The organism is Lentzea sp. NPDC006480, assembly GCF_040611995.1.
In the GTDB taxonomy this organism is placed as follows: Bacteria; Actinomycetota; Actinomycetes; order Mycobacteriales; family Pseudonocardiaceae; genus Lentzea.
In genome coordinates this window covers 1-49,211 of record NZ_JBEXPJ010000053.1, presented here as the reverse complement: position 1 = coordinate 49,211, position 49,211 = coordinate 1, and the positions used below count along the sequence as shown (strand labels likewise).

Annotated in this window: 38 protein-coding genes; 18 read left to right on the top strand and 20 right to left on the bottom strand. The window is 67.7% G+C overall.

The window, feature by feature from the left end; translation table 11 throughout:
• Positions 1-1,005, top strand: a 1,005-nt coding sequence (locus ABZX92_RS21915; RefSeq protein WP_355562235.1) for a serine hydrolase domain-containing protein, incomplete at its 5' end; no start/stop codon positions are given.
• A gap of 51 nt (positions 1,006-1,056) precedes the next feature.
• Here ABZX92_RS21915 and ABZX92_RS21910 read toward each other — a convergent pair.
• Positions 1,057-2,670, bottom strand: coding sequence for a glycosyl hydrolase family 18 protein (locus ABZX92_RS21910; protein ID WP_355562232.1), 1,614 nt, complete (start codon positions 2,668-2,670; stop codon positions 1,057-1,059).
• A 172-nt stretch (positions 2,671-2,842) separates the two neighbouring features.
• Positions 2,843-3,667 (bottom strand): helix-turn-helix transcriptional regulator, encoded by an 825-nt coding sequence (locus ABZX92_RS21905; protein ID WP_355562229.1) that lies wholly within the window; start codon positions 3,665-3,667, stop codon positions 2,843-2,845.
• A gap of 122 nt (positions 3,668-3,789) precedes the next feature.
• Here ABZX92_RS21905 and ABZX92_RS21900 point away from each other — a divergent pair, with 122 nt between their 5' ends.
• On the top strand, positions 3,790-4,566 hold the full coding sequence (locus ABZX92_RS21900) for an NAD(P)H-dependent oxidoreductase (protein ID WP_355562226.1): 777 nt from the start codon (positions 3,790-3,792) through the stop codon (positions 4,564-4,566).
• A gap of 29 nt (positions 4,567-4,595) precedes the next feature.
• On the opposite strand, the gene ABZX92_RS21895 is transcribed toward ABZX92_RS21900, so the two are convergent.
• Complete coding sequence (locus ABZX92_RS21895; protein ID WP_355562223.1) at positions 4,596-7,004, bottom strand: tetratricopeptide repeat protein; 2,409 nt, start codon at positions 7,002-7,004, stop codon at positions 4,596-4,598.
• Between the two features lie 204 nt (positions 7,005-7,208).
• Between ABZX92_RS21895 and ABZX92_RS21890 the strand changes: the two genes are divergently transcribed.
• Both ABZX92_RS21890 and ABZX92_RS21885 read left to right on the top strand, forming a co-directional pair.
• Positions 7,209-7,922, top strand: coding sequence for a response regulator transcription factor (locus tag ABZX92_RS21890; RefSeq protein WP_355562220.1), 714 nt, complete (start codon positions 7,209-7,211; stop codon positions 7,920-7,922).
• A 138-nt stretch (positions 7,923-8,060) separates the two neighbouring features.
• Entirely contained in the window at positions 8,061-8,921 is an 861-nt protein-coding gene (locus ABZX92_RS21885) for an AlkA N-terminal domain-containing protein (protein WP_355562217.1), read from the top strand.
• Here the strand turns inward: ABZX92_RS21885 and ABZX92_RS21880 are convergent.
• Together ABZX92_RS21880 and ABZX92_RS21875 are read right to left on the bottom strand one after the other, a co-directional pair.
• The gene (locus ABZX92_RS21880; RefSeq protein ID WP_355562214.1) at positions 8,827-9,777 is read right to left on the bottom strand and encodes a serine/threonine-protein kinase; all 951 of its coding nucleotides are present in this window, start codon (positions 9,775-9,777) and stop codon (positions 8,827-8,829) included. The genes ABZX92_RS21885 and ABZX92_RS21880 overlap by 95 nt on opposite strands.
• A gap of 16 nt (positions 9,778-9,793) precedes the next feature.
• The gene (locus ABZX92_RS21875) at positions 9,794-11,176 is read right to left on the bottom strand and encodes an N-6 DNA methylase (RefSeq protein WP_355562211.1); all 1,383 of its coding nucleotides are present in this window, start codon (positions 11,174-11,176) and stop codon (positions 9,794-9,796) included.
• Positions 11,177-11,228: 52 nt separating this feature from the next.
• Here ABZX92_RS21875 and ABZX92_RS21870 point away from each other — a divergent pair, with 52 nt between their 5' ends.
• The gene (locus ABZX92_RS21870; RefSeq protein ID WP_355562208.1) at positions 11,229-11,924 is read left to right on the top strand and encodes a protein phosphatase 2C domain-containing protein; all 696 of its coding nucleotides are present in this window, start codon (positions 11,229-11,231) and stop codon (positions 11,922-11,924) included.
• Positions 11,925-11,984: 60 nt separating this feature from the next.
• On the opposite strand, the gene ABZX92_RS21865 is transcribed toward ABZX92_RS21870, so the two are convergent.
• From ABZX92_RS21865 to ABZX92_RS21855, 3 genes are all read right to left on the bottom strand, one after another.
• Positions 11,985-13,763, bottom strand: coding sequence for an alpha/beta hydrolase (locus tag ABZX92_RS21865; protein ID WP_355562205.1), 1,779 nt, complete (start codon positions 13,761-13,763; stop codon positions 11,985-11,987).
• Between the two features lie 177 nt (positions 13,764-13,940).
• Positions 13,941-14,831 carry a helix-turn-helix transcriptional regulator gene (locus ABZX92_RS21860; protein ID WP_355562203.1) on the bottom strand — a complete coding sequence of 297 codons (891 nt, stop codon included), beginning with the start codon at positions 14,829-14,831 and terminating at the stop codon, positions 13,941-13,943.
• A 36-nt stretch (positions 14,832-14,867) separates the two neighbouring features.
• Positions 14,868-15,689 carry an oxidoreductase gene (locus ABZX92_RS21855; RefSeq protein ID WP_355562201.1) on the bottom strand — a complete coding sequence of 274 codons (822 nt, stop codon included), beginning with the start codon at positions 15,687-15,689 and terminating at the stop codon, positions 14,868-14,870.
• A gap of 137 nt (positions 15,690-15,826) precedes the next feature.
• Between ABZX92_RS21855 and ABZX92_RS21850 the strand changes: the two genes are divergently transcribed.
• Positions 15,827-16,354, top strand: a complete 528-nt coding sequence (locus tag ABZX92_RS21850) for a TetR family transcriptional regulator (RefSeq protein ID WP_355562198.1) — start codon at positions 15,827-15,829, stop codon at positions 16,352-16,354.
• A 629-nt stretch (positions 16,355-16,983) separates the two neighbouring features.
• The gene (locus ABZX92_RS21845; RefSeq protein WP_355562195.1) at positions 16,984-18,915 is read left to right on the top strand and encodes an NB-ARC domain-containing protein; all 1,932 of its coding nucleotides are present in this window, start codon (positions 16,984-16,986) and stop codon (positions 18,913-18,915) included.
• A gap of 1 nt (position 18,916) precedes the next feature.
• Here the strand turns inward: ABZX92_RS21845 and ABZX92_RS21840 are convergent, their stop codons facing one another.
• Entirely contained in the window at positions 18,917-20,665 is a 1,749-nt protein-coding gene (locus ABZX92_RS21840; protein ID WP_355562192.1) for a hypothetical protein, read from the bottom strand.
• Positions 20,666-20,803: 138 nt separating this feature from the next.
• Here ABZX92_RS21840 and ABZX92_RS21835 point away from each other — a divergent pair, with 138 nt between their 5' ends.
• Positions 20,804-21,667: a helix-turn-helix transcriptional regulator gene (locus ABZX92_RS21835; protein WP_355562190.1), complete on the top strand. Its 864-nt coding sequence runs from the start codon at positions 20,804-20,806 to the stop codon at positions 21,665-21,667.
• 127 nt (positions 21,668-21,794) lie between these two features.
• Positions 21,795-21,977, top strand: a complete 183-nt coding sequence (locus ABZX92_RS21830) for a DUF397 domain-containing protein (protein WP_355562187.1) — start codon at positions 21,795-21,797, stop codon at positions 21,975-21,977.
• Here the strand turns inward: ABZX92_RS21830 and cobF are convergent.
• The 6 genes from cobF to ABZX92_RS21800 are packed head-to-tail and all read right to left on the bottom strand — an operon-like array spanning position 21,956 to position 29,823.
• Complete coding sequence (gene cobF, locus ABZX92_RS21825; RefSeq protein ID WP_355562185.1) at positions 21,956-22,699, bottom strand: precorrin-6A synthase (deacetylating); 744 nt, start codon at positions 22,697-22,699, stop codon at positions 21,956-21,958. The two genes, ABZX92_RS21830 and cobF, sit on opposite strands and share 22 nt — an antisense overlap.
• A 9-nt stretch (positions 22,700-22,708) precedes the next feature.
• The gene (locus tag ABZX92_RS21820) at positions 22,709-23,875 is read right to left on the bottom strand and encodes an MFS transporter (RefSeq protein WP_355562183.1); all 1,167 of its coding nucleotides are present in this window, start codon (positions 23,873-23,875) and stop codon (positions 22,709-22,711) included.
• Positions 23,869-25,095, bottom strand: a complete 1,227-nt coding sequence (locus ABZX92_RS21815) for a phenylacetate--CoA ligase family protein (RefSeq protein WP_355562180.1) — start codon at positions 25,093-25,095, stop codon at positions 23,869-23,871. The genes ABZX92_RS21820 and ABZX92_RS21815 overlap by 7 nt, the downstream gene beginning before the upstream one ends.
• Positions 25,092-27,563 carry an acyl-CoA reductase gene (locus tag ABZX92_RS21810; protein ID WP_355562177.1) on the bottom strand — a complete coding sequence of 824 codons (2,472 nt, stop codon included), beginning with the start codon at positions 27,561-27,563 and terminating at the stop codon, positions 25,092-25,094. The genes ABZX92_RS21815 and ABZX92_RS21810 overlap by 4 nt, the downstream gene beginning before the upstream one ends.
• Entirely contained in the window at positions 27,560-28,699 is a 1,140-nt protein-coding gene (locus tag ABZX92_RS21805; protein ID WP_355562174.1) for a hypothetical protein, read from the bottom strand. Before ABZX92_RS21805 ends, ABZX92_RS21810 begins: the two co-directional genes overlap by 4 nt.
• Positions 28,696-29,823: a GNAT family N-acetyltransferase gene (locus ABZX92_RS21800; RefSeq protein ID WP_355562171.1), complete on the bottom strand. Its 1,128-nt coding sequence runs from the start codon at positions 29,821-29,823 to the stop codon at positions 28,696-28,698. Before ABZX92_RS21800 ends, ABZX92_RS21805 begins: the two co-directional genes overlap by 4 nt.
• 444 nt (positions 29,824-30,267) lie before the next feature.
• Between ABZX92_RS21800 and ABZX92_RS21795 the strand changes: the two genes are divergently transcribed.
• Entirely contained in the window at positions 30,268-31,197 is a 930-nt protein-coding gene (locus ABZX92_RS21795; protein ID WP_355562169.1) for a hypothetical protein, read from the top strand.
• Here the strand turns inward: ABZX92_RS21795 and ABZX92_RS21790 are convergent.
• Entirely contained in the window at positions 31,169-31,807 is a 639-nt protein-coding gene (locus ABZX92_RS21790; RefSeq protein WP_355562166.1) for a peptidylprolyl isomerase, read from the bottom strand. The genes ABZX92_RS21795 and ABZX92_RS21790 overlap by 29 nt on opposite strands.
• A gap of 26 nt (positions 31,808-31,833) precedes the next feature.
• A complete protein-coding gene (locus ABZX92_RS21785) occupies positions 31,834-32,499 on the bottom strand; it encodes a DUF2306 domain-containing protein (RefSeq protein WP_355562164.1) in 666 nt (221 codons plus the stop codon).
• 148 nt (positions 32,500-32,647) lie between these two features.
• Between ABZX92_RS21785 and ABZX92_RS21780 the strand changes: the two genes are divergently transcribed.
• Entirely contained in the window at positions 32,648-34,255 is a 1,608-nt protein-coding gene (locus ABZX92_RS21780; RefSeq protein ID WP_355562161.1) for a hypothetical protein, read from the top strand.
• Here the strand turns inward: ABZX92_RS21780 and ABZX92_RS21775 are convergent.
• Complete coding sequence (locus ABZX92_RS21775; protein ID WP_355562158.1) at positions 34,237-36,000, bottom strand: tetratricopeptide repeat protein; 1,764 nt, start codon at positions 35,998-36,000, stop codon at positions 34,237-34,239. The genes ABZX92_RS21780 and ABZX92_RS21775 overlap by 19 nt on opposite strands.
• Positions 36,001-36,102: 102 nt before the next feature.
• Between ABZX92_RS21775 and ABZX92_RS21770 the strand changes: the two genes are divergently transcribed.
• Positions 36,103-36,522, top strand: a complete 420-nt coding sequence (locus ABZX92_RS21770; RefSeq protein WP_355562155.1) for a DUF2690 domain-containing protein — start codon at positions 36,103-36,105, stop codon at positions 36,520-36,522.
• A gap of 76 nt (positions 36,523-36,598) precedes the next feature.
• Positions 36,599-37,030, top strand: a complete 432-nt coding sequence (locus tag ABZX92_RS21765) for a hypothetical protein (protein WP_355562153.1) — start codon at positions 36,599-36,601, stop codon at positions 37,028-37,030.
• A 16-nt stretch (positions 37,031-37,046) separates the two neighbouring features.
• Here ABZX92_RS21765 and ABZX92_RS21760 read toward each other — a convergent pair whose 3' ends face one another.
• Positions 37,047-39,719, bottom strand: coding sequence for a BTAD domain-containing putative transcriptional regulator (locus tag ABZX92_RS21760; RefSeq protein WP_355562150.1), 2,673 nt, complete (start codon positions 39,717-39,719; stop codon positions 37,047-37,049).
• A 59-nt stretch (positions 39,720-39,778) separates the two neighbouring features.
• On the opposite strand from ABZX92_RS21760, the gene ABZX92_RS21755 reads away from it, so the two are divergent.
• From ABZX92_RS21755 to ABZX92_RS21735, 5 genes are all read left to right on the top strand, one after another.
• Complete coding sequence (locus ABZX92_RS21755) at positions 39,779-40,234, top strand: (2Fe-2S)-binding protein (RefSeq protein ID WP_355562237.1); 456 nt, start codon at positions 39,779-39,781, stop codon at positions 40,232-40,234.
• Positions 40,235-40,242: 8 nt separating this feature from the next.
• Positions 40,243-42,057: a molybdopterin cofactor-binding domain-containing protein gene (locus tag ABZX92_RS21750; RefSeq protein WP_355562147.1), complete on the top strand. Its 1,815-nt coding sequence runs from the start codon at positions 40,243-40,245 to the stop codon at positions 42,055-42,057.
• A 130-nt stretch (positions 42,058-42,187) separates the two neighbouring features.
• Positions 42,188-44,317 carry a diguanylate cyclase gene (locus tag ABZX92_RS21745; RefSeq protein ID WP_355562144.1) on the top strand — a complete coding sequence of 710 codons (2,130 nt, stop codon included), beginning with the start codon at positions 42,188-42,190 and terminating at the stop codon, positions 44,315-44,317.
• A 27-nt stretch (positions 44,318-44,344) separates the two neighbouring features.
• Positions 44,345-46,318 (top strand): amino acid transporter, encoded by a 1,974-nt coding sequence (locus ABZX92_RS21740; protein ID WP_355562141.1) that lies wholly within the window; start codon positions 44,345-44,347, stop codon positions 46,316-46,318.
• Positions 46,319-46,405: 87 nt separating this feature from the next.
• Positions 46,406-47,908: a tannase/feruloyl esterase family alpha/beta hydrolase gene (locus ABZX92_RS21735; RefSeq protein WP_355562138.1), complete on the top strand. Its 1,503-nt coding sequence runs from the start codon at positions 46,406-46,408 to the stop codon at positions 47,906-47,908.
• Here the strand turns inward: ABZX92_RS21735 and pip are convergent.
• Positions 47,905-48,852 carry a prolyl aminopeptidase gene (pip, locus tag ABZX92_RS21730; RefSeq protein ID WP_355562135.1) on the bottom strand — a complete coding sequence of 316 codons (948 nt, stop codon included), beginning with the start codon at positions 48,850-48,852 and terminating at the stop codon, positions 47,905-47,907. The genes ABZX92_RS21735 and pip overlap by 4 nt on opposite strands.
• Positions 48,853-49,211 lie beyond the last annotated feature (359 nt).

Below are 49,211 nucleotides of genomic sequence, written 5' to 3'. Positions count from 1 at the left end.
GCACCGGCGGTGGCGGGGCAACGGGAGGCCGTGCAACAGATCCTCGACAAGCTCACCACGGACGGCGGCGCACTCGGAGTCCAGACGCGGATCACCGGCCTCGGCACCTTCCGGTCGGGCATCGCCGAACATGGATCCCGCAAACCCGTGCCGTACCACGGAACTTTCCGCATCGGCAGCAACACCAAGCCGTTCGTGTCCACAGTGGCGTTGCAGCTGGCGGGCGAGGGCAAGATCGGCCTGGACGAGCCGGTGGACCGCTACCTGCCCGGACTGGTCGACCAGCGCATCACCGTCCGCCAGTTGTTGCAGCACACCAGTGGCCTCTTCGACTACACCGAAGCGCTGCCGCTCGACCCGGCCGGTTTCCCGTCCATCCGCTACAAGTCGTGGGACCCGCTCGAACTGGTCAAGATCTCCACCGGCCGCCCGCTCGGCTTCGAGCCCGGCGCACAACACAGCTACTCCAACACCAACTACGTCGTGATCGGCCTGCTGATCGAGAAGATCACCGGCAGGCCGTACGCGAAGGCGGTCGAGCAGCGGATCCTGAAGCCGTTGCGGCTGAACGACACCGTGCTGCCCGGCAACTCAGTGGACCTCCCGGGCCCACACGCCCACGGCTACTACCCGGACGCCGACGGCAAGCCGACCGACGTCACGCGCCTCAACCCGTCGTGGGGCTGGGCCGCGGGGGAGATGATCTCGACGACCCGCGACCTGGACACGTTCCTGAACGCGCTGCTCGGCGGCAAGCTGCTCAAACCCGCTCAGCAGCAGGAGCTGACCAGAACCACTGCCGCAAGCCCGGACTACGGCCTGGGGGTCTCCGTCGCCCAGTTGTCGTGCACCACGATCTACGGCCACGACGGCTTGATCCACGGTTACGCGACGATGATGGTCGGCACGCAGGACAAGCGCGTGACGCTCTCCATCACGCAGGCCGCGAACGGCGGCACTCCGGGCGACGCCGCTTTCCGGTTGCTGGAGAAGGTGTACTGCTGAAAACAAAAGGGGAGCTGGGTTGACCCAGCTCCCCTCCCGGCGTTTCGAGGATCAGCCGAGGCCGCTCCTCATCGCGGAAACCAACTCACCGTTCGAGGTGTCTCCGGACATCTCCCAGAAGAAGGCGCCACCGAGACCCTGGTTCTTCGCGTAGGTCATCTTTCCGCCGATGGTGGCCGGGGTGTCGTAGCTCCACCACTGGTCACCGCACTTGGCGTAAGCCGTGCCCGCGACCGTGCCGTTGGCCGGGCACGACGTCTTGAGCACCTTGTAGTTCTGGATGCCCGGCTCGATGCCAGGCGCGGCACCGGTCGCCGTGCCGCCAGGAGCCGACTGCGTGACGCCGGACCAGCCGCGGCCGTAGAAACCGATGCCCAGCAGCAACTTGGACGACGGAACGCCCTTGCTCTTCAGCTTCTGGATCGCGTTGTCCGAGTAGAAGCCCGCGGTCGGGATGCCGCTGTAGTTCGTCAGCGGCGAGTGCGGAGCCGTCGGACCCTGGGCCGCCCACGCGCCGAAGTAGTCGTACGTCATGACGTTGTACCAGTTCACGTACTGCGCGGCGCCGCCGTAGTTCGCGGCGTCGATCTTGCCGCCGGACGTGCCGTCGGCCGTGATGGCCGAGGTCACCAGGAAGCTCTGGCCGAACTTGTTGCGCAGCGCGCGCATCAGGTTCACGTACGCCTCCGAGCCGCTGGTGTCGCAGCTCAGACCGCAGGCGTTGGGGTACTCCCAGTCGATGTCGATGCCGTCGAACAGGCCGTTCCAGCGCGAGTCCTTCAGCAGGTTGTAGCAGGACTGCGCGAACGCGTCCGGGTTCTGCGCGGCCTGGCCGAAGCCACCGGACCAGGTCCAGCCGCCGAACGAGTACAGCACCTTGAGGTTCGGGTACTTCTTCTTCAGCTTGATCAGCTGGTTGAAGGCACCGCGCACCGGCGCGTCCCACACGTCCGCGACACCGTCGACCGACTCGGCCGCCGTGTACGACTTCTCGATCGCCGGGAACGACTCGCCGATCGCGCACTGCCCGTTCGTCACGTTGCCGAACGAGTAGTTGATGTGCGTGATCTTCGAAGCGGTACCGGACGTGTCGATGTTCTTGGGCAGGTAGTTCGTGGCGGGGTAGGTGCCCCACTCGGTGAAGTAGCCGAGGGTGGTCTTGCCCGCGGGCGGCGGCGGACCAGTCGTGGTCGTCGTCGTGGTGGTCGTGGTCGTCGTGGTGGTGCTGGTCGTGGTGGTCGTCGTCGGGTTGGTCCCGCCCGACTCGCACGAGCCGCCGTTCAGCTTGCAGTTCGTGGGCGCGGCGAACGTGCCGGAGTACGCGCCGTTGAACCCGAAGCTCACCGACTGGCCGACACCGACGTTGCCGTTCCAGGTGTTCTTGACCGTGACGACCTGGCCGGACGTGGTGTACGAGCCGTCCCAGAGCGAGGTGACGCGGTGGTTCGCGGGCATCGTGAACTCGACAGTCCACGACGTCAGGGCCGCCGTGCTGTTGTTCGTGATCGTGTACTTGCCCTCGAAGCCCGTTCCCCAGTCAGAACCCTTGGAGAACGTGGCGGACACGCCACCGGCACCGCTAGCAGCGGGGACGACGACGATACCGAGGACCATCGCGGCGACGGCCGCGAAGAGAGCAGCAAGATGCCATCGGAACTTGGACATCGGTCTCCTCAGTCGCAGGGGGTACCGGAACGATGTGGTTTAGACCACTCGAAGGTCAAGGTCTAGACCTCTGCCGTCACTCGAATGGAGCAGTCCGAAAACGGTTGTAAGACGATGACTGTCCAGTCATTGTCTATTTGGTTAACCATTGGCGGCTCTGCGAGACGACGGCCTAACTTTGTTCCGTGCCAAAGCGTTCGTTCGCGGTGTAGCTCGCGAGGAGGCGCAGTCCGTCCGCGGAGGGGCTGCCTGGGGTCGCGGACAGCACCAGCAGCTCCATTCCGGACTCGGACGGGAGAGAGAAGTTCTCCTGGTGCAGCTCGAGCAGGCCGACCAGCGGGTGCTGGTAAGTCTTGGGGCCATGTGCACGGGCGCGTACGTCCGCGCGTGCCCAGAGGCGGCGGAAGCGTTCGCTGCCCATCGCCAGCTCGCCGATGAGCGAGGCCAGCCGGGGGTCGTCCGGGTACTTCCCGGCGGCCAGGCGCAGGTGCCCGACCACGTCGAGCGTGCACTGCTCCCAGCCCGCGTAGAGGTCGGTCTCCTCCAGGAAGATGTGCCGGGCGGTGTTCATGCCCTGCAACGGCCGGCCGTAGAGCAGCTCGGCGAGGTGGTTGCCCGCGAGCACGTCCATGCGGTGGTTCATGATCAGCGCGGCCGCGTCGGCGACCAGGTCGAGCATGCGCAGCAGCTCCGGCCGGATCCGTCCGCTCACGGCCTTCGTGGTGCGACGACGCTGCCCGGCGAGCCGGCAGAGGTGGTCGCGTTCGGTCTCGTCGAGGTCCAGCACGCGGGCGAGCGCGTCGAGGACCTGCTCGGAGGGCTGGGTCGCTCGGCCCTGTTCCAGGCGCACGTAGTAGTCGACGCTCACCCCGGACAGGTGCGCGATCTCCTCGCGGCGCAACCCTTCGACGCGGCGGTGCCGGTCGGTGGGGATGCCGACGGACGCCGGGTCGATCCGGGAACGCCGAAGCCGCAGGAAGCCCGCCAGATCGTCCACCTCTCCAGTATGGGGTCGGCGGCGCGGGTGAGGGTGGTCCTGCTGGTACCAGGAAGTCCAGTCCCTGAACGACGACGGCAGCGCCGTCCAGGATCGGAAGTACCTGATCCGAAGGAGTTCTTGTGAAGACGCTGATCGTCTACGCCCACCCGGACCCGAAATCGCTCAACGGCACGCTGAAGGACCTCGCGGTGTCCACATTGGAGGGCGCGGGACACGAGGTGCGGGTGAGCGATCTCCACGCGATGAACTGGAAGGCCGTCGTGGACGCGGAGGACTACGGGCCCGACGCGTCGAGTCCGCTGAAGGTCGCCGCGGACTCCGGCCGCGCCTTCGAGGCCGGGACGCTCACCGCGGACGTGCGAGCCGAGCAGGAGAAGCTGCTCTGGGCCGACACGATCATCTTCCAGTTCCCGCTGTGGTGGTACACGATGCCCGCGATCATGAAGGGCTGGGTCGACCGGGTGTTCACCCACCGCTTCGCGTACGGCGTCGGCGAGCACAGCGCCACCAGGTACGGCGCGCGCTTCGGTGAAGGCACGCTCGCGGGCCGGCGGGCTCTGTTGTCGGTGACCGCGGGTGGTCCGGAGTCGCACTACGCCGCTCGCGGGATCAACGGGCCGATGGAGGATCTGTTGTTCCCGATCCACCACGGCATCCTCTACCACCCCGGCATCGAGGTGTTGCCGCCGTTCGTGCTGTACCGCGTCGACAAGATGACCGGCGAGGACTTCGCGGACGCTGCCAAGGCCTGGGAACAGCGGCTGCTCACCCTGGAGTCGACCGAGCCGATCGCGTTCCGCCGGCAGAACTTCGGTGACTACGAGATGCCCTCGCTGCACCTGAAGGAGGGGCTGGAGCCCGCGGGTCGCACGGGGTTCGGGCTGCACGTGCGCTGACTGTCAACTGTGAGTAAACCTTTACACAATCAGCCGATTGCCCTTTCGGCTCCCCAGGCAGCGATGTCCTCCCGGCTCTGCAGCCCCAGCTTCTCGCGCAGCCGCAGCAGCCGGGAGGCCACGGTCCGCACGGACACGCCCAGCCGGTTCGCGATCTGCTGGTTGGTCAGACCCGTGGCCAGCAACGCGATCACGCGGCGCTCGTGGTCGTCCAACGAGTCGTGCGCGGCCTCCGTGCGGTCGAGCCACACCTCGTCTTGGATGAACGCCTCGGTCTCCGTCGCGGTCAACGGCGTGGAAGCAGCCTCCGCGCGCGCGACAGGGAGCATCAGCCGTGCGGTGCGCATGGCCCCGGCGACCTTCTCCGCCCAGAACGGATCCGGTACAACCCCGACTGATCGCCTTAATGCCCGTCCGGTCGCTTCTAGTCGTAGCGCGCGCTCGGCCTGACCGCGCATCAACGCCACCACGGCCAGTCCTTCGAGGGCGTCCGGCGCGGACAACGGGTTGATGCCGTCCATCCGCAGTGCTTCCTGGAAGGCGTGCGTCGACTCGTCGAGGTCGCCCTGCACCAACGCGACGACGCCGCGTGTGTTCAGTGCGGAGGCGATGCGTGCGGGAACGCCCGACGCGCGCGAGATCGGCAACGCCTTCATGACGGCCTTCTCGGCGCGTTCGTGCTTACCGAGCGACAACGCCGTACGGGCCAAGTCCACCAAGCAGGTCGCACGGGCCAGAGGCTCGCCCAGCAGTTCGGCGACCCGCAGGCACTCGGTGTTGTTCTCGTCCGATGCCTCCCACTCGCCGGACGACTGTTGCACCGCGGCCAAGGTGCTGCGGCAGCTCATCGCCAGCGCCGGTTGCCCCAACGGGCGCACCAGCCGGGAAGCCTCACCGGACAGCTCGATCGCCTCGTCGTGATCACCCTGCTCGGCGGCGAACCTGGCCGCGTGGTTCAGCGCCACGCAGCGGTAGTCGTCCCTTGTGGACGGTCGGCGCAACGCATCCCGCAGCAGTACCCGAGCCTGCCCGAGCCGGCCCCTGCGAGCCGCGCAGTCGGCCAGGGCGGAAGTCAGCAGCAGCAACCGTTCGTCAGCGCGCTCGGCAGCCCATTCGACCGTGCCCAGCAGGCTGTCGACGTGGTTGTCGAGCTTGTCCTGCACCTCGAACGGCACCGACAGCGGCTGGGTGATCAGCACGTCCGACAGGTCCGTGAACCACCGGGCCAGCGCCTCGAAGGCCACGTCCAGCTCGCCCGCCGCCACCAGCTTCTCCCTGGCGTGCAAGCGAATCGACTCCAGCTGCCGGAACCGGGTCGTGCCGGGGATGGCGGTGAGCAACGACTTGGCCTGCAGCCGGGACAACACGTCCAGCACGGGCTCGGCCGACCGTTCGGAGGAGCAGACCTCGGTGGCCGCGCCCAGGTCGAAGCCGCCGTCGAACACCGACAGCCGGCGCAACGCGAACTGCTCGTCCGGCTGCAACAACTGGTAGCTCCAGTCGATCGCCTCGCGCAACGAACGCTGGCGTGACGGCGACTTCCGGCAGCCCAGCGTCAGCAGTTCGAGCGGCTCGTCCATCCGGTCGCAGATGTCCGCGACGGGCAGCAACTGCACCCACCGCGCGGCGAGCTCGATCGCGAGCGGCATGCCCTCCAGCCGGGCGCACAGCAACGCGACGGCAGCGGTGTTCGAAGGCGTCAACCGGAAGTCGGGCTTGCGCTCGCGGGCCCGGTCCACGAACAGCTTCACGGCCTCGGAGCGCGGCGCGGCGGTCGTCACCAGGTCGCGGTCGGTGGAAGGCACCGGCAGACCCTCGACCTGGAAGCTCACCTCACCCGTGATCCACAGGGCTTCCCGCGACGTCGCGAGCACCCGCACACCGGGGCAGCGGTTCAGCAACAGGTCCGTCAGCTCCGCGCACGTGTCGAGCAGGTGTTCGCAGTTGTCGAGGACCACGACCACTTTCATGTTCACGAGCGTTTCCAGGACCGTGTCGCGCAACGGCTCGTCCGACTCCGCGACGACACCCAGCGCGTTCGCGACCGCGGGCAGGACGTCGGCGGGACTGACGACCTCGCCGAGCTCGACGAGGAGCACCCTGTCCGTTCTCCCGCGCCGCAACCGGCCCGCGGCCTCCAGCGCCAGCCGGGTCTTACCCGCACCCGCACTGCCCACGAGCGTAACGAGACGGTGCCGGCGCATGAGCTGGTCGAGCTTCGACAGCTCGGGCTGCCGGCCGATGAACGTGTCGCGCGCGGCGGGCAGGTTCGAGAGCACTCTCAAGTTCCTGCTGCTCACCGGCACCGGCGGCGCAACGGTCGCGCGACGCCGGTAAGCCCTTTGGCGGCAGGCGTTGGAGCAGTAGGACCTGCGCTGCTCGGAGGTGGCCGGAGGCAGCGTGCCGTCGCACAGGGCGCAACGTCCGGTGCTGGTCATCGGGTCCTCTCCTCCAGCCGTAACGGCAGGCCGTCCCTGTCTCGGTCCGGCAACAGCGCAGGTCGTGGGTGGTGACCTGCCGTGTGCAACCCGTTACACGTCGATGCGCGCGAGACGGTTCGCACTCTGCTCGTTATGCCTACCTTCCCGAGACCCTCGTTCGGGAACAAACTGGTGACTGGTCCGGTCTGACAGGGAGTGCGCATGACGTTGACAACCAGCACCTCGTGGGCGAGCACAGGTCTGCAACTGGTGGACAAGCCGCGCACGATCACCGTTGGCATCGCTGACGACGAGGTTCTGATCCGCACCGGAGTCCGCGGCGTGCTGGAGCGTTCCGGCAACGTGGTGGTGGTCGGCGAGGCGGGTGACGGCAGCGGTGCCGTCGAGCTCGCGCGGCGCCACCGTCCGCAGGTGCTGCTGATGGACGCCGCGATGCCCGGCATGGAGGGCCTCGGGGCGGTGCGCATGGTGCGCAGGCACGTGCCGGGGACGCAGGTGATCATGCTGTGCACCCAGCAGACCGAGGAGATGTTGTTCCCGGCGTTGCGCGCCGGCGCGGCGGGGTTCCTGTTCAAGAACGGCGAACCCGACGCTCTGGTCAACGCGGTGCGCGTGGTGGCCGCGGGCGAGGCGATCCTGTCGCCGTCCGCGACGCGGGCGCTCGTCGACCACTTCACGGGTGCCGACTCGGAACGACGTGATGCCGCGCGCAGCCGCATCAGCCTGCTCACCCGGCGGGAGCAGGAGGTGCTGGTGTACCTCGCGCAGGGCATGGCTAACGCGCGCATCGCAAGGCTCATGTACCTCTCAGAAGGGGCGATCAAGGCCCACGTCAGCCGACTGCTGACGAAACTGCGGTGCGACAACCGCGTCCAGGCCGCTCTCATCGCACGCGACGCCGCCCTTCCCTGCTGAACTGGCTGCTGCAACGGCGCAGCAGCCAGACTAGCCACGAGAGATCGTGTCGCGAAGCAGGTCACCCGGTTGGCCCCGTCCAGAGTGATGTCCTTTTCCCGCCAGCGTCTCGGTTGGAATGGCGTCATGCTGGTGCGCATGCGCTTGGACACGTTCACGGAACGCTTGCCGTTCAAGGCACCTCTCTGCCCGTCCAACCTGTTCGGTCACTTGATCGCCACCGCCGTTCCCGGTGTCGAGGAGTGGCGGGACGGCGTGTACCGGCGCTCATTGCGACTGCCTTTCGGTTGCGGGATCGCGGCTTTGCGGCCCTTGACCGATCACGTCGCGTGCACTTTGGAGCTTTCCGATCCGCGGGATTTGAGTACTGCTCTAGACCTCTGCCGGTTTCTGCTCGACCTCGACGTCGATCCGGTCGTCGTCGACAGTGCGTTGTCTTCTGACCCGTTGTTGGCACAACTGGTGTTGCGGGCGCCAGGACGCCGTGTCCCGCGCACGGTGGACGGTGCGGAGTTCGCGATCCGGGCGGTACTGGGTCAGCAGGTGTCCACGAAGGCCGCGCGCACGCACGCCGCCCGTCTCGTCGCGCGTTACGGCACACCGGTCGGGGACTTGTTCCTGTTCCCGCTGGAGTTCGACGTGGCAGCGCTGGCGATGCCGGAGTCGCGCCGCCGCACGATGGCGGCTCTGCTGGAGGCGTTCCAGTCCGGTTTGGACCTGTCTCCGTCGACTGATCGGGCGGTCGCGCGCGAGTGGCTGACAACGCTACCGGGCTTCGGCCCGTGGACTGTGGAATCGATTGCGATGAGGTCGCTGGGCGACCCGGACGCGTTCCTGCCGACCGATCTTGGAATTCGATTGGCGGCCAAGGCTTTGGGCCTGCCGTCGACGCCTGGAGCGTTGGTCAGGCACTCGGAGGTGTGGCGGCCTTGGCGGGCATATGCGGTGCAGCACCTGTGGGCGACCGGTGATCACGAGGTGAACCGGATCCCGGCCTGAGCTGCACGCTCGCGTACATCGCCGCGGTCGACGGGTTCTGCACGAAACCGGGCAATGGCGGCGGATCCTGGGCAAACCGTTGCAAATCAACGAAAACGTCCAGTGCGGTCGCGGGCCGGTCCGCGGGATCCTTGGCCAGCAACCGCTGCACCACCGGGTCGAGAGCGCTGCCGGTGCTCGGCGGCGGTTCCTTCACGTGCTTGTCGAACACCGCGTACGCCGTCGGGCCGGTGAAGAGTTGTTCGCCGGTCAGCATCTCGTGCAGCACGCAGCCCAGCGCGTAGAGGTCGCTGCGCGGTTCGGCGGTGCCGCGCTGGATCTGCTCGGGCGCCATGTAGGAGGGCGTGCCGAGGATCTGGCCGGCCCGGCTGAACGGGGCGACGTCGCTCTCCTTCAGCAGCGCGAGGCCGAAGTCGAGCACCTTCACCGCGCCGTCCGGGCAGAGCATCAGGTTGGTGGGCTTGAGATCCCGGTGGCAGATGCCGTTCTCGTGCGCCTCGGTGAGGACCGCGGCCGTCTGCGCCGCGATGTTCGCCGCCCAGGCCTGCGGGAGCGGGCCGAACTCGTGCACCAGGTCGGCGACCGTGACGCCGTCGACGAACTGCATGACCTGGAAGAGGCGCTGGTCGTACGTCCCGAAGTCGTACAGGACCGGGACTCCGGGGTGCTCCAGCCTGGCGACGATCCTCGCCTCGCGCGCGAACCGCTGCTGCACCTCGTCGTCGCTGCCCGGCAGCCGCAGCAGCTTGACCGCGACCCGGCGGTCCAGGCGCAGGTCCCGGCCCTGGTGCACGGCACCCATGCCGCCCCGCCCCAGTGGCAGGTCGTCGATCTCGTAGCGGTCGGCGATCAGCACGTGCGAAGCCTAACCGTCACGCCGGGCCGATCTGTCCGCCCAGCAGGCCCGCGTACCCGAGCCGGACGAGGCCGGCAGCTTCCTGGAGGCCTTCTTCGAGTGCTTTGAGCTGCTTGAACGCCTGTCCGTACCGTCGTTGTTCGTGGATCGGCAGCGACGGCACCTGCGTCCGGCGCACGTCCAGGCGCGTGGATCCGCTGGGGGTGCGAGCGAACGCGGCGCGCAGCACACCTTCGAGGAAGTCCGGGTCGAGCCGGTCCGGGTCGATCTCGTACCCGGCGCCGGTGGGGGAGACGACGACGTGGGTGCCGGGTGCGGTGCGGATCAGCTCGCCGATCGTGGTCATCGGTGGCGGTGCCTGCTCGCGCAGCTCGGGAAGGCTCGGGACGGCGAAGGCCGGCTGCTGGGCCAGGTAGGCGGTGGCGTCGGTGCGGCTGTGCCGGGCGGGGCTGAGGTCGACGTCGTCGTCCAGCAGGTCGATGACGCGGGTGTTCGGCTCGATCGGACCGAAGGATTCGAGCAGCGCGATCTGCTCGGGCACGCGGCCGATCGGATTTCGCAGCAGCCACAGGTCGCGGCCCGGCTGCACGGTGATCACCGCGCGGATCGCCCCGGCCCGCAACAGGTTCCCGCGGATGCGCTTGCCGGGCCTGCGCGCCGCCGCGGCCGACGGGAGCAGCACCGCGACCTGTCCGCCGGGCTTCGTCAGCGACAGGCAGTGCTGCAACCAGGCCAGTTCCGGCTCGCCGCGCGGTGGCAACCCGTACGTCCACCTGGCGTCACCGACCAGCTCCTCGTGGCCCCAAGTCCGGTCGTGCCACGGCGGATCGCACAGCACCGCGTCCGCCTTCTGGTCGATCCCGTTGTGCCGCAAGGAGTCTCCGGTGATGATCTGCGCCCTGGGCAGCCGGCGCCGCGCGATGACCGCCGACACCGGGTCGAGCTCCTGCCCGATCTTGTCGCGCGCTCTCGACGCCATCAGCAGGTTGCCGGTTCCGCACGCCGGATCGATCACCGTGTCGCCGTCGACAGTGGCCACGACGAGCTCGACGACCTCGGGCGGGGTCGGGTTGAGCAGCCGCGAGTGGGCTTCGAGGTAGCGCTCGTGCAGGAACTCGAACGTCTTCGCGTCCGTTTGAACGTTCGCGAGCGCTTCACCGAGCTTGAGGTCGTCGACGGTCCGCAGCTGCGTCCACAGCCGCTCGGCCGGCGACACCCGGAACGGCTTTCCGTTGCGCCGCAGCCATGCCTCGACGTCGCGCAGGAGGTACAACGGACTGGAGGCCGTCCCGCCGACCGGCGCCGGGAAGTCCTCGAACCGCCGCCGCCAGTTGGACACGGCCGCCCGCCCCACGTCGGCGAGGCGAGCGATGTCCCCGGCGTTGACCGTCTCATCCATGTTCACAACCGTATTGCTTGTGAACTCACTTCACAACTGGTGTACTGATCGTATGACACACGAGCTGCGCATCGCCGTGGCGACCGATCCTGGTCTTGTGCGCGAGCACAACGAGGACTCGGTCTACGTCCGCGCGGACCTGCAGGCCGTGGCCGACGGCATGGGCGGCCACGAGCACGGCGAGCTGGCCAGTGCCCTCGCGGTGGACGTCCTGGCGACCTGGCAGGGCGACCTGGGCCCGGCGGTCACCGAGATCGCGCGCAGACTCGACGCCGAGGCCCCGCAGGGCGCCGGCACCACGCTGACCGCCATGCGCTGGGAGGGCCTCGCCTTCCAGCTGGCGCACATCGGCGACTCCCGCGCGTACGTGCTGCGCGAAGGCGAACTCCGCCAGATCTCCCACGACCACACCATGGTCCAGGCTCTGGTCGACGCCGGCCGCATGACGCTGGAAGAGGCCGCGAACCACCCACGCCGTGCGTACGTGCTCAGGGCCCTGCAGTCAGGCAACTCGCACGACCCGGACCTGTCGTGGCACCAGGCCAGGATCGAGGACCGCTACCTGCTCTGCAGTGACGGCCTCACGGACTACACCGATCTGCAGGACGTGCACGACATCCTGCAGTCCACTGAGGACGGAACCGAGGCCGCGTGGCAGCTGATCGCACTGGCGAACGGCAACGGCGGTCCGGACAACATCACCTGCGTGATCACCGACGTGGTCAAGAAGAAGTGGTGGCAACGCTAGGCGCCACAATGGAAACGGCCCTCGGCGCAACGCGCCGAGGGCCGCAGCTCTAAATGGGTGTTACAGGTTGGCCGGCATGCCCGACTCGTCGGCCGGAGCCGTCGAGGACCCGCTCAGCAGGTCCTTGACGATCTTGTTGGCCTCCTTGACCGCCGGCGTGATCATCTTGATCTTGATCTTGCCGTTGGTGAGCTTGCCGCCGACCTCGAAGGTCTTGTCCTCGTTCGGCAGCGGAACTCCCTGGCAGCCGGTGAACTGCTTGCGCGGGGTGGCGCCGGTCTGGAAGTAGAAGGTGATCGGGTCGTCGACGCAGTCCGTGTTGTACGGGAACAGGCCGTGCGAACCCTCGTTGTCGACGCTGATCAGCTTGGCGTTCGGCAGGTACTTCGCGGTGGCGAGGCCGCCCTCGTACGCGGTGGCGGCGTCGAGCTCCGCCTGCGCCATCAGGATGCGCGGGAACGTCTTCTTGTCCGGCGCCGGCTTCGAGTTCTTGGTCTGCCAGTAGGCGCACAGCGGCGTGCTCATGAACGGCGCGATGAACGGCGCGTTCACGGTCAGGTCAGCGAGCCAGTAGTTCCAGTAGTGCAGGTTCTGGTTCCACTGACCGTCCTGGCAGCGGATGGCCTCGAAGGTGGCGTCCCAGGTCTCGACCTCGGCGGCCGCGGTCGTGGCCTTCACCGCGACGCGCTCCTTCTTGGCGATCGCGGCGAGCGCGTTCTGCTTGCCCTTGGCGATGAACGCCTTGTTCTCGTCGGTGAGGCCCTTGGTGGCCAGCATCTTCGAGACGAGCTGCTCGACCTTCTCGGAGTCCGTACCGGTGGCCGGGGCCTTCGAGGCGTCGATCACCGCGGCGACCGCGGAGGCGGCCGTCGGGTACTGGGTGGTGTCGTACATGGACGGGATCACGAACCACGCGACGAACAGCGCCCCGACGAACTCACGGGTGCCGCCGGCCTTCTCCCAGTTGCGGCGGATCTCCATCGGGTCGGTGCCCTCGGCGTACGTGGCGTTGTTGCGCGCCATGTACGGGAGCAGCGCCTCCTGGAACTGGCGGTCGCGCGTGCGCGGCTGCAGGTCCCAGGTGTTCTCCAGCGTCGTCTGCGAGGCGTCGACGGCCGAGTCGAGCAGCATGCGGTGGACCTTGTTCGGGAACACGGTGGCGTACCACGTGCCGAGCCAGGTGCCGTAGGAGTAGCCGATGTACGAGGTCTTCTTCTCGCCGAGCAGGACGCGGATGAAGTCCATGTCGTAGGTGGTCTGCTCGGTGGTGATGAACTGGGTCAGCGGGTTCTCGAGGCAGCCGGCGACCTTCGCCTTGTTCAGCACGTTGACGTCGGTGCTGTTCGGGACGGTGTAGCTGCACTTGAGCGGCGTGGAGAGGCCGACGCCGCGCGGGTCGAAGCCGATGAAGTCGTACTGGCCGGCGAGGACCGGGGCGCGCAGGGCCATCGCCGCGCCCCACGGCAGGCCGGAGCCGCCGGGGCCACCGGGGTTGACCAGCGCGATGCCCTGCCGGCTGGTGCCCTTGTAGGCGGTCTCGGTCTTGGAGACCCGGATGCCGATCGTGTTGCCGTCGGCCGGGTTGTGCCAGTCGCGCGGCACCTGGACGGTCGCGCAGGCGAGACCCTTGACGGTCTTGAACTTCTTGACCGTCTCCTCGGCGACACCGGGGAACGTGCACTCCTCCCAGGTGATCTTCTGGGTGGTCAGCGCGCCCGCGAGCTTGGCCGTGTCCGGGTCCTGGTTCGGCGCCGCGTTCGCCGTCGGCACGAGCACCGCGCTCGTCGCGATCAAGGCTCCCGTCAGTGCGGCCAGCCCGCCTCTGAAGTACTTCCTCAAGGTCGATCCCCTATCTGCCCCCGCACGGCCGAACGAGGCCGCGCTTGCATCAGGGGAGGAAGGGGATTTCTCTCGTTTGACACTCGTGAGCAGTGGCAGAAAGTCGCCATGTCTGAAAACTGTCACGAAAGATGTTCACAGAGTGATGAACGACTCTCATGTTGTGACGTTGGGTGACTAGAGCCAACCTCGGCGTGACGCCTGGACTCCGAGCTGGAACCGCGTCTGGGCACCCAGCAGCTGTTGCAGGCGGCTCACGCGCCGATGCACGGTCCGCTCGCTGATGCCGAGCTCGCGGGCGATCGCCTCGTCCGTCAAACCGGCGCTGAGCAACGCCATCAGCCGCCGCGTCGCCGTCGTCGGCTCCTCGTGGGTGTCCTGCTGACCGCCCGGCGTGATCGACACGGCCATCCGCCAGAACGCCTCGAACAGCTCGATGAGCGCGCTCAGTAGCACGGACGGGTGAATGAGAAGTGCCACGACGTTCCCGCCCGTGACCGTCGGCACCGCGATCAACGCCCGGTCCGAGTCGGCGATCACGAGCTTGAGCGGCACGCCGGGGAAAGCCCGCGCCTGCTCACCCACTGAGATCGACTCCTGCACCGACGCGAACCCGAGCTCGGTCTGCAGCAGCTGGGAGTCGTACACCACCCGGTACCCGATACCTCGCGCCAGCGCCGGAGGCTGCGCGGGACTCGCCTCCGGCTGCGGGCTGAGGTACGAACCGGGATCCAGCGCCCGGATCTCGACCTGGGCCTGGCTCTGCATCTCCTCGAACGCGCTGATCACCTCGTCGGCTTCCTTCAGCACCTCGACGAAGTCGACCTCTTTCGTCTGGTGCTCGGCGTAGGCCCGCGCCAGCATCTCGGCCGTCTCCCTGGCCCGGACGGCCGCGGCCTCGTGGCTCGCCGCGATGGCTGCCAGCGCCGACCGCGGCGGCCGCACGTCGTCATTCCTGACCAGCCCGAGTCGTTCGAGCTCCGCGTGCGCCGCGCCGGGTTCGCTCATCGCACCGCGCAGCATCGCCAGGTACAGCTGCTCGGCTTCCTGCGACAGCCCCTCGTGCACACGACTCCCCTCGGTGGTACTGCCGAAGGTACTTGGTCAGGCCTTCGCGGCGCGTCGCATCGCCCCGAGGAACAAGGCGTCGAACCCGCGGTCCGGCAACACCCTGCGCGCGAACAGGATCGGCCCCGCGCCGAACCCGGCGGCGTACCTCGTCCTCGGCCTGCGCGCCCGCGCGGCCTTCACGATCACGTCCGCGATGACCTTGGGCTCACTGCCGCGGTCGGCCTGCCCGAAGAACGCCGACAGCTGGCGCACCTGCTCCTTGTAAGCGCCCTCGCCGGACCGCTTCTTGAGGTTGTCGACCGCGATGCCGCCCCACTCGGTCTTGATCGCACCGGGCTGGATCACCACGACGTCGATGCCGAACGGCTTCAGCTCCAGCCGCAGCGAGTCGCTCAGCCCCTCCACCGCGAACTTCGTCGAGTGGTACCAGCCGCCGAGCGGCTCGTAGATCTTGCCGCCGATCGACGACACGTTCACGATCCGGCCGCTCTGCTGCCTGCGCATGTGCGGCACGACCAGCTGTACGAGCCGCGCCAGCCCGAACACGTTGACCTCGAACTGGTACTTGCCCTCGCTCAGCGGCACATCCTCGAACGCGCCGTACGACCCGTAGCCGGCGTTGTTGACCAGCAGGTCGATCCGCCCGGTGTCGGCGATGACCTGCTTGACGCCCGCGACCATCGAGTCGTCGTCCGTGACGTCCATCTCCAGCACCCGGACGCCTTGGGCTTTCAGGCCCTCCATCCGCTGCACCCGGCGCGCCGCCGCGTACACGGTGTAGCCGGCTTTCTGCAGCTCAACAGCCGTGGACTCGCCGATTCCCGACGACGCTCCCGTCACCAGTGCGACCTTCATGACCCGTCACTCCTCAACTAACCGGTTGGCTGGACTAACTAACTGTTTGGTTGCTAAGTCCAGGCAACCACGGCCGGAGCTGTCTGTCAACCAACTAGTTGGTTGCTACTACCAACCGGTTGGTTAGAATGCGGAGCGTGGTGAGGGACAAGGAAGCGACCAAGGCCAAGCTGCTGGAAGCAGGGCTCGACGAGTTCGCCGAGTACGGCATCGCCGGCGCGCGCGTCGACCGGATCGCGGCGAAGGCCGGGTGCAACAAAGCGATGATCTACGCCTACTTCGGCAGCAAGGAGGGGCTGTTCGAAGAGTTGCTGAAGATCCAGATCGACCGCATGATCCAGTCGGTCCCCATCACGCCCGACGACCTGCCCGGCTACGCGGGCCGCCTGTTCGACTCGTACCAGGAACAGCCGCAGATCCTCCGGCTGGCGGCCTACCACCGGCTGGAGAACGGCTTCGACGTCGTCCCGGAGGCGGAAGCCGAGGCATACCGGCACAAGATCGAAGCCATCGCGAAAGCCCAGCTGGAGGGTGTGCTCACCGCGGCGTTCGACGCTCTGGAGCTGCTCGACCTGGTCGTGCACATGTCGATACTGGCGTTCAGCACCCCGAACGCGACCCGTGCGCTCGTGGAGAAGGCGGTTCGCAGGCTGATCGCCGAGTAGTGGCGCCGCCCGCCGTGGCTCGGATTCGACGGCCGCGGGGAATTCGCTGGGAGAGTCGGCTTGGGCGCGGCGAAAGCTGTGACAGATCGTGAACGGCCGACCACCGGGTTCCCCCAGACGAGGAACGTTGCGCTCGATAGATAGCTTCCGCATTTATCGGGTCGGCGGCCAAAGCGACTCAAGGTGAACTCGATCTGTCACTCTGCATCCGATGCGGGCTTGTGAGGGTGAGTTCTTCTGTCTCTGCGGGCAAAACGCTAGTAACGCTGTGAACATCGTCAACGACAGTGCAGGCGCGAGCAGGACCGATTCCAGGATGTTGGGTGGACTCCATGCCGTGTAGCCCTCGAATTTCAACCGTCCATTCGGGTGAACTTTGTTACGGAAACGCCGTTTAGGGCACCTGGGAGGGGCTCCGGGTTGGCAAACTGGACGGCGACCTGCATCAGGCCAGGGGGCCTTGCATGACTACGAGCAATGAGATCCACGGCGCAGTGCGCGGTACCTCTATCCAGGCTGGATCCATTGGTGCGTTGACTGTGTATTCACTCGACGACCGGGAATATCGGCCGATGCAGTTGCCTCCTCCGCCGCACGCGTTCGTCGACCGGGCGGAGCCGTTCCGCGTCATGGACAAGGGACTGGCTGAACATGAGGATCGCCCGTCTTTGTTCGTGTTGAGCGGTATGGCAGGTGTGGGCAAGAGTGCCGCCGCGGCGCAATGGGCGCATGCCAACCAGGAGAAATTCGCTGGTGGGGTGCTGTATGCCGATCTGGACAACCATCGGAACCAACGCGGCGTAGGAATCAGTGACGTTGTCGCGATGTTCCTCCGCGCTCTCGGCGTTATCGATTCATACGTTCCGGCCACGGTGATCGAGCGGATCGCGCTGTTCCGCAGCCGCACGGCGGACCGGCCCGTGCTGGTCGTTCTGGACGGAGTCGACGAGCCCGCGCAGGTGCGTTCCGTGGTGCCTTCGGCGAACGGCAGCGTTGTCGTCGCCACGACCCGGCGGCGGCTGGCCGGGCTGACCATCGATGGCGCCGAGTTCATCGAACTGACGCCGCTGGACATCGAGGACAGCGCCCAGCTGATGACGGGAATGATCGCGCCGAGCCGGATCGAGGCAGACCGCGGCGCGTTCGGGCAGCTCGTCGGCCTGTGCGAAGGGCTGCCGCTGGCGTTGAGGGTCGCGGGTGCCGGGCTCACGCACCACCGGCGATGGCCGGTTTCGAGGTTCGTCCAGCATCTGTCCGACGATCGGGAACGGTTGTCCAGACTGGCGTTCGAGGGGGCGGGCGGTTCCGTGGCGAAGACTTTCGACACCGCGTACGAAGATCTTCCGGACGACGCCAGGCAGATCTACCTCCAACTCGGGTTGCATCCGGGCCCGCACTTCTCCGTCGCGCTCGCGGCCGCCGCCGCGGGTATCGCGGAACCTGACGCGGAGAGCATGCTGGAGTCGTTGTGCGCGGCGAATCTGCTGGAGGAGATCGAGGAAGACCGGTTTCGCTTTCATCAGTTGCTCGCACTCCACGCCCACAGCCGCGCGGAGCGGGACCTCTCCACGGCGGCGACCGACGAAGTCCGGCGGCGGATGGTGGACCACTACGCCTCAGGTGCCGCCGCGGCGGACGTGGCCGTGCTGGGCGGCCGATGGCGTTTGGCCGAACCAGATCTCAGCCGGTGGCCGGTCAGGTTCGACTCGGCAACGGCGATGGCGTGGTTCACGGCGGAACGTCCCAATCTGCTCGCTGCCATGCGAGTCTCCGCCGACCGCGGCTGGCACGAGGTCGTCTGGCGACTGTGCGATTCCCTTTGGGCTTTCTTCCACTCCGCCAAGCACTACGCGGACTGGATAGACGCTCATCGCCTCGGCGTGGTCGCGGCGCAATTGAGTGGAAATCCGCTGGCCGAGATTCATCTGAGAAACAGGCTCGTGCGCGCACACATCGAGATGCGCGATCTCGCTTTGGCAGCAGAACAACTCGACGAGGCCGCCGCGCTGCCGTCCGACGAACGTGCGGCCGCTGTGCTGATGGAGTCACGGGGCCTGCTCTACCGGGAACAGCACCGCTATTCCGAAGCCGTCGACGTCTTTCGCGCACTTGTGACACGGCAACGTGCGACTGGAGACCACCGCGCCTTCGTCCTACAGTCATACCAACTGGGTGATGTGCTGGTCAGGTCGAAGAACGCGGCTCAAGCGGTGCCTGTGCTGAACGATGCGTTGCGCGAGATGCCCAAGCTGCGCAACGAACAACTCGTCGAGGCACGAGTCCGCATAGCGCTCGGCACCGCCTACAGCCATCTGCGCCAGTACAAAGAGGCTCGGCGTGAACTCCAGTTCGCCGTCGATGTCACCCACGCGTGCAGGCAGCACGCCAAGGAGGCGCAGGCACTCGAGGAGCTCGTCGAGCTTGCGCAGGCAGTGAGCGACGGTCCACTCTTCACCTCGGCCGCTGAGCGGCTCGTGCGGCTGTACGAGGCGGCGGGCAACCCGCGCAGTGCGCTGGTCCGCGGGTGGCTTCAGCAGGGCAGGCGCACCGACGACGGCTGAGTCAGCTGGCCACGACTGTGTGCGTCACGTTCCCCAGCGCCACCACGAACTCGCCGCCGGTGTGCGGAAGAACGTTCGTGCGGCGCCAATGCAGGAGGATCGCCGCGACGTACGGGTCGCCCCGTGTCACCGTGATCCGCTCGCCGTCGCTGAACCGCAACAGCGTTCGCCCGCTGTCGGTCGCGGTGGCGACCAGCCCCGTGGTCGGGAGCTGGGCATCGATCCACTCCGCGGCCTCGTCGTCGGGGAGAGGCTCCGCCTGCACCACGATCTCCGCGTTGCTCCGCGTCGTCGGGTCTGCTTCGAGGTCGGAGATGACCAGGCAGGAGTCGAGGAACTCCTCCGCATGCTTGAGAATCGCGGGATGACGTTCGATCCGCTGGGTACCGTCGGCCTGCGTCCTGACGACCACCTGGTGGGCCGTGACGTCGTGACGCTCCACAACGGACGGCAGCGCCATCGTGCCGACGCGGGGGTTCGCGGTGAACAGCGGCAGGTCGAGAAGACTGCGCAGGGCGTTCGCGGCGGCCTTGAGCCCTTCACCGCGGAGCGCGAACACCCGGTCGGTGTGGTGCTTCCACCTCTCGGGGCAGTTCTCCGCGATTGCGCGATCCACCTGCTCCCGCAACGGTTTCGCGACGTCGAGACGGGGGAGTGCCAGGTGCAGTGCGGTGTAGGGCGAGGCGGGGTCGAGCTCCGCACGTCCGTCGGCCGCGATCAGCACCGGCAGGCCCAGCCCGACGGCGTAGCCGGACGTGACGCTGCCGTGGTCGCCGACGACGAGGTCGGCGGAGACGAGCGCGCTCTGCCAGGTGCCCGGCTCGATGATCAAGAGTCCGCTCTGGATCTCGTTGCGCAGGTGCAGGCGGACCTCGAACTTGCTGTGGCCGTACCAGATGTTGTTGTGCAGCACCAGGGCGACGACGTACTCGTCCGCGGACAGGTCCGCGACGAGACGGGTGACGACCTTCAGCTGGGTGGCATAGGTCGACCGCGGTCCCCAGGTAGAGGAGACGACGATCAGCTTGCGCCTGCCGACGCCCAGCTCCCGGCGGAAGCGCGGCCTGTGCCGCAGGTACGCTACGAGCTTGTCCAGCACCAGGTCGCCGATGACGATGTCGCGCCCGCGTGCCTCGTCGCACAGCCGGGTTCGCTGCTCGGGCGCACTCAGCCCCAGGAGGCTGACGAACGTCGTGCCGTCGGGCGCGAGCTCGTGCGACGACAGCCCGGCTGCTCCGGGACGCCCGCCTGTAGACGCGAGGCGCGCCCTGTTGTAGCCGGCGCCGTGGGCGATCACGAAGATGTCGCTGTCGAACTCCTTCTGCAGTTCGGCGAGCTGCCCGTCGGCGTGGGCGGCGAAGATGGCGTCCCAGTGGAGCTCGCACGCCTCCTTCCACTGGATCTCCTCCGCCCCCAGTGCGCGCAGCTTGCCGACCAGCTCCCTGGCGAACTGGGAGCCGATCTCCACGGTGAACTTGATGGCCAGGCTGACGCCTTCGCCCACCACCTCGAGCAGTTCGAGCACTCGGTCCATTGAGGTGTGTGTTCTCACCACCACGAGCAGATAGCGGTCGATCCGCAGGGTCTCCCGCTCGCGGTTGCGCCCGACCCGGTGGCGCCACCGGATCGGCGGGTCCGGAGGAACGTACGGGCACGGCGGCCTGATCCACGACGTGAGCGCGCGCACGCCCTCGAGGAGTCGCTGCCACAACGGGCGGCGCCTCTTCTCGGCGGGGACATGTGCGGGCACTTGTGGGGCTCGTTCCACTTCGGGATGGCGGTCGGGCGGATCTCCGCCTAATGTCCCTCTGGCGGGTGACTGCTAGCCGTCGGGAGGCTGGCGAAAGGCTATGTGGCTACCCGACACCGCGCAAGCCAGGAGGAGACGATGACTGAGCCCAAGAAGAACCCGGTGGTTCAGCAGCGACGACTGCGCGCCGAGCTGAGGAAGGCGAGGGACCAGGCCAGACTCACCCAGGCCCAGGTGGCGGAAGAGATGGATTGGTCTGTCAGCAAAGTGATCCGCGTGGAGACCGGGGCTGTCGGGTTGTCCATCACGGACCTGCGCGGGCTGCTCCAGCTCTACGGCGTGATCGACAAGGCCGCGGTCGACGACCTCGTTCAGGTCGGCAAGACGAGCCGCAAGCGCGCGTGGTGGGACAACTACCGGGAGTCCCTGGGCGAGGTCGTGACGAAGTTCATCGGTCTTGAGCAGTCCGCGTCGCTCGTCCGCCAGTATCAGGAAGAGGTCTTCCCGGGACTGGTGCAGACGCAGGCGTACGCGACAGAGGTGCTCAAGGTTTTCGCGGCCGAGCGGGAGCGAATCCAAATGAGCGTCGAGGCGCGGAACAAACGCCAGGCCATCCTCGATCCCGCCTTGTCGGTCAGGTTCGAGTTCGTGATCGAGGAGAGTGCGTTCCGTCGAATCGTGGGAAACGCCGAGGTGATGCGAGAGCAGCTGGAGCTACTGAAGACGCTTAACCGGCAGCCGAACGTGAGTATTCAGGTGCTCCCGTTCGCGAAAGGCGTGCACCTCGGCATGAAATACGGTTCCTACGCGGTGCTGGAGTTCTCCGGTGACGAACAGGACTACGTCGTGGCGCGGGAGTCGCGAGGGGTGGACCTCGTGCTGAGTGACGACCTCGAGCAGGCCGGCGAGTATGTGGAGTCGTTCGTCGACCTGCAAAAGCTGGCTACGCCGTCCGCGAACCTGGACGAGATGATTGACCGGTACATCGCCGACTTGACGTGAATTCCAACTCGCCGCAGGCCCGGCAGGCGGATCGGAGTAGCACTGATCCCTCTGACGGGCGTAGAGGCGCAGGTAAAAAGCCGGATACGCTGGGTGGCGGTCTTATCGGTTCGGTCGAGGGGGCTCGATGTCGGACGAGAAAGCCGTGTGGAGGAAGAGTTCACACTCTCTAGAGGGAAACTGCGTCGAGATGGCCTTCGTCGCCGACGCGGTGCTCGTTCGCGACTCACAAGACCGCAATGGACAAATACTTGCCATCCCGGTCGAAAACTGGACGTCTTTTCTTGGTCAGCTCCTGCGCAGCAGGTAGGTGTCCATGATCCAGCCCTTGCGCGCACGGGCCTCCTCGCGCACCGAACGGATCTCCGCCGCGACGTCGCCGACACGCCCGGACACCAGGATCTCGTCCGGCATACCCAGGTAGGCGCCCCAGTAGATCCAGGTGTCCGGGTCGACGCCCTCGAACGAGTACTTCGCGTCCAGCATCACCGCGACGTCGTCCACATCGGACGGCCACCCCGAGGCCAGCCGCCGCCCGGTGGTGATCTGGACGGGCTTGCCGACCTGGTTCAGCGACACGCGGTGCCCGGCCGTCAACGCCGCCACCGACGTCACGCCGGGAATCACCGAGACCTCGAACGACTCACCGCGACCGAGCAGATCGTCCAGGATCGCCAGCGTCGAGTCGTACAGGGACGGGTCGCCCCACACCAGGAACGCCCCGACCTCGTCCTCGCCCAGCTCCGACAGCAGCGAAAGCACCACGTCCGCGCGCGCCCGCCGCCACTTGTCGATCTCCGCCGCGTAGTCGGACGGGGAGCGGTCGCGATCCGGGTCACGGCCCTCGACCCAGCGGTACGGCCGCGTGACGTGCTCGGCCAGGATCGACGCGCGCAGGTCGACGAGCTCCTGCTTCACGGATCCCTTGTCCAGCACGAAGAACACGTCGACCGTCTGCAGCGCCTTCACGGCCTGCACCGTCAGGTGGTCGGGGTTGCCCGCGCCGATACCGATGACCAGGATCTTTCGCACGGCCACACACTAACCGAGCGCTGGAACCGGCTCCCGCACCCGAGCCAGGACCGCACCGAGCACCAGCAGTCCCGCACCCTGCGCCAGCACGAGCACCTGTGCGCCCAGCAGGTCGCCGAACACGCCGAAGCTGAGGAACGCCACCGGGTACGTGAAGCTCAGCACCGCCGTCAACGCCGCGAAGAACCGTCCCTTCGCCGCGGCCGGCACGACCTGCTGGAACAACGTCATGAACTTGACGTTGCACACCCCGAGGCAGAACCCGCTCAACGCCAGCGCCACCACGTAGACCGGCAGCGAGACGACCACGCCGGGCACCGCGAGGAACACCCCGAACAACGCCACGCAGACCGCGCCGAACGAGGTGATCGAGCCGCGCACCGGGATCCGCGGGGCCAGCAACGCGCCACAGATCAGCCCGAGCCACACCGCGGACTCCAGCAACGCCAGCGACCCGGCACCCGCGCCCAGCACGGACTTCGTGTACAGCGGCAACACCAGCACGGTCGGCGTCGAGAAGAAGTTGATCCCGGCGAACACCAGCATCACCGGCTTCACCCCGGGCAACGTGCCGAGGAACGCCCACATGCCGCGCTCACCAGGAACGCCGGGAACAGAGGCGAACCGTGCGAGAAGCAGGCAGAGCACCGAGATCAGGTACGTCAGAGCGTTGACCGCGACGGCACCTTCAAAGCCCACCGACGCCAGCAACACCGCACCGAACGCCGCTCCGGCGAAGTTCGCGACGGGCTGCGTCGACGAGCCGTAGCTGACCGCACGGGGCACATCAGCCGGAGAAACCAGCTCCGGCAACGCCTTCATCAACGTCGGATCGAAGAACGCCTGACAACAGGCCAGCACCAGCCCGACGACGTAGACGCTCCACACCGGAGGGTCGCCCAGCACCAGCAGCGACGACACCGCGAGGAAAGCCACCGCCTCGGCCCGCAGCATCACGGTCCGCGACGGCACCCGTGAGATGACCCGCCCGATGTACCCGACCAGGGTCAGCGATGGCAGCACGCCGACGACGAGGAACGCCCCGGCTGCGAGTCCGCGCGACGACGCTGGCATCTGCTCCAGCAGCCACCACAGCAACGCGATCTGGTAGAGCCGGGTGCCGCCCTGCGAGAGCACCTGGCCGAACCACACCAGCCGGAACGAACGGGTCAGCACGGGCGTTCGTCGATCAGCCGCAGGGTCTTGCCGCTGCGCGCGTTGACCTCCAGCGCGGACACCCACTCCAGGGCCAGCGGCGCCACCGTCTCGCGACCAACCTGCAGCTCGAACCGCGGGCTGATCACGTAGACCTGTTCCCGGACCGCGTCGAGAACATCCTGCTCAACACCAGCGATCCGCAACACCAGCTGATCCCGCGCGTCCACCCGCCGAATCACGACCTGAACGCCGTTGTGCACCACGCCGGCCCGGTCGACCGCGGCCCGCAGGTGGTCCAGATGAAGCGTCACGGGCCCGACCCGAGCACCCTCGTCGGCCCGTCCGAGCAGCCGGAAGATGCCGTCCTCGACGTCAACCCACTCGGCCAGATCGCCGACGGGGTACCGGATCATCGGCTGCAACCGCCGGGTGAGATCCGTCTGCAGCAACCGTCCTGGCTGACCCGGCGTGGTGATCGGGCGACCGGTGTCGACGTCGACGATCTCCAGCACCGAACTGTCCACAAAGGCCCGGAAGACCCGTGGATCGTCAGAACCGAGCACCGCGGTCCCGATGATCCCGCCGTCCACGCTGCCGTAGACGAACGACCGGAACTCGGCGTGCGGAAACGCCGAAGACAGCAACGCGCGTTGGTCGTCGTACAAGGCTTCACCGCTGAACAGGATCAACCGCACGGCCGGCAGCGACCCGACTTCCGAGACCACGTGCGCAGCCAGACGGCACAACGTCGTCGGGAAGCCGGCGACCACGGTGGCGTCGAAGTCCTGCATCGTCGACAACGTGAACTCGACGGGTGCGCTACCGGTGATCGGCAGCTGCACCAGGTCGATCGGCGAGCGCTGCAACGAGTTCAACGCGAAGATGAAGCTGGAGTACAGCTCCCCGGCCGCGAAGAGGTTCGCGATCCGGTCGCCGTGCTGAAGGCCCGCCGCAGGCAGCGTTTCCGCGTAGGTGCGGCACATCGCGTCCCATTCCTCGTTGGTGTAGAAGGACACCCGAGGAGCCTTGGTCGTACCGCCGGTCTTGAAGATCAGCCCGTCGGTGTGCGCGCGGGTCAGCACCTGGTTGTGACGGATGGTGTTCGCGGCCCAGAACGCGGCCTGGTCGATCACCGGGAGGTCGGCCAGCGACGAGCCCTCGACGCCGTCGTACAGCTCCTTGTAGAACGGGGAGTGCGTGCGGGCGTAACAAATGAGGTCGAGCACGGACACGTTCACACACTCCTGCTGCTGCGCTGGTCGACGACCGCGATCAACTTTCCACTGCTGCGAGTCCGCAGGAAGTCCGCGAGCGGCGCGTTCTCCACGCGCACGGCCAGCAGCTCGTCCTTCTCGACCGCCTCCGCGACCTCTGGGTAGCGCGCCAGCAGCGTGATGTGGCTGGCGGCGGGTTCGGGTGCACGGTCGCGTTCCATCCGCACCACCAGTTCCTCGCCGGACGCGTTCTCGTTCAGCTCGATCTGCAACGCGCCGGCGTAGCTGAACTCGTCCTCCAGGATCGTGAGGAACCTGCGGTAGTTCAACGTCTGCGCGGCCGCCCGGAACACGTCACCGGTGCGCCCCAGCAGTTCGAACCGCGGCGTGCGACGGCCACAGGCGCATTCGCCGGGAACCCAGCGGCCGAGGTCGCCGATCTCGTAGCGCTCCAACCGCTGCCCGCGCCTCGTGTGCGTGGTGAAGACGAGCCGGCCGGGTTCGGCACCGGAAACCGGGCGGTCGGACTCGGGGTCGAGGATCTCCAGCGTGTGCAGGCCGGTGAAGAGGTGGTGCACCTTGCCCGACGAGGCCTGGCACTGGTAGCCGACCGGGCCCGCGTCGACCGTGGCGTACGCGGCCGAGCGGATCGTCTCGATGCCGAACTCGTCGCGCAGCCGCGCGATGGCCTGCGCACCGAAGTGCTCGCCCGCGTAGAAGATCTTGCGGATGCCGCCGTACTCCTTGAGCATCTCCCCGTGCTCGGCGAAGAGCCGCTGCACGAACGACGGCGCGGTCAGCAGCGTGTCGACCCGGTTGTCCACGATGGCCTGCGCGATCGCGTCGAGCTGGCCCCACTCGCCGCCCATCGGGAACTGCACGGCGTTCATCCGCTCCAGCGCGGAGAAGAAGCTGACGAAGCTCGCGTACATGTGCCCGTTGAAGAACAGGTTCATGATCCGGTCGTGTCGCGGGTCGAGCCCGGTGGCGAGCAACGCCTCGGCGCCGACCCACATCTGCTCGTCCCAGTCCGCCCAGGTGTACGCGGACAGTTTGGGTGCGCCTGAGCTACCGCCGCTGCGGAAGTACACGTCCGCCGGACGGTCCTGCAGCGTCTCGAAGTCGGACTTCGCCGTCACCGCGACGGCGGGCACCGGCAACTGACGGGACTCGGCCAGGTCGTCCAGCGAGGCGTCGGACGCGAACCTGTCGTCGAGCTGCACGGACACCCGGTTGCTGTAGCGCTGCAACGCGTACACGCCGTCGTGCGGCTCACCGCTGTACCCGCCGAGCATCGAGCCGGGCGTGGTGATCCGTTGCACGCCAACGGAAACGAACGACCGCGCGAGCAGAGCCACGTCAGGGCGCTCGGCCGCTAGCCCGACGGTCTGCAGGTAGCGGCGCATCGGCCGCAGCACCGACGTGATCTCCTTGCGCGGCAGCGGCTTCACCCACACGGTCCGGTACAGCGGCGAGGTGCGCAACGCCGGCCGCACGTCCGCCAGCACCCGCCAGCGGTCGCCGGTGTGCACCTTGGTGAGCCCGAGGTGTTCCTCCAGCTGGGCGACGAGCACGGTGTTCGTGATCTCCGCCCACTCCGCCTGCGAGGGCTCGCGGGTCAGCGGCCCGGTCAGCTCCAGCACCGAAGCGAACCGCTCGGCGAACGCGAACACCTGCGCCGGGTCCTCGGTGTCGAGGTAGATCACCTGCGGACTGGAACACGCCTGCTGCTCCAACGCGCAGATGTCCGCGGCCAGTGCGTGCAGAGTGTCCACATCGGACCACGAGTCGCGGGTCAGGTAGGCGAACGACAGCTTCGGACCCCAGTCGATCACCCGCGCGCCGGGCCGGACGAGCGCCGCGACGCCGTTGATCGCCTCCTCGCCGCCCCACACGGCGACGGCGTCGGCCGCGCCGAGCATGCGCGTCATCCAGTCGGTGTTCGACGACGAGAAGCGCAGCACGATGAGCCGGGCGGCGATCTGACCGGTGTGGTCGTGCGAGGCCAGCGCGGCGAGCACTTCGGCGGTGAAGCCGGAGTCGTCCGAAGCGACCTTGATGACGTTCAGGTTGCCCGACAACAGGCCCTCAACGGCGCTCAGCACGCCTGCTGCGGGCGCGTTGCCCGCCGTCACGTGTGCGAGCAGCCCGAGCGGCACCCAGGCCTCGTACGTGGGCGTGCGGAAGTCGAAACGGACCATCCGCGCCGGGTCGAGGTTGCCGAGCTCGCGCTGGAGCTTGCGTTCCAGCTCGGGGCGGCTCAGCGCGTGCCGCAACGCGTCGAGCGTCTCCTCGATCTCCATCTCGTCGAGACCCCACGACGCCAGCGCGCCGCGATGGTCGTCCAGGACCAGCTTCTCGGCCGCCGCGAGCACCACGAGCGGGCTCAGCCGCGGGCCGGTGACAACCTGCTGGGTGCGGTCCTCCAGGGTGTCGAGCCGATGCGCGACCGAGTCGTCGTCGACCCACTCGCCCTGCCAGAAGTGCCTCATTTCCTACCCTTCAAGAGTTCTGCGGCTGCGATGGCGCACGAACGGTTGCGGGAGACGCCGGCGCGGCCGAGGATCTCGAACCACGGGGTCTCGTTGCCGCAACCGCACTCCTCAGGTGCGTGCAGTGCGGCGAGGTCACCCATCAGCACGCTCTGCGCGGGCGACGAGGTGATGTACGGGGAGACGAACTGGATGTAGCCGGATTCGCCGTACGGCAACGGTTCCAGCGTCCGGACGTCCCGGACGATCGCACGCGACCAGGTCGGCACGTGCAGGTTGTGGTGGGAGCACTCGACGTACGGCACCGAGTGCTCGACCGAGCCGTAGCTGTCGCGGATCCGCGCGTCCGGGATGCCGAGCATGTCGGTGACCTTCGCGCGCAACTCTTCCTTGGAGATCTGCTTGTCGGCGTTGCCTTTCCAACCGCCGCCGAACCACACCAGCGAGCGCTCGTTGAGCCTGATCGGCTCGACTCCCATGGCGCGCATGCGGTCGAGGGTGAAGCTCAGGAACGCGGGGAAGCCGAAGATCCGCACCGGCAGCCCGCTGTCCGCGAACTTCCGCAGCGCGCGGATGCTGCCGAACGCGTCGAACTCGTGGCCGGTGCCGGTGTGCGCGAGGCCGTAGTCGACCGACCGCACGGGCGCGAAGTCGGTCATGAACTGCCCGGTGAACGAGCTGCCGAGCTTGACGTTCGGCGTCGGCTGGTTGAGGTTGATCAGGTAGTGCACGGGTTCGGTGTCGTCGATGAACCCGTTGTGGTCGTAGATCCGGGCGACCATCCGCTGTCCGGCGCGCAACGTCCAGGCGTCCCAGAACATCTGCGACTTCTGCCCGGTCGTGCCGGACGAGGTGGCGTGCACGACGACCTCCTCGCGCGGCACCGACAGCACCTCGTGCATCTTGAAGAAGTTGGCGTGCACGTACGGCTGCTCGGTGATGTCCTTGAGGGGCTTGCCGTTCCACAGGCTGCGGAAGAACTCGTTGCGTTGTGCGTGCCACCTGTTCGACTCGTTCATGGCCTCCAGGAACAGTTCCTGGTCGCTGTGGTCGTACGGCGCCGCGATGTCGCACAGCTGCTGGACGGCACCGAGAGAGGAGTCCGGCACCGATGCCGGACCGAGGTGCGGGTTCATGCGCGAAACACTCCGTTGGTGTTGAGGAACTTCTGCGTCCACAGCTCGATGTACTGCTCGGTGAAGGGCCGGAACGCCTCGTCGATCGTGAGCCCGCGGAAGTCGGGCGGTTGCGGCGTGTGCACCATGACCACGTAGTCGTGGTAGCGGTCGCCGTCCTTGCGCATCGCCGGGTAGAGCGCGACCGGCAGGAAACCGAACGCCAGCAACGCACTCAGCTCGTCGAACTCGTGCAGCGGCACCAGCGTCTCGACGTGCGGCGCGCCCATGCCGGTGAGCGTGTCGATCACGCCGGCGAGGTGCGGGATGATCGTCTGCGGGCTGGGCGTGGCGCCGAAGATCGTGCAGTAGCCGTCGTGGCGGTTGAGGTGGCCGTAGATCTGGTACTCGCCCTGCTCGTCGGCCAGCAGCACGTTCGGCTTGTGCAGCGGGTAGAACCGGCGCGCGGGGTCGTTGATGGTGCGCTCGAAGTGCCGCTGCACGAACTGCGGCGCCTCGATGATCTCGATCCGTGACGGTTCGGATTCGGGGGCGTCCGCACCGTCGACGAACTCGGGCAGGTGCGGCAGGCCGATCGTGCGGTGCGTCGTGGTGACGAGCTTTTCCAGGGCTTTTGGCACTTTGTGCACTTCGGCGCGCTGGTCCAGCACCCCGTCACGGTGCTTGGCCAGCAACGCCATGGTCTCCCGCCGGGCGTGCTTGAAGAGGTTCGGCACGAGCCCGAGCGCGTGGAATCCGTTGCGCAGGCACACTCTTTGCGGCGCGAGGTGAATGGTGCGAGCCGTGCCGTAGACCGAGTCCACGTCGCCGGTCGCGAGCATGCGGCCGGTGATCTGGCCGACCGCGTGGTGCGCGATGCCCCCGCCCTGCGCGTCCGGGTCGACGACCAGCCCGGCGATCTTGCCCAGACGATCTTCGTGCTCGACGTGCCCGGTGATCGAGGCGACGACGCGGTTCTCGTCGCGCCACACCAGCCACGTGGTGCCCCGGGCTTCGATCTCGGCCGCCATCACGTCTGCGTCGGTGCCCATCGCGATGGGGTAGTTCGCGCCGTGCGCCCGCCGGTACAGCCTGAGCAGGTCGTCGATGTCGTCGAGTCGAGCCGGCTCGAACGCGGGTGCCACTGCAGTGCCTCCTTCTGTTTCGGCGCACACGAAATAAGCCGCGGACGGCTTCAGGTGAATGCGAGGGGTTGACCGATTTCCAGGCTACTGGCTGGTACAACCGCCGTTCAGGTGAGGGCAGCGCATGAGCAGCTAAATTGATTCCCGAGGGCGAGCGGGATCACAGGTACTCTTAAATAAGCCTTAATTCCCAAAGCTCTCGTTGGTCCTTCTGGGTGAGTTTTGACTGGTTGAAGGCTTGATCACCGCTGTGAGCGGGATCGCTTTCCTGGTTTTGTGAGGACCTGTTCCTTTCTGTCATATGTCAACATGCAGGCTTCTTGCCGCGCTATTTCCGTGCCAACACAACGAGTTGACAAGTGCTCCTATGCCGCTCCCGAGTGGAGGGAGAAACGGGAACGAGGTGTTGACCGCAGTGCAAGGCTTGTACGCGTGGAGCCCTTCTTGTCTGATGAGGACCCGGCCGAAGCCGTGCGGTCGTTGCCCGAACCGGCGCGGCGGCTGTTCCTCACCCTGTGCTGCATCAGGGAAGACGATCTCTGCACGTACGCGGTCGGTGAGGCCGGCGACGAGCTCGCGGTGCTGTCCGAGCACGGCCTGATCGAGATCGAGAACGGGCGGCTGAGCCTGCATCCCGGCGCTGTCGAGGCCGGTCGGGCGATGGCCGAACTGGCGGACAGCAGGTTCCACGTCGCCGACCAGCTGGCGGCCATCGAGGATCAGCAGGGGCGGCATGACCGCGCGCTCGCCTTCAAGGCCGAGGCCCTGGGACTTGCTTATGCGGCAGGCGATCCGCACGAGATCAGCAAGCAGCACCACGACTACGCGGTGCTGCTCGGCCGCGTGGACACCGGATCCCCGCGGGTGCTCGCGCACTACTTCGCGTCGGCGGCCATCGCCACGCGGACCGACGCCCCGACCCTGCCCGGCGAGATCGAGATGCTGGCGATGTTCGCCTTCGCGTTCGGCCTGCCGGAGCGCATGTCGTTGAACGACGACATCTGTGCGCCGGCCGAGGAGGTCGAGGGCGTGCGGTTGTGGGATCTGCTCGAGCGTCTTCCGCAGCGCGTTCCGGACGACCTGAGCCAGCTGGTCACGCGCGCGATGGAACGGGCGCAGGAGACCATGCGGGACTGGTCACCGCTGATGAGCGCCGTGGTGCTGCAGGCGGAGGGCGACACCCAGTACGCGGATCAGCTGGCGGCCGAGCTCGCCGGCCTGGAGCGGAACCCCGGTGCGGCACCAGTGGTGCACGCGTTCCGGCGCCTCCTGGCCGGCGAACGCGGCCCCGGCCTGCTGGACGGTCTGGGCATGCTGCCGTTCGGGATGGTGTCGAAGGTCCTGGCTACCCTGCGAGCACGTGCAGGATCCTGACCGGCTTCTTCGGTGCGCCGTCCAGGGTTCCGTCCGGCTGCGGCACGATCCCGGCCCGCACGATCCGGTCCAGCGTGTCCATGCCGTGCGTGACGTGGCCGATCACGGTGTACACGGGCTTGATGTGGGCGAACGAGTGCACGATGAAGAACTCGCTGCCGTTCGTGCCAGGCCCCTGGTTGCCGTACGCGATGGTGCCGCGCTCGTAGGTCTCCTTGCCGGTGACCTCGTCGGCGAACTTGTAGCCCGGCCCGCCCTCCTCGGCGCGGTAGATGTCACCGCACTGCAGCACCCCGAGCCGCGTGGTGTTCGTCAGCCGCCAGCACTGGCTCATCGTGTAGAACCAGCTGCGGGCCAGGTGCGCGAAGTTCTCCACCCCGCACGGCGCGTTGGCGCGGTCCAGCTTCGCGACCACCACGCCGTAGTTGGTCACGATGGTGACCTTCACGGTGCCCTTGGCCGGGACGGTCGCGGGCGGTGGCTGGACCGGGCGTGCGGCCGGGTTCTCCGGGGTGGGGGTGAACTCGCACTTGGCGGTCGGCGGTCCGGACGCGGCCGACGCGACCGGGGCCAGCACGACCATCATCAGCACAGCGAGCAGTAGCCTCATGACCGCCGACGGTAGTCGTCAAGCCGTCACGCGGGAACGGTTTCACGCTGTTCGACCTGGGCACGTGCCTTGCGCCGGGGCTTGCGCTCCAGCCACCACTGCGAGATCAGCAGCGGGATCGTCCACCCCGCCCAGGTCGAGATCCCGGCGATCGTGTTCGGCAGCTCCGCCTCGGGCACGCGGTCCGCCAGCAGCAGGAACGCGACCACGCCCCAGATCCGGTTGGTGATGATCGAGAGGGTCAGGACGAAGCTGCGGATCATCCACTTGCCGTGGTCGCGGAACTGCCGTTGCAGCGCCGCGCGCCACGCCAGCGTCGTGAAGAGCAGCCACATGAGGGCCAGCAGCACGTTGCTCACCATGGCGACCGGGCCGAACGGCGTCTTCCAGCCGACGACCAGGCCCGCCAGCCCGGCGGGGAGCACACCGGCCAGCACGTAGACCCGGCCGATGCGGCGGTGCCACGCGGGGAAGCGGCTGCGGAACCACGGCCAGATCTGGACGACGCACGTGATGATGGCGATCGACGCGCAGACGACGTGCACCACCAGCAGGGGATAGTGCGGTCCCCAGTCCGACTGCACACGGGCCGCCGTGCGGTCACCGGTCAGATAGGGCGGCAGCGAGAAAGCCACGAACGCCACCACCACGAAGGCCAACGGACCTACCCAAGGCTTGCGCAACCACGTCATGACGCCACGATCGCGAACGCCGCTGACCGATCACGCACCGCTCGCTGACGTCCCGGAGATTCCAGGCCGGTTGGATCTACCGGCCTGACCATGATCTGTCCACTGATTGGTCGTTTCGCGAACGGTCCAGCGGCTCCAAACTGGCGCGATGACTCCCGAGTCGTTGGCCGCCGTCCTCGACACGATGCCGGAGCAGCGGCAGGTCATCGCCGACGGCGAGGCCACCGCGGAGACGTACGAGGCCGTCGCCCTGCGGGTGGCGGTCTTCGAGGCGCGGGACAAGGGCTGTACCGAGTTCGCCGTGATGGGCGACGACTGGGCCACGTTGCAGGACCACGTGATGACGTGCCCGATCTGCAAGCCGGCGGACCCGAAACGGCTGCGCGAACGCGTCGAGTACCTGGCGCCGGGCGTGGTCGCGGTGCACGAGGACGAGGACCGCAAGCTGCTGGCGTTCCTGAGCAGTCCGGCTCGCGTCGTGTCCGATGTGGTGACCAGGCCGGTCAGGGCGCTGACCGACCTCATGACCAAGGCCGGGCCGATGGCGTCCGACCCGCAGATCTGGAAGGCGGCGGTGGCCGTCGTGGGGCTGGTGGTGTTCCTGCTCGCGGTGCCGAGCTCCGAACGGGTCGAACCGCAGGACGAGCGGGTCGAGGCCGCGCCGCTGCCGGGCAGCCCCGAGCACACGGCCGCCACCACTCCGCCGCCGGCGGGTCCGTCGGCGCCGCCGCCCACCGCGGGCCCCACCGTCACGTCGGGGCAGACGATCATCGTTCCGGCACCGCCGGGCACCTCGGCCACAACACAGCAGCAACAACAACAGCCGCGCCCAGGAACGTCCACACCGGACGGTGCACACGGTCCGACCACGTGGGCCTATGCGAGCACGCCCGACTATGCCTACAACCAGGCGGTCGGGCAGCAGGTCGAGCTGCACCGGCAGTGGCAGTGGGGAACCTGGCGCCGCAACGGCGTCGAGCGGTACATCACGTTGATCAGGACCGCCGAAGGCGCCTACGAGGTGCGGCTGCCCGAGGTCGGCACCGGCGGCACGGTGCACGTCGCGCTGAGCAACGGCTGGGGCTACTACGAACCGGCCTCGTGCCAGACCTCGGGCACGCGCACCGACGGACGGGATCTGCTCGTCGACGTCGCCTGCTTCGCTCCGAACGGGACGAGGAAGAACCTCCCGTTCGTCATCGTGTTCGCCAGCGACGGTCCAGCCGTGGCCTACCGCGGCGGTGCGCCGGGAGTCGTCCGCACAGGACCCGGCCAGTACGACGTGACCACGTTGGGCGGCAACGGTTTCGCGATGGTCTCACCGGTAGGCCAGAGCCGGGCGCGCTGCCGGACGACCGTCGAGCCCGCGCGCGTCCGGGTCGCCTGCGACGCCGAGACGGACTGGAACCTCACCTACACGCAGAACGCCGCGATCCACCACGACCCGTCCGCGTCGGCCGCCTACCTCGAGACGGGCAACGCCAGGTCGTGGACCAGCAACGGCGAGACGCCCGCGGTGACGCGCAAGAGTCTGGGCTTCTACGAGGTCCAGTACGCGCAGATCGGCAACCCGAAGGTCTATCCCGCCGACGCGGTGCTGGTCAGCGCGAGCGGGCCGGACGCGAGGTACTGCCGGATCTGGGCGTGGAACGGGTACTCGACCCCGCCGGGTGTGCTGGTGCAGGTCCGCTGCTACGACCAGGCGGGCGCGGCCGCGGACTCGTCGTTCGCCCTGGCCTACCTGCGAAGTCCATGATCCGCAGCGAGGTACAGCGACTCGGCTTGTTGCATCCGCCGCGCCGCCTCCTCGACGAACCCCGCTTCCTTCAACGCGCGTGCGGCGTCGGCGAGCAGCTCCTTGTCCCGCAACCTGACGGCGTGGTCCGCGGCCCGGCCGAACCAGCTGAGCGTCTCCGGTGAGGAGATGGCCAGGTGGGCCAGCCCCATGTTCAGCAGGCAGTCACCGTCCACAAAGGACTCCAGTGCCGCCGAGTAGCAGCGGATCGCCTCCGGGAACGCCCGTGCCCGCTGGTGCACGTTGCCCATCCCGTTGTAGGCCCGGCCGAGCCGCACGACGTCACCGATCCGCTCGCACACGTCCAGGGCCTGCTCGTAGTAGCGGATCTCGCCGGTGGCCCGCCCCAGGCTCAGCAACGCCCGTGCCTCACCGGCGGCGTCACCAGAAGCGACCCGACCGGCCAGCACCTCCTTGAAGAGGTCGACGGCCTCGTCCACCTTGCCGCGCTCCAAACACAAATTGGCCAGCCCGGTCAACGCGCGAGGCTCCCGGTGCAGCTCCAAAGCCCGCGAGTGGCACTTCAGCGCCTCCTGCAGGTTGCCGCGGTCGAACCACGCGTGCCCGAGATGCGCGAGCGCCACCGCCTCCGCGTGCCGGTCCTCCAGCGCACGAGCCGCCGAGACCGCCGCCGTCTGCACCTGCACCGACATCTCGTCGACCAGCAGCGAGGCAAGCGCGAGCCGTCGCCGATCATCTGCCACGAACACCGCGGCCATCGCGTTCTCGGTCTCGACGCCCGCCACCCGCACGTAGTGATCGAGCAGACGCCCCAGCGCGGAAGGGTCTCGCGGCTCCAGCGTCCGCGCGTACTCCCGCAGCAGGGAGTGCATCGAGATCCGGTCGCCCGGCGCGTTCTCCAGCAGGTGCAGTCGCAGCAGCTGGTTGCGCGACTGACGCACGTCACCACCTGCCAGCGCGTTCAGCGCGGTGATCGAGAACTCGCGCTCGAACCCGTCGCCGAGCAGCCGGAACACGCGGGCATCCGCGGCGGAGAGCTGCTGGTAGGCCCACGAGAACGCGTCGTGCACGTCTCCGCGTTCGGCCGGGATCTCCTCGACCAGCGCGGCGAGCGTGGCCGTCGCGCGCAAACCAGCGAACTCGGCGGCGACGACCAGTGCCAGCGGCAGCCCGTGACACGCCTGCGCGAAAGCACGCACCGCCTCGGGTTCATCGTCGACGCGGGAACCGAGCCGGGCTCGCAGCAACACCCGCGAGTCCTCGGGGCTCATCGGCCCGAGGACGACCCCGCCGAGCCGTTCCCGGCTGGTCGCGATCACGCTCCGGAACACCGCGAGGTCGTGCCGCTTGCTGACGTTGTCCAGCACGAACAACACCCGCCGGGTGCCGAGCACCTCGTGCAGCTGGGCCCGCGGCGAGGCCCACAGCCCGATGCCGTCGTGCGTGAGCGCCCGGATGAACGCGGCCAGCACCTCGTCCATCGTGCGTTCGGAGAGGTCGGCGTACAGCTGCCCGTCGGGGAACAGGTCCGCTGCCGAGTGCGCGAGCCGCAGCGCCAGCGTCGTCTTGCCCGTTCCCGGCGGCCCGGACAACATCGCGACTCCGCTGTCCTCCAGTGCTGCCCGCAACGCCGCCAGCTCGTCGGCACGCCCGTGCACCACCGGATCGGCGCCCAGCTGTCGCACCGCGCGCGTGGGCAGGCCCAGCGCGGGGAAGGCGTTCCTCGCCTCCAACGGGTTCTGCACGGACACGAACGTAGCGTTGTACTGCGGTTCTGACACCCCGCTGACACCTGGACGGGTGCACCTGTCAGGTCGTTGTGAGCGCCGCTCGGCAAGGTCAGCGGCATGAAGTCGACAGCCCTGATCGCCGCGGCCGCGCTGACGCTCCTCGTCGCGCCGGACGCGCAGGCGGCGTCCTGCAGCGGTCGCTCCTGCAACGACAAGGACCCGGTCGCCGCCGGATGCGCCGGCAGCACGACGGTCGCCGACACCGCGGACATGTTCGCCGGTGGCACGGCCGAGCTGCGCTGGTCGCCGGGCTGCAAGACGAACTGGGTGCGCGTCTCGAACTACTCCGGCGGTGGCTCGGCACTGCGCATCACCGTGTGGACGAGCAGCGACCACGTCGGCTTCGTCGCGCCGGGAACGCCCGGCAACCACTGGGGAAACATGGTCTACGCGCCCGGCTGCGCTCGTGGCGAGGTGCTCTACGTCGACTCCGACGGCATCCACCGCACTGCCCGGCTCCAGTCGAGCGACTGCTGAGGGGGCGCGCCATGACCGGCTACATCACCGACTGATGTCCCACAGACCTGCTGCAAGAAACCATTGAGGGAGAAGCATGTTCAGCAAGATCGCCAGCACGCTCGGTGCGGCAGTCGTCGTCGGTGGCGCGATGCTCGGGATCACTGCGACCGCACACGCCGAGTCGGCGCCCGGTTGTGGCCCGGTGACACAGATCGGTTCCACCGCGTACATCACGAGCGGTGGCACCAACATCGGTTCTGTCAAGCAGTTCAAGGGCTGTGGCAAGAACTGGGCCTACACCTACGTGTGGGAGGGCTTCCGCAGCTCGCACAACAGCTGGTACGTCTGCACCTCCGTGGCCAAGGAGAAGCCGGGCAACGACGACCTCGTCGACCTGAACTGCACCAGCAACAAGGCCGACAACTGGTCCTCCGGTGCGAACACGCTCTCCGACTGCACGCACGCGGTCGGCAACATCCAGTGGGGCTCCAACGAGCCGATGGCCCGCACGAGCACCCGCTGCTGATGACTGCCGCCAGTTCCTAGCTGATCACGCTGTCCAACAGGGTGTCTCTACGCAGACCGGGTGTGCCGAGCAGTTCGGCCGCCCGGTCCGCGTGCTTTTCCATCCCTGCCTTGCCGAGCATCCGCCGCGCGACACCCTCGCCGTACCGGTCGCCGCGAGCGCTGGTGATCTCCAGGCAGCGCTCGGCGTCCTTTGCGGCCTGCTCCGGGTTTCCGATCGCCAGCAGCACTTCCGCGCGGCACAAAAGAGCCTGCCACTCGTCGTTGTGCTCACCCGTCGCCCGGCACAGCTCGATGCACTCGTCCAGCGCGGTCAAAGCCTCGTCCAGGCGGCCGAGCTTGAACAAAGCCTGACCCTGAGAAGCCAACGCATAGGCCGTGCCAGCCGCATCCTCGTCCTGCCGAGCAAACGCCAGGCTGTCGTTGGCCGCTTCCAAGGCCTGCTCATAACGTCCGGCAACCTGATGCACCTGGGCCAGCGCGGAGAGCGGAACCCGTTGCGCACCAGCGGGTCCGTGCTCCTCGATGAGCTTGACGGCCTGAGCGAGAGTGTCCGATGCCTGGTCGAGCTGGCCCAGTTCACGTTGGATCGTGCCGATTCCCGCGAGCGCACGACCCTGTCCGAACGGGTCGTCGGCCCGCGCCTGCAGCACTTCCTCCAGCTGAGCGCGAGCTGTCTCGAACGAGCCGATCCTGCGGTTCGCCGCGGACTGCACCAGAAGCGCGGTCTGCAACGCGGCCGAGGTGCCGATCGTGCGCGCAGCCTGAAGTGCGATCTGGCCGAGCTCGATCAGGTCGGCGACTCTGTCTTGTTTGAACAGATGCGGGTACAGCATGTGCGCGATGGCCAGGGCATGATCGGCCAGCGCGGGTTCGGTCATCGTGGAACGCGCCGCCGCCAGCAGGTTCTCGGCCTCGTCCGTCAGCCACTGCAACGGTTCGTCGAGGTCCTGCTGGGTGGCCGAGTTCGTCAGGGCGCCGTACGCGTGCGGCCGCAGTTTCTTCAACGCGGCGGTGAGAGTCTCGCGGTAGTGCGTCAACGCACGGGTCAGCGCGTCGTGCTTCTCGGAGTTGGGATGCTCGGCCCCGAAGAGCCGCAGCAGGTCGTGCACCCGATACCGCTCCGGCCCGCACGGTTCCACGAGCTTGGCGTCCACCAACGGATCCAGCACGCGATCCACGTCGTCCTGCCCGAGCAACGCCTGCGCGGTCGACTCGCTCACCGTCGGCACGTTGAGGCAGCACAACAGGATGAACGCCCTGGTGGACCGCTCGTCCAGCCCCTCGAAACTGAGCTGGAAGCTCGTCCGCACACCGAGGTCGTCGAAGTTCAGCTCGTCCAGCCGATGCCGCTGGTCCGCGAGCCTCTTCGCGAGTGTCGCCGTCGTCCAGTCCGGCCGTGACCGCAGCCGCGCGGCCGCGATCGTCAACGCGAGCGGCAGGTAGTCGCAGGCCCGGGCGACCTGCCGAGCCGCGTCGCCGTCGGAACCGAGCAGCCTGACCGCGTCCTCCTCGGCCAGCGGATCGAGCCGGACGTGCTGCGCGCTCAGCGTCGCGAGCATCCGGCGGCTGGTGATCAGCACGGTCGAGCCCGCCTCACCGGGCAGCAACGGGCCGACCTGAGCCGCGTCCACCGCGTTGTCCAGCAGGATCAGCACTTTGCGCCGGGCCAGCGTCGACCGGTACAACGCGGCGGCTTCCGACGTGTCCGTGGGCACGGCGAGAGGTGGCGTGCCGAGCGCGCGCAGGAACCGGCGCAGCACCTCGGCGGACGACAGCGGCGAACGGCCGGGCGTGGCGCCGTGCAGGTCCACGTACAGCTGACCGTCCGGGAAACGTTCGGCCATCGCGTGCGCCGCCGCGGTCGCGAGAGCGCTCTTGCCCTGCCCGCCAGGCCCGTGCACGGCGATCACGGTCTCCGCGGACCCGGTGATCAGCGAGATCTCGGCTCGCCGCCCGACGAACGGTTCCGGCGCCTTGGGCAGTTCGCGCGGCACGGCCGGGATGTCACCCTGCAGGATCGCCGCGTGCAGGTCCTTGAGCTCCTGCCCCGGATCGAGCCCGAGCTCGTCGGCCAGGTGCCGCCTGCCCTCGTCGTACACCCGCAGCGCGTCCGCCTGCCGTCCGCTGCGGTGCAACGCCACCATGAGCGCGCCGCGCAGCCGTTCCCTGGTCGGGTGTTCGGTGACGTACCCGGTCAGCTCGCCGGTGACCTCGTGGTGACGGCCTTCGGAGATCGCTTTGTCGACCCGTCGCTCGATCGCGGCGAGGCGCTCCTCCTCCAGCTGGTTCGCGAGCTGCGTGTTCGTCGTCAGCTCGGCCAGCGCCGGACCGCGCCAGTGACTCAGCGCCTCGTCCGGATCTTCGGCCTCGCGGAACAGCTGCAGGTCGAGCGACCGGTCCGGGATGTCGAGCCGGTAGCCCTGCCGCGACCACTCCAGCGAGACGCCCGGCAGGTCCTTGAGAGCCCGCCTGAGCTGCGACACGTGCACCTGCACGGCCTTGCGAGCACTGGCCGGCGGGTCGCCGTCCCACAAGATCGACATGAGGTGGTCGACGCTGACGGTCTGGCCGGCGTGCAGGAGCAGGAGAACCAGAACCTGGCGCGGCTGACCTGCGGAGATGCGCACGTCCCGCCGCCCGTGCGTGACGAGCAGCGGCCCAAGCACCCCGAACCGAACGCCGTCCACGCAGGCAACGATATCCCGTCTATAACGGTGTTGCGGCCGCTACGCTCGGTGAGGTGACCATGCACCGGCTGCACATCAACGGTGAGATCCGCGAGGTCGAGGCCGACCCGGAGACCCCGCTGCTCTGGGTCCTGCGCGACCGCCTCGGCCTGACCGGCACGAAGTACGGCTGCGGCGTCGGTTTCTGCGGGGTGTGCACGTCCATAGTGGACGGCCAGGCCTTCAAGCCGTGTCAGCACACCGTGGCGGACATGGCCGAGCAGGACGTGCTGACCATCGAAGGCGTCGAGGACCACCCGGTGCAACGCGCGTGGCTGGACGAGGACGTCACGCAGTGCGGCTACTGCCAGCCCGGCCAGATCATGGCGACCATCGCGTTGCTGGCCAAGCACCCCGACCCGACCGACGAGGACATCGACGAGGCGTTGCGGGACAACATCTGCCGATGCGGCACCTATCCCAGGATCCGCAAGGCCATCAGGAACGCCGTGGCGCGGATGAAGGCCGAGGCGTGAACACTCCTATGGGAAATCCATTTGTGCGGATCGACGCCGAGTCCGGCCGGATCACGGTCACCGTCCCGGTGCCGGACACGGGGCAAGGTGTGCGCACCGCCGTCGCGATGATGGTCGCGGAGGAGCTGAGGGTCCCGGTCGAGAGCCTCGCGATCGAACAGGCGGAGGGCGACCCGGACACCTACGGCCCGCAGATGTCCGCCAACTCCAACACGATGCAGCGCGTCCACGAGCCGATCCGCACGGCCGCGGCCACTGTCCGCCACCTGCTGGTCAAGGCGGCCGCGCGCCGCTGGCAGGTCGCGGAGGCCGAATGCCGTGCAGTCGACGGTTTCGTGCGGCACGGCGACTCGCGGTTCAGCTATCGGGAACTGGCCGAGGAAGCTGCGACTCTCACGCCGGGCGAGGTCGAGCTGACACCGCGGGACGAGTGGCAGGTGCTCGGAAACCCGGCGGTCAAACGGGTGGACCAGGACGCGATCGTCACGGGCAGGCTCGCCTACGCCATCGACCAGGCGTCCGACCTGGTCGCGGTGATCGCCAGGCCGCCGTGGATCGGCGCAGCCCCAACGGATTTCGACGCCACCGACGTCCGCGACGCCGAAATCGTCCGGTTGGACAACGGCTTCGCGCTGCTGGCAGAGGACACCTACACCGCGATCAAGGCGCGCGAAAATCTCAAAACGTCCTGGCAGGGCGGTTTTCCGGACGCGGACAGCGACCAGTGGCTGGCGGAGCTCGAAGCCGCTTTGCCGACAGGAAATACGCCATCGGGTGAGTTCATCGAAAAGATCTTCGTCACCCCGATGCTCGCCCACGCGCCGATGGAACCCCCGACGGCGACGGCGAAAGTCGACGGCGACGCGGTGACGCTGTGGGCGCCGGTACAAGCTCCTGACCTGATGCGCAATCTTCTGGCAGAAGACTTCGCGACGGTGCGGGTGATCCCGACGCGAGCCGGTGGCGCGTTCGGGCGGAAGTTCGAGACCGACTTCGTCCTGGAAGCAGTCCAACTCGCACGGCACACCGGCAAGACGGTGAAAGTGCTGTGGACGAGAGACGACGACATCCAGCACGACTCGTACCGTCCATTGTCGGTCCATCGCGTACGAGCAACGGTCAACGACGAAGGACTACCCGTCTGGCGAGATCACGCCGTTTCCACCTGGCCTCTGTCGTCCATGCTGGATGCCACGAGCAACCCGCAGATGTTGAAGATGATGTCGGCCGGCAAGTATCCCTACGACGTACCGGGAGAGACGCACTTCGCCATCACGCCCCCACCGATCAGAACCGGGTTCTGGCGCAGTGTCTACGCAGGTCAGTTGGTTTATGCGGACGAGATGTTCCTGAGTGGCCTGGAGATGGCGCACAACCAGGTGGAACGCCGGTTGAGGCTGCTGGCCGACCAGCGGGTCAGAAAGGTTCTGGAAGCCGCTGCGGAAGCGCACGACGGCGAGCCACAAGCCGTTGCCTGCCATCGCGACTACGGATCGGTCATCGCGGTGATCGCTGAAACGAGGCACGACGGCCGTACGAAAATCACCGCGGCGGTCGACGTGGGCACCGCACTGCACCCGTCGGGTGTCCGCCAACAGGTCGAAGGCGCGATCATGGACGCCATCTCGGTGGCACAAGGCGCACGAATCACCGTCAGACAGGGAAAAGTCGTGCAAAAATCGTTCGGGGACTACCCGTGGGCGCGCATCGGCGACACACCCGAGATCGAGGTCGCCGTGGTGGCTTCGGACGCACCCGTGGGCGGATTGGGTGAGCTGGCGTACCCGGCTGCCGCAGCGGCACTCGGATTTCTTTCACGCTGAAAACAGAACAGGGATTTGCGGTAGCGTTCGTATTAGTGGGTCACCTCATTGGAGTAACGGCGGTGCCGCGATCATCCCGAGTCGGGCATCATCACCGTGCTCGACCATGTCGTAGAACGAGGGGTCTCGTGTGACCATCTTCCGTACCGGCCAGACCGGAGTGTGGTGGATGTACCTGGTGGCAGGTCACCTGCTGCTGGGTGTCTACTACCTGATTCCGGTCAGCCCTGCGGGGACAACGGGACAAACGGTGCGGGTGGTGCTCTACTGCACGATCAGCGCCTCGGCCGCGATCGCGACATTCTGGGGTGTCAGGCACAACCGGCCCCAATGGCGGCGGCCATGGGTGTTCCTCGCACTCAGCCAGGTCGTTTACGCGATGGCCGACCTCACGTTCTACACATCGCACTACGTCTTCCAGTACGACGTTTACCCCTCGTACGCGGACATCTTCTACCTCGGGCATTACCCGTTGATGGTCGCCGGGGTGATCCTGCTGATCCGCCGCCGCGCGCCGGGACTCGACCTGCCGAGCCTGCTCGACGCGGCCGTCCTGGCGGTCGTCGCGGGCATGGCTTCCTGGCTCTACGTGATCGGCCCGCAGGCGCGGCTCACGTCGCCGGCGCTGGTGAAGATGGCGTCGCTCGGCTACCCGATGATGGATCTCGCGCTCTTCGTGGTGGCACTGCGTTTAATCTTCGGCGCCGGTCCGCGGCCCCGCGCGTTCGTCCTGCTGACGGCGAACCTGCTGGGAATCCTCACCGCGGACACGATCTACGTGCTGCAGCGGCTCGACGGCAGCTACCACGCCGGCAACTTCCTCGACGCGATCTGGTTGTCCGCCAACCTGTGCATCGGTGCGGCGGCACTGCACCCGACGATGGCGCGCCTGGTGGACCGCGCGCACGTCCAGGACGTCGGCCTGTCCCGCGGCCGGATCATCGCGCTGTGCTCGGCCGCGCTCGCCGCGCCGGTGCTGATGCTGATCCACGACGTCGGCCAGTCGTCGCAGGACGTCCTGGTGATCGCGGCGGGCAGCGCGCTGCTGTCGCTGCTGATCATCGCGCGGCTCGCCGGACTCGTGGCGGACCAGCGCAAGCTCGCGATCACCGACAGCCTGACCGGGTTGCACACCCGCAGGTTCTTCGAAGCCCAGCTGCCGTTGGAGATCGCTCGCGCGCGCCGCAACGACGGTTCCGTCGCGGTGTTCATCATCGACGTGGACCGCTTCAAGTCGATCAACGACAACTACGGCCACCCGGCGGGCGACGACGTGCTGATGGAGGTCGCGGGCCGGCTGCGCGCGGCGTCCCGGTCGGGTGAGGTGCTGGCGCGGTACGGCGGCGAGGAGTTCGCGCTGCTGGTGCCGGACGCCGGCCCCGGCCGGTTGTCCGTGATCGCGAACCGGCTGCGTGAACGGGTGGCGGAGAAGCCGATTCCGGTCAACGCGGGCAACGACGACATCCCGTTGTCGGTGACCGTGTCCGTCGGTTCGGCGAGCTTCCCGACACACGGCGACGGCCCGGACGACATCGTGGTGATCGCGGACCGCGCGCTGTACGCGGCGAAGGCGGCCGGGCGGAACCGGATCGCGGTCGGCCCGGAGCCGTTGCCCGCGGTCGATCCCGACACCGACGGCGCGATGGCGGAGTTCCTCTGCCAGGTCGCCGACCGGGTGGACGGGTGGCTGCACCGCTACGACCACAGCCGTTCGGTGTCGCGCTGGGCCGGCGTGGCGGCGGGGGAGTTCGGGCTCGACGCGCCGACCATCAGGATCACGCAGCTCGCCGGGCGCCTGCACGACATCGGCAAGGTCATCATTCCCGAGGTGGTGCTGACCAAGCCGGGCGCGTTGTCGGAGGAGGAGTGGCGGTTGCTGCGGCAACATCCCGACTTCGGCTACCGGCTCGCGCGGATGGTGCCGGGGTTCGCGGGCGTGGCGCACGTGATCAGGCAGCAGCACGAACGCTACGACGGCGACGGCTACCCGGACGGCCTGCGCGGCGCGGACATCCGGGCCGAGGCGCGCATCCTGTCCGTGTGCGTGGCTTGGGCCGCGATGCGGTCGAATCGTCCACACCAGACCGCACTGGACGAGAACCGGGCGCGGCGCGAACTGTGGGCCGGCCGCGGTGAGCAGTTCGACCCGGACGTCGTGGACCTCTTCCTGGATCTCCACACGCAGGGCAGCATCGGAACGTTGCGTCCGTCCGGATTGTCCGTTCAGGAGGCTGGTTTTCCGGCGGACTTCAGACCTTGATCACCTGGTGATGGCATGCTCTGCGCCATGAGCACGGAGTACGCCATCCCCGCAGAGGTGCCGAGCCCGGAACGTCCGGCGCCACCGGGAGGGCCGCTGGGGAAGTGGCTGCTCGCCGACCGAGTGGCACCGTCCGGTCCGGAGAGCGCCGAGTCGCACGCCAAGCCGCACGCGTGGTGGAAGGTCATGACGCTCACCGGCGTCGACTACTTCTCCACGCTGTCGTACCTGCCGGGTATCGCGGCCCTGGCGGCCGGCGCGCTGTCCCCGCTGGCGACGTTGCTCATCGTGGCGCTGACGCTGCTGGGCATGTTGCCGATGTACCGGCGGGTGGCGCGGGAGAGCCCGAACGGCCAGGGCTCGGTGGCGATGCTGGAGGACCTGCTGCCGTTCTGGCGCGGCAAGATCTTCGTGCTGGTGCTGCTCGGGTTCGTGGCGACCTCGTGGATCATCACGATCACGCTGTCCGCGGCCGACGCGTCCGTGCACGCGCTGGAGAACCCGTACGTTCCGGAGTCGTTGCACGGCTCCGAGATGATTCTGACGATCGTGCTGCTGCTGATTCTCGGCGGCGTGTTCCTGATGGGCTTCAGCGAGGCCGTGGGCGTCGCGATCCCGTTGGTGGCGGTGTTCCTGGTCCTGAACGCCGTGGTGGCCGTGGTGGGGCTCGTGGACGTCTTCGCGACGCCGGATGCCCTGGACCGCTGGATCTCCGCGCTGGGTGCGCACGGGGGCGGGTTCTTCGGCGTGGTCGGCCCGGCGATCTTGGCGTTTCCGTTGCTGGTGCTCGGTTTGTCCGGCTTCGAGACCGGTGTGTCGATGATGCCGCTGGTCGCCGCCGACGGGAAGACGCCGGAGGAGCGGCTGGAGAGCCGGGTGCGCAACACCCGCAAGCTGCTGACGACCGCCGCGTTGATCATGTCGGTGTACCTGATCGCGACGTCGTTCATCACGACCGTGCTGGTGCCGCAGGACAAGTTCGCTCCTGGTGGCCCGGCGAACGGTCGTGCGCTGGCCTACTTGGCGCACGAGCTGCTCGGCGAGGTGTTCGGCACCGTTTACGACATCTCGAGCATCCTGATCCTGTGGTTCGCGGGCGCGTCCGCGATGGCCGGCCTGATCAACATCGTGCCGCGCTACCTGCCTTCCTACGGCATGGCACCGGAATGGGGCCGCGCGGTCCGTCCGGTCGTGATCGTCTACACGCTCATCTGCATCATCATCACGATCATCTTCAAGGCCGACGTGAACGCACAGGCCGGCGCGTACGCCACCGGAATCCTGGCGATGATGGTGTCGGGTTCGTTCGCCGTCACCGTGTCCGCGTGGCGCAAGAAGCAGCGCGGCGCCACGATCGGCTTCACCGTGCTGACGCTGGTGCTGCTGTACGCGCTGGTGGAGAACGTGATCGAGAAGCCGGACGGCATCACCATCTCGTTCTTCTTCATCATCGGCATCGTGGCGATCTCGTTGGTGTCGCGGATTTCCCGCACCACCGAGCTGCGCGTCGACAAGATCAAGTTCGACGAGAAGGCGCGCGACTTCATCACCTACACCATCGAGAACGACGGCCGGATCACGTTGATCGCGAACCGCCGCCAGGACGGCGACAAGGCGGAGTACGACGAGAAGGAGACCGAGCAGCGCGGGATCAACCCCGTGCCGGGCAGCGCGGACGTGATCTTCCTGGAGATCGACATCGTCGACCCGTCGGCGTTCAGCAACGTGTTGTGCGTCCAGGGTGTCGAGGTGGACGGCCATCGCATCCTGCGCGCCTCCGCCCCCGCCGCGCCGAACGCGATCGCGGCGATCCTGCTGGCGTTGCGCGACTCGACCGGCGTGATCCCGCACGCGCACTTCGAATGGTCGGAAGGAAACCCGCTCGGCCACCTCTTCCGCTACCTGATCCTGGGCCGTGGAGATACGCCTCCGGTCGTACGCGAGATCATCCGCTCGGCTGAGTCGGATCCTTCCCGACGGCCACGCGTGCACGTCGGATAGCTGCCAGACTTCCCCACGTGCGTACGTCTGCTGGGGAAGGACGATATGTATCGGAAGTTGTTGGTATTCGGGGTTTCTGTTGTTCTGGTGGCAGCGGGGGTCGTGCCCGCTGCCGCGTCTGCCGGCGATCGCCCGGTGCGGTCGTGTGCGGATCTGGTGCGCACGTTCGACGTGCCTTCCGCGCGGACTCAGGTGACGTCGGCAGTGGTCGTTGCCGGTACGCCTGAGTTCTGCGATGTGCGCGGGACGATCGAGCCGCACGTGGGTTTCCAGCTGAAGCTGCCCACACACGGTTATCAGGGCCGCTATCTGCAGTACGGGTGTGGCGGGTTCTGCGGGATGATCGATGACCCGGCCTTTCCGCAGAAGTGCGGGCCGGCGTTCGGTGATGCCGCGGTGGCCGCGACCGACGACGGCCACCAGGTCCCGCCGCCGGGGTTCGACACCACCTGGGCCGCTGATGACCAGAAGGCCCGTGACGATCTCTTCTACCGCGCACCGCACGTGCTGTCGAAGGTCTCTCGGGCTGTGATCAAGGCTTTCTACGGCAAGGCGCCTTCTCGGTCCTACTTCAACGGCTGCTCGAACGGTGGCCGTGAGGGACTGCTGCTGGCGCAGCGCTACCCGCACGACTTCGACGGGATCATCGCGTCGGCACCGGCCGCGTACTACACCGCGTTGATCGGGTATCAGGCGTGGATCGCGCGGAACTCCATCCCGAACGAGAAGATCTTCGTGTTGCACAACGCGGTGATCGCGTCCTGTGACGGGCTCGACGGGTTGGTGGACGGGCAGATCGAGGATCCGCGGCTGTGTTCCTTTGATCCTGGCACGTTGGCCGGGCAGCTGACTCCGGATGAGATCGCTCGTGTGCGCCGCCTCTACGCCGGACCGTCCGATGGCGGTGTCCGGCTCTACCCCGGCGGCCAGGCCTACGGGTCGGAGATCTCGTGGACGTTCTGGCTCAACCCGTATCCGGGGTTCGGCCGGGGCTTCGCCGCCGAGTTGGCGGACAACGCGCTGAAGCACCTCGTGTACCCGATCGGGAAGCCTGGTTCGTCGCTGGAGTCGTTCGAGTTCACGGTGCGCGAGTTCCGGCGGCTGGTGCCGGAGACCGTGAAGGCGAACTCCTTGTCGCTGGACCTCTCCGAGTTCCGGCGTGCGGGCGGCAAGCTGATCATCTGGCACGGCGCGGACGACCAGGCCATCCCGTTCGAGGGCACGCTCGACTACTGGCAGCGCTTGACCGGTGGCCGTTCCTCGGACTGGGCGCGGCTGTTCGTCGTACCGTCGATGTGGCACTGCGGAGGCGGTGACACGCTGACCGAGTTCGACCCGTTCCACGCGCTGGTCTCGTGGGTCGAGGGTGGTGCCGCGCCTTCGCGGGTGATCGCTTCCGGTCGTGACGCCGCGGGCAACGTGGTGCGGACGCGGCCGGTGTTCCCGTATCCGTTGCGGGCTCGCTATGTCGGCTCGGGTTCTGTCGACGACGCTGCGAACTTCGTTGCCGCGCCTGGGTTCGGGTTCTCGGATCGGATCCGGTGGGCCGGTGAGGACCTGTACCACCGGCCCGGACCTGTTGCGCCCTAACGGAACTTGTCGATGGCGGCGGCGATGGCCTGGTCCATGCTGTTGCCCTCCATGATGAGGTGCCCGGCGTCGTTCAGGATCACCAGTTCGGCGTCGGGCCACCTCTTCGCGATCTCCCACGCGGTGCGCAGCGGTCCGCCGAAGTCGTTGCGGCCGTGGATGAGGATGCCCGGGATGCCCTTGAGCCGGTGGAGGTTGTCGAAGATGTAGGTCGGCTCCAGGAAGCAGTCCTGGCCCCAGTAGTGGGTGACGGTGCGGGCCAGCTGGTAGCGCGTCACCGGGTCCGCGTACCGGGTGCCCTCGAAGTCGTTGTCGCCGCCGGTGATGGTGGAGAGGTCCCACTTGTTCCAGTCCCACGCGGCCTTCTCGCGTACTTCCGGGTCTTCCGAGTTGAGCAGCTTGTTGTAGGCGAGGGCCAGGTTGCCGTCGCGGTCTTCCTCCGGGACGCCGTTCTGGAAGGCTTCGAAGTAGTCCGGGAAGAAGAGCCCCAGGCCACGGGTGATCCATTCGAGCTCTTCCGGGCGGCCTGCCGTCACCGCGGGGATGATGATCTCGCTGACGCGGTGCGGGTGCTGGATGGCGTAGGCGAGGGCCAGGGTCGAACCCCAGGAACCGCCTTCTACCAGCCATTTTTCTATGTTCAGGTGTTCGCGGAGTTTTTCGGCGTCGTCTATCAGGTGCTGGGTGGTGTTGAGCGACATGTCGGTTTGCGGGTCACTGGCCGGCGGGGTGCTTTTGCCGGACCCGCGTTGGGACCAGAGGACCAGCTTCCAGTGATCCGGGTCGAAGTCCTGGCGCCATCGGGTGTTGAGGCCGGAGCCTGGACCGCCGTGGAAGACGACTGCGGGCTTGCCGTCGGGGTTGCCGCTCACCTCGTAGTGGATTCGCTGGCCGTCGCCTACGTCGAGCATGCCCTGGTCGTAGGGCTCCACCTGTGGGTACATGGGGTGGAGGGTATTGAGGGTTGCTGGTTGGTCGCGCCTCAGTTTTGGGTGCGCTGTCGCGCGGGGGGCGGGCGGTCGGGTCGCCTTGCGTTGTTGGTCGCGTTTTAGAGAAATTAGACGAGCGTTGGTTGCGTCATCGCCGCTTCGCGACGATAGCGATTGGGCTTGACTTCGGGGCCCTTGCGAGGCGCTCTGTCGGGCGGAAAAGGGCGGATGCTTCGCACCCGTCCGATCCGCGAAACGGTAGCACCTCGCACCCGAAGTCAAGCCCAATCGCAGTCGTACGTGGGCATGTTGGCACCGTCGGTTTCAGCCATTACCGCTACTCATGCGGGCATCAGGCCTGTCCGGCTCGCTTC

Excerpts from the sequence above, each read along its gene's own strand:
- ABZX92_RS21910 (WP_355562232.1), bottom strand. The coding sequence starts at position 2,670 with ATGTCCAAGTTCCGATGGCATCTTGCTGCTCTCTTCGCGGCCGTCGCC.
- ABZX92_RS21895 (WP_355562223.1), bottom strand. The coding sequence starts at position 7,004 with ATGACCAGCACCGGACGTTGCGCCCTGTGCGACGGCACGCTGCCTCCG.
- ABZX92_RS21890 (WP_355562220.1), top strand. The coding sequence starts at position 7,209 with ATGACGTTGACAACCAGCACCTCGTGGGCGAGCACAGGTCTGCAACTG.
- ABZX92_RS21885 (WP_355562217.1), top strand. The coding sequence starts at position 8,061 with ATGCGCTTGGACACGTTCACGGAACGCTTGCCGTTCAAGGCACCTCTC.
- ABZX92_RS21875 (WP_355562211.1), bottom strand. The coding sequence starts at position 11,176 with ATGGATGAGACGGTCAACGCCGGGGACATCGCTCGCCTCGCCGACGTG.
- ABZX92_RS21870 (WP_355562208.1), top strand. The coding sequence starts at position 11,229 with ATGACACACGAGCTGCGCATCGCCGTGGCGACCGATCCTGGTCTTGTG.
- ABZX92_RS21855 (WP_355562201.1), bottom strand. The coding sequence starts at position 15,689 with ATGAAGGTCGCACTGGTGACGGGAGCGTCGTCGGGAATCGGCGAGTCC.
- ABZX92_RS21845 (WP_355562195.1), top strand. The coding sequence starts at position 16,984 with ATGGACAAGGGACTGGCTGAACATGAGGATCGCCCGTCTTTGTTCGTG.
- ABZX92_RS21835 (WP_355562190.1), top strand. The coding sequence starts at position 20,804 with ATGACTGAGCCCAAGAAGAACCCGGTGGTTCAGCAGCGACGACTGCGC.
- ABZX92_RS21830 (WP_355562187.1), top strand. The coding sequence starts at position 21,795 with ATGTCGGACGAGAAAGCCGTGTGGAGGAAGAGTTCACACTCTCTAGAG.
- ABZX92_RS21810 (WP_355562177.1), bottom strand. The coding sequence starts at position 27,563 with ATGAGGCACTTCTGGCAGGGCGAGTGGGTCGACGACGACTCGGTCGCG.
- ABZX92_RS21805 (WP_355562174.1), bottom strand. The coding sequence starts at position 28,699 with ATGAACCCGCACCTCGGTCCGGCATCGGTGCCGGACTCCTCTCTCGGT.
- ABZX92_RS21790 (WP_355562166.1), bottom strand. The coding sequence starts at position 31,807 with ATGAGGCTACTGCTCGCTGTGCTGATGATGGTCGTGCTGGCCCCGGTC.
- ABZX92_RS21785 (WP_355562164.1), bottom strand. The coding sequence starts at position 32,499 with ATGACGTGGTTGCGCAAGCCTTGGGTAGGTCCGTTGGCCTTCGTGGTG.
- ABZX92_RS21780 (WP_355562161.1), top strand. The coding sequence starts at position 32,648 with ATGACTCCCGAGTCGTTGGCCGCCGTCCTCGACACGATGCCGGAGCAG.
- ABZX92_RS21770 (WP_355562155.1), top strand. The coding sequence starts at position 36,103 with ATGAAGTCGACAGCCCTGATCGCCGCGGCCGCGCTGACGCTCCTCGTC.
- ABZX92_RS21765 (WP_355562153.1), top strand. The coding sequence starts at position 36,599 with ATGTTCAGCAAGATCGCCAGCACGCTCGGTGCGGCAGTCGTCGTCGGT.
- ABZX92_RS21755 (WP_355562237.1), top strand. The coding sequence starts at position 39,779 with ATGCACCGGCTGCACATCAACGGTGAGATCCGCGAGGTCGAGGCCGAC.
- ABZX92_RS21750 (WP_355562147.1), top strand. The coding sequence starts at position 40,243 with ATGGGAAATCCATTTGTGCGGATCGACGCCGAGTCCGGCCGGATCACG.
- ABZX92_RS21740 (WP_355562141.1), top strand. The coding sequence starts at position 44,345 with ATGAGCACGGAGTACGCCATCCCCGCAGAGGTGCCGAGCCCGGAACGT.
- pip (WP_355562135.1), bottom strand. The coding sequence starts at position 48,852 with ATGTACCCACAGGTGGAGCCCTACGACCAGGGCATGCTCGACGTAGGC.